General features: G+C 62.1%; 50 protein-coding genes (1 of these 50 cut by a window edge). 31 read left to right on the forward strand and 19 right to left on the reverse strand.

Annotated features, from left to right (window positions below; genetic code table 11):
* Positions 1 to 378 precede the first annotated feature (378 nt).
* Complete coding sequence (locus tag GYK42_RS15105) at positions 379 to 2,868, forward strand: IPT/TIG domain-containing protein (RefSeq protein ID WP_166448155.1); 2,490 nt, start codon at positions 379 to 381, stop codon at positions 2,866 to 2,868.
* Between the two features lie 159 nt (positions 2,869 to 3,027).
* Entirely contained in the window at positions 3,028 to 3,435 is a 408-nt protein-coding gene (locus tag GYK42_RS15110) for a tautomerase family protein (RefSeq protein ID WP_166448156.1), read from the forward strand.
* Here GYK42_RS15110 and GYK42_RS15115 read toward each other — a convergent pair whose 3' ends face one another.
* The 3 genes from GYK42_RS15115 to def form a co-directional block, all read right to left on the reverse strand.
* Positions 3,436 to 4,338, reverse strand: coding sequence for a LysR family transcriptional regulator (locus tag GYK42_RS15115; protein ID WP_166448157.1), 903 nt, complete (start codon positions 4,336 to 4,338; stop codon positions 3,436 to 3,438).
* Positions 4,339 to 4,356: 18 nt separating this feature from the next.
* A complete protein-coding gene (gene fmt / locus GYK42_RS15120; protein WP_166448158.1) occupies positions 4,357 to 5,313 on the reverse strand; it encodes a methionyl-tRNA formyltransferase in 957 nt (318 codons plus the stop codon).
* Positions 5,314 to 5,420: 107 nt separating this feature from the next.
* Complete coding sequence (def, locus tag GYK42_RS15125) at positions 5,421 to 5,963, reverse strand: peptide deformylase (protein ID WP_166448159.1); 543 nt, start codon at positions 5,961 to 5,963, stop codon at positions 5,421 to 5,423.
* A gap of 307 nt (positions 5,964 to 6,270) precedes the next feature.
* Here def and dprA point away from each other — a divergent pair, with 307 nt between their 5' ends.
* The 3 genes from dprA (at position 6,271) to GYK42_RS15140 (ending at position 10,883) form a co-directional block, all read left to right on the forward strand.
* Complete coding sequence (gene dprA, locus GYK42_RS15130; protein ID WP_166448160.1) at positions 6,271 to 7,374, forward strand: DNA-processing protein DprA; 1,104 nt, start codon at positions 6,271 to 6,273, stop codon at positions 7,372 to 7,374.
* 94 nt (positions 7,375 to 7,468) lie between these two features.
* Positions 7,469 to 7,933, forward strand: a complete 465-nt coding sequence (locus GYK42_RS15135; protein WP_046683463.1) for a DUF494 family protein — start codon at positions 7,469 to 7,471, stop codon at positions 7,931 to 7,933.
* A 283-nt stretch (positions 7,934 to 8,216) separates the two neighbouring features.
* A complete protein-coding gene (locus GYK42_RS15140; RefSeq protein WP_166448161.1) occupies positions 8,217 to 10,883 on the forward strand; it encodes a DNA topoisomerase III in 2,667 nt (888 codons plus the stop codon).
* A gap of 78 nt (positions 10,884 to 10,961) precedes the next feature.
* Here GYK42_RS15140 and GYK42_RS15145 read toward each other — a convergent pair whose 3' ends face one another.
* From GYK42_RS15145 to GYK42_RS15160, 4 genes are all read right to left on the reverse strand, one after another.
* Positions 10,962 to 11,693 carry a hypothetical protein gene (locus tag GYK42_RS15145; RefSeq protein WP_166448162.1) on the reverse strand — a complete coding sequence of 244 codons (732 nt, stop codon included), beginning with the start codon at positions 11,691 to 11,693 and terminating at the stop codon, positions 10,962 to 10,964.
* Positions 11,694 to 11,767: 74 nt separating this feature from the next.
* On the reverse strand, positions 11,768 to 13,180 hold the full coding sequence (locus GYK42_RS15150; RefSeq protein WP_240943604.1) for an alkaline phosphatase: 1,413 nt from the start codon (positions 13,178 to 13,180) through the stop codon (positions 11,768 to 11,770).
* Positions 13,181 to 13,208: 28 nt separating this feature from the next.
* Positions 13,209 to 14,660 (reverse strand): alkaline phosphatase, encoded by a 1,452-nt coding sequence (locus GYK42_RS15155; protein WP_166448163.1) that lies wholly within the window; start codon positions 14,658 to 14,660, stop codon positions 13,209 to 13,211.
* A gap of 114 nt (positions 14,661 to 14,774) precedes the next feature.
* Positions 14,775 to 15,464, reverse strand: a complete 690-nt coding sequence (locus GYK42_RS15160) for a hypothetical protein (RefSeq protein ID WP_166448164.1) — start codon at positions 15,462 to 15,464, stop codon at positions 14,775 to 14,777.
* Between the two features lie 99 nt (positions 15,465 to 15,563).
* Between GYK42_RS15160 and GYK42_RS15165 the strand changes: the two genes are divergently transcribed.
* From GYK42_RS15165 to GYK42_RS15185, 5 genes are all read left to right on the forward strand, one after another.
* Positions 15,564 to 16,481: a LysR family transcriptional regulator gene (locus GYK42_RS15165; RefSeq protein WP_166448165.1), complete on the forward strand. Its 918-nt coding sequence runs from the start codon at positions 15,564 to 15,566 to the stop codon at positions 16,479 to 16,481.
* 88 nt (positions 16,482 to 16,569) lie between these two features.
* Positions 16,570 to 17,439, forward strand: coding sequence for an MBL fold metallo-hydrolase (locus GYK42_RS15170; RefSeq protein WP_166448166.1), 870 nt, complete (start codon positions 16,570 to 16,572; stop codon positions 17,437 to 17,439).
* Positions 17,440 to 17,459: 20 nt separating this feature from the next.
* Positions 17,460 to 18,116: a DsbA family protein gene (locus tag GYK42_RS15175; RefSeq protein WP_166448167.1), complete on the forward strand. Its 657-nt coding sequence runs from the start codon at positions 17,460 to 17,462 to the stop codon at positions 18,114 to 18,116.
* Positions 18,117 to 18,209: 93 nt separating this feature from the next.
* Positions 18,210 to 19,673: a catalase gene (locus GYK42_RS15180; RefSeq protein WP_166448168.1), complete on the forward strand. Its 1,464-nt coding sequence runs from the start codon at positions 18,210 to 18,212 to the stop codon at positions 19,671 to 19,673.
* Between the two features lie 142 nt (positions 19,674 to 19,815).
* Positions 19,816 to 20,199: a hypothetical protein gene (locus GYK42_RS15185; RefSeq protein ID WP_166448169.1), complete on the forward strand. Its 384-nt coding sequence runs from the start codon at positions 19,816 to 19,818 to the stop codon at positions 20,197 to 20,199.
* Positions 20,200 to 20,251: 52 nt separating this feature from the next.
* Here GYK42_RS15185 and GYK42_RS15190 read toward each other — a convergent pair whose 3' ends face one another.
* From GYK42_RS15190 to GYK42_RS15205, 4 genes are all read right to left on the reverse strand, one after another.
* Complete coding sequence (locus tag GYK42_RS15190; protein WP_166448170.1) at positions 20,252 to 23,830, reverse strand: ABC transporter permease/M1 family aminopeptidase; 3,579 nt, start codon at positions 23,828 to 23,830, stop codon at positions 20,252 to 20,254.
* A 10-nt stretch (positions 23,831 to 23,840) separates the two neighbouring features.
* On the reverse strand, positions 23,841 to 24,734 hold the full coding sequence (locus GYK42_RS15195) for an ABC transporter ATP-binding protein (protein ID WP_046683456.1): 894 nt from the start codon (positions 24,732 to 24,734) through the stop codon (positions 23,841 to 23,843).
* A 170-nt stretch (positions 24,735 to 24,904) separates the two neighbouring features.
* Entirely contained in the window at positions 24,905 to 26,101 is a 1,197-nt protein-coding gene (locus GYK42_RS15200; RefSeq protein WP_166448171.1) for an ABC transporter permease, read from the reverse strand.
* Positions 26,102 to 26,104: 3 nt separating this feature from the next.
* Positions 26,105 to 26,884, reverse strand: a complete 780-nt coding sequence (locus tag GYK42_RS15205; RefSeq protein WP_166448172.1) for an ABC transporter ATP-binding protein — start codon at positions 26,882 to 26,884, stop codon at positions 26,105 to 26,107.
* 147 nt (positions 26,885 to 27,031) lie between these two features.
* On the opposite strand from GYK42_RS15205, the gene GYK42_RS15210 reads away from it, so the two are divergent.
* Together GYK42_RS15210 and coq7 are read left to right on the forward strand one after the other, a co-directional pair.
* Positions 27,032 to 27,463, forward strand: a complete 432-nt coding sequence (locus tag GYK42_RS15210) for a hypothetical protein (RefSeq protein ID WP_166448173.1) — start codon at positions 27,032 to 27,034, stop codon at positions 27,461 to 27,463.
* An 85-nt stretch (positions 27,464 to 27,548) separates the two neighbouring features.
* Positions 27,549 to 28,193 (forward strand): 2-polyprenyl-3-methyl-6-methoxy-1,4-benzoquinone monooxygenase, encoded by a 645-nt coding sequence (coq7, locus tag GYK42_RS15215; RefSeq protein ID WP_166448174.1) that lies wholly within the window; start codon positions 27,549 to 27,551, stop codon positions 28,191 to 28,193.
* A 102-nt stretch (positions 28,194 to 28,295) separates the two neighbouring features.
* Here the strand turns inward: coq7 and GYK42_RS15220 are convergent, their stop codons facing one another.
* Positions 28,296 to 28,718, reverse strand: a complete 423-nt coding sequence (locus GYK42_RS15220) for an OsmC family protein (RefSeq protein ID WP_034749235.1) — start codon at positions 28,716 to 28,718, stop codon at positions 28,296 to 28,298.
* Positions 28,719 to 28,943: 225 nt separating this feature from the next.
* Here GYK42_RS15220 and rplM point away from each other — a divergent pair, with 225 nt between their 5' ends.
* The 5 genes from rplM (at position 28,944) to erpA (ending at position 31,923) form a co-directional block, all read left to right on the forward strand.
* Positions 28,944 to 29,372: a 50S ribosomal protein L13 gene (gene rplM / locus GYK42_RS15225; protein WP_010393282.1), complete on the forward strand. Its 429-nt coding sequence runs from the start codon at positions 28,944 to 28,946 to the stop codon at positions 29,370 to 29,372.
* Positions 29,373 to 29,381: 9 nt separating this feature from the next.
* Positions 29,382 to 29,774: a 30S ribosomal protein S9 gene (gene rpsI / locus GYK42_RS15230; RefSeq protein ID WP_010393285.1), complete on the forward strand. Its 393-nt coding sequence runs from the start codon at positions 29,382 to 29,384 to the stop codon at positions 29,772 to 29,774.
* A 170-nt stretch (positions 29,775 to 29,944) separates the two neighbouring features.
* Entirely contained in the window at positions 29,945 to 30,982 is a 1,038-nt protein-coding gene (gene argC, locus GYK42_RS15235; RefSeq protein WP_166448175.1) for an N-acetyl-gamma-glutamyl-phosphate reductase, read from the forward strand.
* Positions 30,983 to 31,072: 90 nt separating this feature from the next.
* Complete coding sequence (locus tag GYK42_RS15240) at positions 31,073 to 31,462, forward strand: bactofilin family protein (protein ID WP_034785332.1); 390 nt, start codon at positions 31,073 to 31,075, stop codon at positions 31,460 to 31,462.
* A gap of 98 nt (positions 31,463 to 31,560) precedes the next feature.
* Positions 31,561 to 31,923, forward strand: coding sequence for an iron-sulfur cluster insertion protein ErpA (erpA, locus tag GYK42_RS15245; RefSeq protein ID WP_029496047.1), 363 nt, complete (start codon positions 31,561 to 31,563; stop codon positions 31,921 to 31,923).
* Between the two features lie 65 nt (positions 31,924 to 31,988).
* Here erpA and GYK42_RS15250 read toward each other — a convergent pair whose 3' ends face one another.
* Together GYK42_RS15250 and GYK42_RS15255 are read right to left on the reverse strand one after the other, a co-directional pair.
* Entirely contained in the window at positions 31,989 to 33,119 is a 1,131-nt protein-coding gene (locus GYK42_RS15250; protein WP_240943605.1) for an anhydro-N-acetylmuramic acid kinase, read from the reverse strand.
* Between the two features lie 88 nt (positions 33,120 to 33,207).
* Complete coding sequence (locus GYK42_RS15255) at positions 33,208 to 34,575, reverse strand: M23 family metallopeptidase (protein WP_034749221.1); 1,368 nt, start codon at positions 34,573 to 34,575, stop codon at positions 33,208 to 33,210.
* A 154-nt stretch (positions 34,576 to 34,729) separates the two neighbouring features.
* Here GYK42_RS15255 and tyrS point away from each other — a divergent pair, with 154 nt between their 5' ends.
* From tyrS to GYK42_RS15310, 11 genes are all read left to right on the forward strand, one after another.
* Positions 34,730 to 35,995, forward strand: coding sequence for a tyrosine--tRNA ligase (gene tyrS, locus GYK42_RS15260; protein WP_034749219.1), 1,266 nt, complete (start codon positions 34,730 to 34,732; stop codon positions 35,993 to 35,995).
* The gene (gene dtd, locus GYK42_RS15265) at positions 35,992 to 36,438 is read left to right on the forward strand and encodes a D-aminoacyl-tRNA deacylase (RefSeq protein WP_166448176.1); all 447 of its coding nucleotides are present in this window, start codon (positions 35,992 to 35,994) and stop codon (positions 36,436 to 36,438) included. The genes tyrS and dtd overlap by 4 nt, the downstream gene beginning before the upstream one ends.
* A 131-nt stretch (positions 36,439 to 36,569) precedes the next feature.
* Positions 36,570 to 37,202 (forward strand): YbhB/YbcL family Raf kinase inhibitor-like protein, encoded by a 633-nt coding sequence (locus GYK42_RS15270; protein ID WP_166448177.1) that lies wholly within the window; start codon positions 36,570 to 36,572, stop codon positions 37,200 to 37,202.
* Positions 37,203 to 37,205: 3 nt separating this feature from the next.
* On the forward strand, positions 37,206 to 37,847 hold the full coding sequence (locus tag GYK42_RS15275) for a histidine phosphatase family protein (RefSeq protein ID WP_166448178.1): 642 nt from the start codon (positions 37,206 to 37,208) through the stop codon (positions 37,845 to 37,847).
* A 107-nt stretch (positions 37,848 to 37,954) separates the two neighbouring features.
* Entirely contained in the window at positions 37,955 to 38,995 is a 1,041-nt protein-coding gene (dusB, locus tag GYK42_RS15280) for a tRNA dihydrouridine synthase DusB (protein ID WP_166448179.1), read from the forward strand.
* Positions 38,996 to 39,164: 169 nt separating this feature from the next.
* Positions 39,165 to 39,398, forward strand: a complete 234-nt coding sequence (locus tag GYK42_RS15285) for a helix-turn-helix domain-containing protein (RefSeq protein ID WP_008445162.1) — start codon at positions 39,165 to 39,167, stop codon at positions 39,396 to 39,398.
* A 105-nt stretch (positions 39,399 to 39,503) separates the two neighbouring features.
* Complete coding sequence (purH, locus tag GYK42_RS15290) at positions 39,504 to 41,090, forward strand: bifunctional phosphoribosylaminoimidazolecarboxamide formyltransferase/IMP cyclohydrolase (RefSeq protein WP_166448180.1); 1,587 nt, start codon at positions 39,504 to 39,506, stop codon at positions 41,088 to 41,090.
* Positions 41,091 to 41,274: 184 nt separating this feature from the next.
* Entirely contained in the window at positions 41,275 to 41,814 is a 540-nt protein-coding gene (ruvC, locus tag GYK42_RS15295; RefSeq protein ID WP_046683445.1) for a crossover junction endodeoxyribonuclease RuvC, read from the forward strand.
* Positions 41,815 to 41,845: 31 nt separating this feature from the next.
* Positions 41,846 to 42,424 (forward strand): Holliday junction branch migration protein RuvA, encoded by a 579-nt coding sequence (gene ruvA, locus GYK42_RS15300; RefSeq protein WP_034749203.1) that lies wholly within the window; start codon positions 41,846 to 41,848, stop codon positions 42,422 to 42,424.
* A 6-nt stretch (positions 42,425 to 42,430) separates the two neighbouring features.
* Positions 42,431 to 43,486: a Holliday junction branch migration DNA helicase RuvB gene (gene ruvB, locus GYK42_RS15305; protein WP_046683444.1), complete on the forward strand. Its 1,056-nt coding sequence runs from the start codon at positions 42,431 to 42,433 to the stop codon at positions 43,484 to 43,486.
* A 23-nt stretch (positions 43,487 to 43,509) separates the two neighbouring features.
* The gene (locus tag GYK42_RS15310; RefSeq protein ID WP_046683529.1) at positions 43,510 to 43,977 is read left to right on the forward strand and encodes a YaiI/YqxD family protein; all 468 of its coding nucleotides are present in this window, start codon (positions 43,510 to 43,512) and stop codon (positions 43,975 to 43,977) included.
* A 51-nt stretch (positions 43,978 to 44,028) separates the two neighbouring features.
* Here GYK42_RS15310 and GYK42_RS15315 read toward each other — a convergent pair whose 3' ends face one another.
* The 4 genes from GYK42_RS15315 to GYK42_RS15330 form a co-directional block, all read right to left on the reverse strand.
* Positions 44,029 to 45,174: an OmpA family protein gene (locus GYK42_RS15315; RefSeq protein ID WP_166448181.1), complete on the reverse strand. Its 1,146-nt coding sequence runs from the start codon at positions 45,172 to 45,174 to the stop codon at positions 44,029 to 44,031.
* Between the two features lie 13 nt (positions 45,175 to 45,187).
* Entirely contained in the window at positions 45,188 to 47,500 is a 2,313-nt protein-coding gene (locus tag GYK42_RS15320; RefSeq protein ID WP_166448182.1) for a beta strand repeat-containing protein, read from the reverse strand.
* 278 nt (positions 47,501 to 47,778) lie between these two features.
* On the reverse strand, positions 47,779 to 48,225 hold the full coding sequence (locus GYK42_RS15325) for a DUF2147 domain-containing protein (protein WP_166448183.1): 447 nt from the start codon (positions 48,223 to 48,225) through the stop codon (positions 47,779 to 47,781).
* 163 nt (positions 48,226 to 48,388) lie between these two features.
* On the reverse strand, positions 48,389 to 51,196 hold the full coding sequence (locus tag GYK42_RS15330; RefSeq protein WP_166448184.1) for a valine--tRNA ligase: 2,808 nt from the start codon (positions 51,194 to 51,196) through the stop codon (positions 48,389 to 48,391).
* Between the two features lie 491 nt (positions 51,197 to 51,687).
* Here GYK42_RS15330 and GYK42_RS15335 point away from each other — a divergent pair, with 491 nt between their 5' ends.
* On the forward strand, positions 51,688 to 52,725 hold the full coding sequence (locus GYK42_RS15335) for a porin (protein ID WP_166448185.1): 1,038 nt from the start codon (positions 51,688 to 51,690) through the stop codon (positions 52,723 to 52,725).
* An 8-nt stretch (positions 52,726 to 52,733) separates the two neighbouring features.
* On the opposite strand, the gene GYK42_RS15340 is transcribed toward GYK42_RS15335, so the two are convergent.
* Entirely contained in the window at positions 52,734 to 54,818 is a 2,085-nt protein-coding gene (locus tag GYK42_RS15340) for a putative bifunctional diguanylate cyclase/phosphodiesterase (protein ID WP_240943606.1), read from the reverse strand.
* 235 nt (positions 54,819 to 55,053) lie between these two features.
* Between GYK42_RS15340 and GYK42_RS15345 the strand changes: the two genes are divergently transcribed.
* Together GYK42_RS15345 and GYK42_RS15350 are read left to right on the forward strand one after the other, a co-directional pair.
* Positions 55,054 to 55,794, forward strand: a complete 741-nt coding sequence (locus GYK42_RS15345) for a Crp/Fnr family transcriptional regulator (protein ID WP_166448187.1) — start codon at positions 55,054 to 55,056, stop codon at positions 55,792 to 55,794.
* Between the two features lie 46 nt (positions 55,795 to 55,840).
* Positions 55,841 to 57,317 carry the 5' portion of a PAS domain-containing hybrid sensor histidine kinase/response regulator gene (locus GYK42_RS15350; RefSeq protein ID WP_240943607.1) on the forward strand. The gene runs 428 nt beyond the window's last position, so the window shows 1,477 of its 1,905 coding nt (coding positions 1-1,477); its start codon is at positions 55,841 to 55,843; the stop codon falls past the right edge of the window.

Consider the following 57,317-nt stretch of genomic DNA (forward strand, 5'->3'; position numbering starts at 1 on the left):
AATCTTACTCAAAACGTTAATTCTTCCGCCAAACTTGGCAGGAAGGCATGTCGTCTAGGCTGTGGAAAAATTTCCACATTATTTGCGCCAAGTCAGAATCTTTTTAATGAATTGAATGGCAATAGCTGCAAAGGAAAATAATTTTGATTTAGGACAATACAGAGTGAAGTGAATAATTCCCAAAATAAAGGTTTTCAAACAGATACTTTAATTATTATCAAAACCAATTGAATCAAAAGCATTAATAGTTGTCTTTAGGAATCGAATTAACCCATAATATTGGTTCTTCGAAATTACATTCTCACCAAAAGTCACCAATATGTCACATTTCTCTCGTGTCCTCCCCGGCATCGCGCTGCACCAACATGGTTGCCAGCCATGAAAAACCATCTGCTTGTAGCATTGTTTGTCGTGCTGGGCCTGTCCGCTTGCGGCGGGGGAGGCGGTGGTGGCGGTGACACGGTGGTGGCGACCACGTCGGGCAATCCCGTCGTGATTCCTGCTGTGATTCCTGCCGTGACGGCGGTCTCTGCGGCGAATGTCGCCGTTGGCGGCAGCCTGGTGGTGACGGGTAGCAATCTGAGTCGCGTGACGGCCTTCCAGGTGGGTGGCGTGAACGTTACCACCAGCGCCAGCAGCGACAGCAGCGTGACCCTGGCCATGCCGGGTGTGCCCGTGACAGGCGCCTTGAGCCTCGTCAGCGCCAGCGGCACGGCGGCAACCAGCTATAACGTGAATGTGTATCTGCCGCTGAGCGTGAGCAGTGTCGCGCCGGCAATGGGCGGCGTCGGTTCCAGCGTGACGATCGCGGGCGGCGGCATGGGCGCCGTGACGGCGGTGCAGTTCGGCAATGGCGCGGCGGCAACGCCGCAAAGCCAGACGGCAGGCAGCGTGACGGTGGTGGTGCCTGCGGGCGCGGCAACGGGCGCGCTGACGGTGCGCGGGCCCTACAACGATGTCATCAGCAGCGACGCGTACACGGTCCTGGCCAGCGTGGCAGTGACGTCGATCACGTCGGCCGTCAATGGCGCGACCTTGTCGGTGACGCTGCAGGGTAGCAACCTCGACCAGGTCAGCTCGGCGACGGTCGGCAGTACGCCAGCCGTCATCGTCAGCGCCAGTGCCAGCCAGCTGCTGCTGTCCGCGCCAGCGTCGGCAACGGGCAGCGTGATGCTGTCGGCCGCTTCGCGCATCGCCGTGAATGCGGGCACGGTGTCGGCCTTTACCCTGGGCAGCATTGATTTCGCGCAGGTACTGAACTTGAACGCCAGCAACGCCGCCTTGCGCCTGACGCGCGGCAAGCCGGCCGCCGTGCGCGTGTCCGTGCTGGCCACGCAGGCGGGCCAGGCCAGCCCGTCCGTGATCCTGAATGCGACGGCCGCCAATGGCAGCAACCTGGGCAGCATCACCATGAGCGGCCCATCGGTCTTGCCGACAACGAAAAGCGATTACAGCTTCAACGGCAATTTCAGCGCCGTCCTGCCGTCGGGCTGGATCTTTCCCGGCGTGCGCGTGCGCGTGACGGCCGTGGGCAATGACGGTACGCAAGTGAGCCAGGAAGCGGCGCCTGTCGTGGCCAGCGCGGCGAAAATTCATCTGGTGCTGGTACCGCTGAGTACCGACGATGGCGTGGCGCAACTGCCTGACGCCGAGCTGATTCGCGCTGCACTGACCCGCGTGTATCCGTATGCGACGGAAAATATCAGCATTACCACGCGCGCCCCACTGAGCGTACCTGGCAGCAGCACGGCCGACAGCTGGTGGAGCGATACCTTGGGCAAGCTGGAAAGCCAGCGCGCGCTGGAAGACCGCGGCGCCTATTATTATGGTTTTGTGCCGAAAATGTCCTCCACGCGCGCCGCCGGCCTGGCCTACATCAACCCGCCTGGCAGCAGCAACGACTTCACGTCGGCCATCGGCCTGGACGCCAGGTTCAACAGCATTGCCTCCGTCGATCCCTTCGGCAATAGCTGGCCTGAATGGCTGACCACGCTGGTGCATGAGCTGGGCCACAACCACTCGCTGCAGCACGTTGCCTGCGGCGGTCCAGCCAATGCGGCCACCGACTACCCGTATCCTAATGGCGAGCTGGGTCCGCAACCGCTGTATAACAGCAGCTATGCGGGCAGCATCGGCCAGTTGAGCAAGGCAGTGTATGGCGTGACGCCGATGAAAGACGTGATGAGCTATTGCAGCGGCGCCTGGTTCTCCGACTACAGCTATGTGCGCGTGCAGCAATTCCTGGAAAGACGCGGCACGCAGATTACCGGTAGCAATGTGCTGGCCGCCAGCATATCCGTGGCCGAGCATGGCTATCTGACGATTTCCGGCCGCATCACGCCAAGCGGCGTGGCCTTGCGCCCAGCCGTTGCCTCGTCCACGCGTGTGGGCGCAGCGGCCAGCGGTAGCAGCCATGCTTATACCTTGCGCGTCTTGACGGCGTCCGGACAGACTATCGACTTGCCCTTCGATGCCGTCTCCGTGGCAGACCATGGCGGCAACGCCATGAGCCATTTCCGCGTCAGCTTCGCCAACCCGGGCGACATCAGCGACGTGCAAGTGCTGCAAAATGGCAAGGCTTTGGCCAAGCTGGAGCTTCCGGCGCGCCGCAGCAGGGCGGCCGCCAACGATGCCACGTTCGATGCGGTACAAAGCGGCGGCAAGCTGGCGCTGGCCTGGAATGCCGAGGCGGAACCATACGCCGCCGTGTTGCACGTGGCCGCCGATGGTCGCAAGACGGTGGTCGCCAGTGACTTGACGGGCGGCAAAGCCAGCGTCGACGTGAGCGCCTTGCCGGCTGGTGGCCGCTTCGAAGTCAGCCTGTCGTCGTCCGTGGGCGCACGCCTGATGAAGGTGCAGCGCCGCTAGGCAAGGGCGCTGGATGCAACAAGGGCTTGCCGCGGCAAGCCCTTTTTTTATGCGTGCAGGCATTGGTGCATAAACTGCACAGATCCTGTGCCTGGCGGAGGCTGCCGTTTTATCTCCCGCCTGCCTAGAATGGGGCTTCATCCACTTGCGGAGCATCCCATGCCCATCCTGAACCTGCGTTTATCCACGCCACCCGATGCGCGTCAGTCGGCCGCCATCGCCGCCACCCTGAGCCAATTGACGGCGCAACTGTTGCACAAGGCGCCTGAGCTGACGTCGGTGGCCATCAGCCATGCCGACGCGGCGCACTGGTTTGTCGGCGGGCCATCCTTGCAGGCGCAAGGCAAGGCCAGTTTTTTCCTCGATATCCTGATCAGCGATGAAACGAATACGGCAGCGGAAAAGGCCGCGTATATCGCCGCCGTGTTCGCCGCCATGCAGGAGTATCTCGGCGCCGTGCACGACGTCAGCTACATCCACGTGCACGATGCGCGCCAGGCGGCCTGGGGCTATGGCGGATTGACGCAGCAGTTCCGCGCCGTGCGCAAGGCGCTGCAGCAGGCCTGATCAATCCCAGCGGCGATCCTGATAGTGCTGCACGGCAAAATCGACGAAGGCCCTGACCTTGGGCGACAACTGGCGGCTGTGCGGATACAGCGTATACAGAGTGCGTGGACGCAAGGTGTAGCCGGGCAAGACTTCCACCAGCTGGCCGCTGCGCAGCGCGTCGCGCACGATGAAAGCGGCCGCGCCGGCAATCCCCATGCCGCCCACGGCGGCCTCGCGCAGGGCCACACTGGTATTGGCTTGCAGGCTGCCGCGCACGGCCACCTTGTGCGCGGCGCCGTCACTATCCGTGAACGACCACTCCGCCGGCTTCTCGCCGGACATGTACATCAAGCAATTGTGCTGCGCCAGATCTTGCGGCGTGGCCGGATGACCATGGCGGGCCAAGTAAGCGGGCGAGGCGACGGCCACGGTGCGGCTGCTGGCCAGCTGGCGCGCCACCAGGGTGGAATCGGGCAAGCCGCGCGCCAGGCGCAGCGCCACGTCGAAACCATCGTCGATCAGGTCGACGATGCGGTCATTGCAGACCAGGTCGATGTGGATGTGCGGATATTGGCGGGTAAATTCGGGCAGCCAGGCGGCCAGTTCCAGGGTGCCGAAGGCCATCGGCGCATTGATGCGCAGGCTGCCGGACGGCTGCGCCTGGTGCATGGCGACGGCGCGGTCGGCCGCGTCAAGGGCGTCGAGGATGTCGCGGCTGGCCAGGTAGTATTCCTGGCCGGCGGCCGTCAAGGCGAAGCGGCGCGTGGTGCGGTTCAGTAACTGGGCGCCCAGCTGGCTTTCCAGCTGGCGCACCTGGCGCGAGACGATGGAATGGGAAATGCCCAACGCGTCGCCGGCGGCCGTGAAGCTGCCCAGTTCCACGACGCGGCGCAGGGCGCGCAGGGCGGTCAGCTGGTCCATGGGCGCGTCTTGCTGGGATTAAACGAAGCGTTTGCCTTCGAGGGGGAAGCCCTTGATGAACTCGGCTGCGGGCAGGCGCTTGCCGCCCGGTTTTTGCAGTTCCGTCAGACGCAAGGAGCCATTGCCGCAGGCCACGACGATGCCGTGCTGGGCGTCGGCCGCCAGCACCTGGCCAGGCGCTTCCTTGCTGTCCGCTTCGATTACCTCTGCGGCCCAGATCTTGATGGTGGTGCCATCGACTTGGCCGCAGGCGCCGGGAAACGGATTGAAGGCGCGGATTTTCAGCCCCAGTTCCAGCGCCGGCATGCTGAAATCGAGCGCCGCTTCTTCCTTGGCGATTTTCGCCGCATAGGTGACGCCCGCTTCCGGCTGCGGCACGGCTTCGAGCGGCTGCTGCTGCATTTTGCGCAGGGTTTCGACGATCATCTTGCCGCCCAGGGTGGCCAGCTTGTCGTGCAGGGTGGCGGTGGAATCGCCCGCTTCGATGGGCGTGCGCTCGATGGCCAACATGGGGCCCGTATCGAGGCCTTCTTCCATCTGCATGATGGTCACGCCCGTTTCATCGTCGCCCGCTTCGATGGCGCGGTGAATCGGCGCGGCGCCGCGCCAGCGCGGCAGCAAGGAACCGTGGATATTGATGCAGGGTTTGATGTCGAGGGTGCTGCGCGGCAAGATCAAGCCGTAGGCCGCCACCACCATCACGTCGTAGTCCGTGGCCAGCAGGCGTTCGTGGGCCGCTTTCGCTTCTGCGGCGCGCTGCGGGTCCTTGCTGTCCATGCGCAGTGACAAGGGTTGCAGCACGTCGATGCCGTGCTGCTGGGCATATTGCTTGACGGCCGAAGCGTGCAACTGCATGCCGCGTCCGGCAGGGCGGTCGGGCTGGGTCAGCACCAGCGGAATCTCGAATCCCGCTTCGTGCAAGTCTTTCAGGGCCGTGGCGGCGAATTCAGGCGTGCCTGCGAAGATCACTTTCATATGGTTCCTTGACGTGAGGTGCGCAGGCCCGTGCCGAAGGCGCCAGGCTGGCGTGGTAAGACGACTACTGTTGCTGCTTAGTCTATCAGCAGTGGCTAGGGGTCTGCTTAAAAGCGGCGGTTCTGTGCGCGCAGGCTCGCTTCGCGCTCGAGACCACGGATTTCCTTGATCATCTTGGTCTTGATGCGGTTGCGCTTGAGCGGCGACAGGTATTCGACGAATACCTTGCCCAGCAAGTGATCCATCTCATGCTGGATGCAGACGGCCAGCAAGCCATCGGCTTCCAGCTCGAACTGCTTGCCGTGGCGGTCCTGGGCGCGCACCTTGATGCGGGCCGGGCGCTCGACGCCATCGTAGACGCCAGGCACGGACAGACAGCCTTCGTCGTAGACTTGCTTTTCTTCGCTGGCCCAGGTGATTTCCGGGTTGATGAAGACTTGCAGCTGGTTTTTCTCTTCGGTGGTGTCGATCACCATCATCTGGATATGCTCGTCCACTTGCGACGCGGCCAGGCCGACGCCTGGGGCGTCGTACATGGTTTCAGCCATGTCGTCGATCAGGGTTTGCAGGCGCTCGTCAAATTCGGTGACGGGCTTGGCGATCGTGTGCAGGCGAGGATCGGGGTAACGCAGGATATTTAATATGGACATACGGATTCGACTGGTTAAGGTGGGCGCCGGTGCGCCGGATTATTCATGCCTGGGCCATGCGGACGATGGCAGGGCTATTTTATTTTTGAGTACGCTACGGTTGGGCGCGTATGGCGCAACGGCGCGGCAGATGCGTTTGCCAGTGCGTCGATTAGTTTGCTGCAAAGGGAAATTTTATCACAGACGCCCATTTCCCTGTGGACGAGGGGCCGTTTTGCGGCGCCATTGCACGCATTCTTGCGCGCGTCGGTATCGCGTGCGCGCCGTGGCGCTAGCATGGGATGGCACAGTACACAGTGAGGTTGTCATGCATGCAATTGCAACGACGGCAGATACGGCCACGGAACTGGCGGGCTGGCTGCGCCTGCAGCACCTGCCCGGCGTGGGACCGGTGGCGGCGCGCGCCTTGCTGGCCCGCTTCGGCTTGCCGCCGGCCATCTTCGCCGCATCATTCGAGGTCTTGCGCGAGGTGGTGCCGGCCAGCGTGGCGCGCGCCATCGTGCAGCCGCCCAAGCCGGTGGCCAACAGCCAGCTCGCGCTCACCCTGCAGTGGCTGCAGAGACCCGGCAACGCCGTGCTGACCCTGGCCGATGCCGCGTATCCGCCGTTGCTGCTGGAAATCGCCGATCCGCCGCTGTTGTTATATGTGCGGGGGCGGGCGGAACTGCTGTCGCGTCCCGGCGTGGCCATCATCGGCAGCCGCAATGCCAGCGCGCAGGGCATGCAGAATGCGGCCGCCTTCGCGCAAGCCTTGAGCGCGGCGGGATTGACCATCGTTTCCGGGCTGGCGCTGGGCATCGACACGCATGCGCACGAGGGCGGCTTGCGCGGCGCGGGCGCCACCGTGGCCGTGATCGGCACGGGCGCCGATCTGGTGTATCCACGCCGCAACCTGGATCTGGCGCAAAGAATCGCCGAACACGGCTGCATCGTCAGCGAGTATGCGCTGGGCTTGCCGGCCATGCCAGGTAACTTTCCGCGCCGCAACCGCCTGATCAGCGGCCTGGCGCGCGGCGTGCTGGTGATCGAGGCGGCGGCGCAATCGGGTTCATTGATCACGGCGCGCCTGGCCGGCGAGCAGGGGCGCGACGTGTATGCCTTGCCCGGCTCCATCCATGCGACGTTGGCCAAGGGTTGCCATGCGCTCATCAAGCAGGGTGCCAAGCTGGTTGAGTCGGCCGATGACGTGCTGCAAGAGCTGCAGTGGCTGGGTGGCATCCCCGGCGTGCCGGCGGCGGTGGAAGACGAGACGCCGCTGCTGGCCGCGCTGGGCCACGATCCTCTCGATGCCGATACCCTGGCCGCGCGCAGCGGCCTGGCCATGGGCGCGCTGATGGGCGAATTGCTGGCGCTGGAGCTGGCGGGGCGGGTCGAACGCTTGCCGGGAGGACTGTTTCAACGCTGCAAATGACAGCTTGTCACTTGTGTGGCGGCCTTGCCGCACGGGCGCGCTTTGTCTGTGCGCACCCTTGTGTCTTAGCGAGCTTAGCTGCTAGAGTAGAGCCATGTTCGATATCCTGGTGTACCTCTACGAGACTTACTATCGCCCCGATGCCTGCCCCGAGCCGGCAGTCCTGGCGCGCAAACTGTCGGCCGTCGGTTTCGACGACGTGGAGATTTCCGAAGCGCTCGTGTGGCTGACGGACTTGAACGCCATGGCCGGCGTTGAACAAATCCTGACGGCCAGTTCCACGGGCACGCGTTTCTATGTACAGCAGGAAAGCGACGTGCTGGGCACGGCCGCCATCGGTTTCATCCAGTTCCTCGAAAGCGCCAAGGTGCTCTCGCCGCTGCAGCGCGAAATCGTCATCGAACGGGCGCTGGCGCTCGACGAGGCGCCCGTGTCGCTGGGCAAGCTGAAAGTCATCGTGCTGATGCTGCTGTGGAGCCAGGGCAAGGAACCGGACGCCCTGATGTTCGACGACTTATTTGTCGACGACGAAGATCTCCCGCCGCGCTTATTGCACTAATATATACCCATATTCTTCGCTGTCTGCCCGACCCTGGCGCCGCTGCCGCGCCATCCCCTTTACTATGTGCTGCACCAGCGCGCACGCCAGGCCATTGTGTTTGCGCCTGCGCATTCTTGCTTGCAGATAACTTGCCGAATTCTTCAATAGGCGCTTATCATTGGCCGCTTGACAAGACCACAAGTCACTGTGCCTTGCGCAGACAAAAGCGTCGGCGCCTGGCAATGCACTGTATGATGCGCATGCTGAAACTATCCTAGAGCATTTTTCGAGACTAAAAAATATGACAAAAACCCTCATCATCGCCGAGAAGCCTTCTGTCGCGAACGATATCGCGAAGACGCTTGGCGGCTTTACCAAGCACGATGAGTACTTTGAATCGGATGAATACGTCCTGTCGTCGGCGGTCGGCCACTTGCTGGAGATCGCCGTACCGGAAGAATTCGACGTGAAGCGCGGCAAATGGAGTTTCGCGCACTTGCCGATGATTCCACCGTATTTCGCGCTGAACCCGATCGCCAAGACGGAAGCGCGCCTCAAAGTATTAAACAAGCTGATCAAACGCAAAGACGTCACCACGCTCATCAACGCATGCGATGCGGGGCGCGAAGGCGAGCTGATTTTCCGCCTGATCGCGCAAAACGCGAAAGCCAAGCAACCGGTCAAGCGCCTGTGGCTGCAGTCGATGACGCCGGGCGCCATCCGCGACGGTTTCTCGCACCTGCGCAGCGACGAGGAAATGCTGCCGCTGGCCGATGCTGCCCGCTGCCGTTCGGAAGCCGATTGGTTGATCGGCATCAATGGCACGCGTGCCATGACGGCGTTCAATTCGAAAGAAGGCGGCTTCTACCTGACGACCGTGGGCCGCGTGCAAACGCCAACACTCTCCATCGTCGTCGAACGCGAAGACAAGATCAAGAAATTCGTGCCGCGCGACTTCTGGGAAGTACGCGCCGAATTCGTCTGCGCGGCCGGCATCTATGAAGGCCGCTGGCTCGACACCAAGTTCAAGAAGGACGAGAACGACCCGGAGAAGCGCGCCGAGCGCCTGTGGAGCAAGACGGCTGCCGACTCGATCGCCACCGCCTGCCGCGGCCGCCAAGGCATCGTCACGGAAGAATCGAAACCGACCACCTCGATGGCGCCGGGCCTGTTCGACCTGACCAGCCTGCAGCGCGAAGCGAACTCGCGTTTCGGCTTCTCCGCTAAAAATACCCTGGGCCTGGCCCAGGCGCTGTACGAAAAGCATAAGGTGCTGACGTATCCGCGTACCGATTCGCGCCACCTGCCGGAAGACTACATGCCGACCGTGCTGCAGGCGCTGGAAACGGTCAAGGAAAACAGCAACTACCACCAGTTCGCCAAGCAGATCATCGACAAGGGCTGGGTCAAGCCGAACAAGCGCATCTTCGATAACACGAAGATCTCGGATCACTTCGCGATCATCCCAACGACGATCGCGCCAAAGAATTTGTCCGAGCCGGAACAAAAATTGTACGACCTCGTCACGCGCCGTTTCATGGCCGTGTTCTTCCCGCCTGCGGAATTCCAGGTCACCACGCGCTACACGGAAGTGTCCGGCCATCAGTTCAAGACTGAAGGCAAGGTCATGACCAATCCGGGCTGGCTGGCCATCTACGGCAAGGAAGCGTCGACGGACGCCGACAAGGAAAGCAATGGCAACGGCAACCTGGTGCCCGTCGCCAAGGGCGAGAAAGTACAGACGGAAAGCGTCAACGCCAACGGCCTGGTCACCAAGCCGCCAGCGCGCTTCACTGAAGCAACCTTGCTGTCGGCCATGGAAGGCGCCGGCAAGCTGATCGACGACGACGAGCTGCGCGATGCGATGGCTGGCAAGGGCCTGGGCACGCCAGCGACGCGCGCAGCCACCATCGAGGGTTTGCTGACGGAACGCTATCTGATCCGCGAAGGCCGCGAACTGATTCCAACGGCCAAGGCGTCGCAGCTGATGACCTTGTTGAAAGGCCTGGGCGTCAATGAATTGACGGCGCCGGAGCTGACGGGCGAGTGGGAATACAAGCTGTCGCAGATGGAAAAAGGCAAGATTTCGCGCGAAGAATTCATGCGTGAAATCGCGCAGATGACGCAAATCATCGTCAAGCGCGCCAAGGAATACGACAACGACACGATCCCGGGCGACTACGCTACCCTGGAAACGCCATGCCCGAATTGCGGCGGCGTGGTGAAGGAAAACTACCGTCGTTTCGCCTGCACCAAGTGCGAATTCTCGATGAGCAAGACGCCGGGTTCGCGCCAGTTCGAAATCGCCGAAGTGGAGCAGTTGCTGAAGGACCGCACCATCGGCCCGCTGCAAGGCTTCCGTTCGAAGATGGGCCGTCCGTTCGCCGCCATCCTGCGCATCGTGCGCGATGAAGAGATCAAGAATTTCAAGCTGGAATTCGATTTCGGCCAGAACGACGAGAGCGAAGATGGCGAAGGTGTCGATTTCACGGGCCAGACGCCCGTGGGACCTTGCCCCAAGTGCAACGCTGGCGTGTACGAAATGGGCCTGGCCTATGTGTGCGAACACAGCGTCGCCAAGCCGAAGACGTGCGACTTCCGCAGCGGCCGCATCATCTTGCAGCAGGAAATCTTGCCGGAACAAATGGCAAAACTGCTCAACGATGGCAAGACGGACTTGCTGCCGGGCTTTGTTTCGCAGCGTACCCGTCGTCCGTTCAAGGCTTTCCTCGTGCGCGGCAAGGATGGCAAGGTGAGCTTCGAGTTTGAAGAGCGCAAGGCCAAGCCAGGCGCCAAGACCAAGGCGGCAGCTGCCGAGGTCGAAGGCGAAGAAGGCGCGGCGCCAGCGAAGAAAACGGCCGTCAAGAAAGCGCCAGCCGTGAAAAAAGCGCCGGCGAAGAAAGCTGCGGTCGTGAAAAAGCCGGCCGCCAAGAAGGCGCCGGCGAAGAAAACGGCAGCGGCCGAGTAATCGGGCGCCAGCCAAACAAAAGCCAGGGAGTTCCCTGGCTTTTTTTACGTCCCGATTTTCTTGGCGTTAGTCTGACGTTTAGTCGAGGTAGTCGGAATACTCGCGCTGCGCGTAGTTCTGCAAATTCGCCCACGGCTGCGCCTTGCTGACGGTCGGCTGCAGCTTGACGTCGACCCGGCGATAGAAGGTGTTGGCGCGGTCGCCGCTTTCGATAATCAGCGGAATCTGCTTTTGCTCATCCCACAGGATGCGCTGGAACACGCCATTCTTTTCCACTTCGCGCCAGCGCGCGCCCGTCACGTTCGACGCCTGTTTCGACAGCGGCATGGCGGCCACCAGTTTCGGGTCCAGCAGATAAAAACTGTTCTCCCAGGAACCGTCGAAATTGACGTTCTCGTACTCGGCCTTGGGGATGGCGACGACGATCTTGTCGTGCGCATCGATGTATTCCACGCGCACGGTGTTCTTTTCCAGCATCACGTGGCGGGGAATCAGCACGGGATTGAAGTGCTTGTGCTCATGCTGCGTGGCCTTCAGCGCCACTTTGGCGTTGTCGCCATGTTTGTGGCCCGCATGCGCGTCCGTCGACGGCGCCAGCACGCGCTCGACCCATACGTGGCCGGGGCGGCGCAGCATCTTTTCTTCGTAGCGGCTCTCGCGCGTCACGCCTTCCGGCGTCAGGACGCGGCTGTAATAGGTGATGCCCAGGTCCAGGTCGGCAGGAGCGGAAGGCGGCGAGGCGGTGGGGGCAGCTTGCGCGCTGGCGGCAAAGCCGGCGGCGAGGAGGATGGCGATCAGGGACGATTTCATGTTGTTGCCTTTACGTGCAGAGGGGCGGAGGGCCTACGCCATCCGCCCCGGTGGGGTTGCCGTGTTGATGTGGATCAGAAGCCGAAAGCCGCCTTCAGCAAATCAAACACCTTGGTGTTGTCCAGGGTGCCCTTGAAGGACTTGGCGCCGGCACCCGTGGCCAGCAGCTTGACGTCGCCGCCGCCGTGGGTTTCGCTGGCCAGGCGCACGCCTGTTTCCTGCAGATAGTTGTCTTTCAGTGCCGTGGCGCTGTCGACGTTGCTGCGCAGGTCAGGGCGGTTGGGGCCATTGCCGAACACCAGGGTGGTGTAGGTATTGCCATCGGCATCCTTGCTCGGCTGGTTATCCTTGTAGCCGCGGTTGATGTCGAGGATAGGATTGCCGCGCTTGCCGTAGCCGTTGAAGGCCAGAGTGTGGTCATGGTCGGCCGTGACGACGATCAGGGTATTGGCCAGGGTCGGATCGGTTTCCTTGATCTTGGCGATGGCGGCCTTGATGGCGTCGTCGAAGGCGATGGTGTCCGTCAGCGCGCGCTTGGCGTTGATGCCGTGCAAAGCGTGATCGATGCGGCCGCCTTCGACCATCAGGAAGTAGCCGTTCGTGTTTTTCGACAGCAAGTCGATGGCCTTGAGGGTCATTTCCGACAGGCTAGGCTGGGTCGCGCCTTCGCCCAGCGGCGGCGTGGCCGTGCGGTCCAGTTCATATTCCAGGTGGCTGCGGGTGCTGTACAGGCCGATGAATTTCTTGCCGCTCTGCGCTGCCGCCATTTCCGCTTTCGTCGCGGCCACGGTGTAGCCCTTGGCTGCAAGTTCCGTCAACAGGTTGCGGCCATCGGCGCGGCCATACTTGTTGCTGGTTGACCAAGGCGTAAAGTGGTTGCGGCCGCCACCCATCAGCACGTCGACGCCATCGCCCAGGGCCGCGTTGTAGCCCGCGCCGCCTGGCACCGCTTGCGCGGCGATCGCGTATTGCGCATTGCGGTTGCAGATGTGCGAGAAAGTCGTTGCCGGCGTGGCGTGCGTCAATTCCGTGGTGGTGATGGCGCCCACGGCCTTGCCCTTGGCTTTCGCCAGTTCCAGGATGGTCGGTGCGCTCTTGCCGCCGGCCGGGCAATTGTCCACGCCCAGGTTGCCGTTGGCGTCGCGGCCGGGTTCCTTGGCGATCGTGTCCTGCGCCATCGAGATGACTTCATTGTTCATCTTGACGCCGGTCATGTAGGCGGCCATCGATGGCGCGCTGTCCGTCGTTTGCGCATCGTTCGAGAACGTCTTGATGCGCGCCGTACGCTCCAGCGTGTCCATCGTCAGGCTGCCGTCTTCCTTGTACTGGTAGATGCGCGCGGCCGTCACGACGGACGGACCCATGCCGTCGCCGAGGAAGAAGATGACGTTCTTGGCATCGGCGGCGTAGGCGCCGTTGGCAACGCTGGCGGCCACGAGCGTGGTCAGCAGCGACAGTTTCAAGGCAGGTTTCAATGCGAGTTTCATGTGCTTGTCCAATTCGATGTCTTGGTGATTACAGTCCGCCGGCGGTCTTGACCAGGCCGAATACTTTGGTGTTGTCGATGGTGCCCAGGAAGGTCTCCGAACCCTTGCCGATGGCGCCCAGGAAGACGTCCGTGCCGCCGTGGGTTTCGTTGCCTGCCGCCGTGCGGATCACCGCTTCCTGATGATAGGTATTGGCGCTGGTGACGGTTTCATCGAGGCTGGCCATGGCGGCGCGGCTCGATTGCGTGCGGTTCTCGCCATTGCCGAAGCCGATGATCGAATACGGTGCGCCGTCCAGGTCTTTCTCGACCGCGCCGGTGACGTAGTTCTTCACCACGCCCAGCACGCCAGGGTTGCCGGCAGCCGTCTTGCCCGTGCGCTTGGCGTAGCCGTTCAGTACCAGGGTGTGGTCATGGTCGGCCGTGACGACGATCAGGGTATTGGCCAGGGTCGGGTCGGTCAGCTTGGCTTTGTCGATGGCGGCCTTGATGGCGTTGTCAAAGGCGACGGTGTCTTGCAGCGCTTTCTTGGCCGTCGTTTCGTGCAGCGCATGGTCGATGCGGCCGCCTTCGACCATCAGGAAATAACCCTTCTTGTTCTTGGCCAGCACGTCCATGGCCTTGGTGGTCATTTCCGCCAGGCTAGGTTCCTTGGCCGCATCGCGGTCCAGGTCGTAGCTCATGTGGCTGGACGTGAACACGCCGAACAGGCGCTCCGTCTTGGCCGCATCGACGGCCTTGAAGTCAGTGGCCGTGTTGGCGACCGTGTAGCTCTTCGCTTTCAGTTCGGCCAGCAGGTCGCGCCCGTCGGAACGCTTGCCGCCATCCTTGAACGGCTTGAAGAATTGCGCGCCGCCGCCGAGGACCACGTCCAGGCCGGCGGTGCCCAGCGCGCTGTTGTAGCCCGTGCCGCCTGGCACCAGGGCCGCGGCGATATCGTTTTCCAGGTCGCGGTGGCAGATATGCGAATAGGTCGCGGCCGGCGTGGCGTGCGTTACGCGCGCCGTGCTGACGACGCCGGCGGCAAAGCCCTTGGCCTTGGCCAGTTCCAGCAAGGTGGTGGCGGGCGTGCCGTTGCCGGTGCCGCATTTGTTGACCAGCTTGTTGCCGTTCGCATCCGTGCCCGGATCGATGGCGACCGTGTTGGCCGACATGGAAATGACTTCATTGTTCATCTTGACGCCGGTCATGTAGGCGGCCATCGATGGTGCGCTGTCGGTCACTTGCGCGTCGTTCGAGAACGTCTTGACGAAGGCTGTTTCCGGCAGGGTGTCCATGGTCAGCGAACCTTCTTCGCCCACCGAATAGATGCGCGCGGCCGTCATGGTGGTCAGGCCCATGCCATCGCCGAGGAAGAAGATGACGTTTTTCGGCGGCGCTTCAGCCACTGCCTCTTCTTTTTTAGCGTCGCTGCCGCAGGCGGCCAGCATCAGGGTGATGGCGACGCTGCAGCCAGCGACGGAAATTTTTCTGCGTGTCATGTGGTTCATCCGGCTAGGTTTGAAAGAGCTAGCAAGATAACAATCCAATGTGACGCCATCATGACGCTGTGACACGTTTTGCGACGCCGCTATGCCATCGCCGTGCTTGTTGTTTTAGCGCACATCCTCGGTGGAAAAGTACACCGTGCCGCGCAAGCGGGCCGTTTTTCCCAGCTGCGCGCGCAAGGCCGCCTGCAAGCTGGCGGCCGGGGTTTCCTGCACGCCGGTTTTCGCCACGACGATGTCGCCGTGCGGCGCATCCGGGGGGCTGGTCAAGGCGACGATATGCTCGAAATCGGGGCGGCTGTCGATACGCTTGACGAGGAAGCGCTGCGTGCCGTCGCCCACCTGCAGGTAGCGCGCGCTGGCGTGCGTGGCGGGGGCCGACGACAGCTGGCGCATCAGCAGGACGCGCTCGACGATGATGGCGGCAGCGCCGTAGCCGGGTTCGGCTTTTCCATCCTTCTCAAAGTGCCCGCGCACCACCGTTGCGTGGAACTGGCGCAGCGGCAGCGGCGCGGCCGGCAGCAGGCGCGCCAGCTCGAAGTGTTCCGGCTCTAGTGTCCACAGCGCCGTATGGCCGTCGAGCTGCTGGCGCAGCCGTGCATCAAGGGCGGGGTCGGCCAGCCGCACTTGCAGCACCACCTGGTAATCGTGCGGCGCATGGAACATCGGCAAGTGTGAGGCATACAGCCCTTGCTTGCCGCCAAACAGCACCATGCCGTGCAGTCCCCAAGTCAGGGGCGCGGCGTGGCCGAGGCTGGGGGCGAGCAGGAGCAGAGAAAGGAAGAGGGTGCGCAGCATGGGTTTCATCGATGAGTTGGAATGCCACGATGATAGGGGCGGTATCATGGACAGTACAGCAACCATTTTTCACTTTTTGTGTCCTGCCTGGAAATCACCATGAACATGAGCCTTGCCGACCTGCGCGTCTTTTGCAGCGCCGCGCGCCAGCCGACCCTGGGTGCGGCGGCGCTGGAACTGTATTTGACGCCATCGGCCGTGTCGAAAGCCTTGCGCCGCCTGGAGGGGGACATGGGCGCGCCCCTGTTTGACCGGAGCGGCAAGCAATTGCTGCTCAACGACAGCGGCCGTTTGCTGCTCGAGCGTGCGCGCACCTTGCTGGCGCTGGCCGAACAGGCGCGCCTGGACGTGATGGGCGAGCGGGGCGCCATCGATGCTCGCATCGCCGGCCCCGCCTTGCTGCTGTGGCGCCACGCGGACACCCTGGCGGCGGCGCTGGACGCTTATCCGCAGGCCAGCGTGCGTTTGCAACCGGCTTTCGAGGATGCGGCCCTGGCGGCCCTGGCGCGCGGCGATTGCCATGCGGCACTGGTAACGCAGGACGCCATCGCCCAGCGCGGCGCCGACTGGCCTGCCACCTGGCACAGCACGGCGCTGGGCAACATGCGCATGCTGCTGGCGGCCGGGCGCGGCCATGTACTGGCGCGCGGCGTGCCCGCAGCCTGCGCATCCGTGCGCTGCGGCATGCAGGACGTCTTGCAGCACGCCTTTGCCAGCCCGACGCACTCCCTGCTGTGCGGCGAGGAGCGTGGCCGCCATGCCGATGGCTGGCGTGGCGTGGCCGGGCGTACCATCCGCTACTGGAGCGACGATGTGCAGTTGCTGCTGGGCTATGTGCAGTCCGGCCGGGCGTTGGCCTACCTGCCCGACTTCGCCGTGCGTGCGCACGATTTGCTGCAGGTCGAACTGGCCGGCAGCGTCGATTGCAGCGAGCAAATCCTGCTCGTGTGGGATGGTGCGCTGGCGGGGCAGTGGCTGCACGCCTTGGCGCGGCAGTTGTCAATTCATCCGAATTGAGCAACAAACTATTGCGCTTTAACGGGTTTTTCTACCGAACCGAGCAACGTAAGATGCAGTCATCCCAATCATCTTGTGAAGGCAGATCATGTTCTCCAAAACCATCAGCAGCGTTCTTGTTTCCACCGTGTTTGCCGCCGGCGCCGCCTCGGCCGCCGCCAGTGCTCCCTTGACGCTGGAAGTATTCAACCCGGGCGAAGAGGCCATCTTCCCCGTCGCTTCCGTATTGGTCGCGGGCAAGCATGACGCCGTGCTGATCGATGCGCAGTTCTCGCGCGCCGAAGCGCAAAAGCTGGTGGAAAAAATTCGCGCCAGCGGCAAGAAACTGACGACGGTCTACATCAGCCACAGCGATCCCGATTTCTATTTTGGCCTCGACGTGATCAAGGCCGCCTTCCCGCAGGCGAAAATCGTCGCTACACCGGAAACGGTCGCCGAGATCCGCCGCAAGGCCGACGCCAAGGTCGCCTACTGGGGCCCGATCCTGAAGGACAATGCGCCGAAAAGCATCGTCATTCCGGAAGCATTGAAAGGCAAGCGCATCGCCCTGGAAGGCCAGTCGCTGGACATCGCCGGCCCCACGCCAGCGCGCACCTATGTGTGGATTCCATCGATCAAGGCCGTCGTCGGTGGCGTGGTGCTGTTTGGTAATTTGCACGTGTGGACGGCCGATACGCAAAGCCTGCAATCGCGCCAGGACTGGCTCAGGACCCTGGACGGCATCGCCGCCCTGAAACCGGTGACCGTCGTGCCGGGCCACTTCAAGGTCGGTTCACCCCTGACGCCGGACAGCATCGGTTTTACGCGCGACTATCTGGTGACATTTGAAGAGGAAACGGCCAAGGCCGCCAATTCGGCCGCCCTGATCGAGGCGATGAAAATGCGCTATCCGAAGCTGGGCCTCGATGGCGCTTTAGAGACCAGCGCGAAAGTGGCTAAAGGCGAAATGAAATGGTAAGCGGCAACAAGGAGGCTCCCATGCCCACACTGCACTACATTTTCGACCCGCTGTGCGGCTGGTGCTACGGCGCCGCGCCGCTGGTCGAGGCGGCGCGCGCCGTGCCCGGCCTGACGGTGGCGTTCCACGGCGGCGGCATGATGACGGGCAGCAATCGCCGCCAGATCACGCCTGAATGGCGCGGCTATGTGCTGCCGCATGACCGGCGCATCGAGCAATTGTCGGGCCAGCCATTTGGCGATGCTTATATGAATGGCTTGCTGAACGACACGACGGCCATGATGGACTCCGAACCGCCGATCACGGCCATCCTGGCGGCTGAAGTCCTGGCCGGCAAGGGCCTGGACATGCTGCAGCGCGTGCAGCGCGCCCATTACGTGGACGGCTTGCGCATTGCCGACGGGCCCGTGCTGGTGACCTTGGCGCAAGAGCTGGGCATGGATGGGGCGGCATTCCAGTCCGAATATGCGCGCCAGACGGGCGCCGCCACGCAGCGGCACATCGACGCCAGCCGCGCCTTGCTGGCGCAGGTGGGCGGGCAGGGCTTTCCCACATTCGTGCTCGACGATGGCGGCGGCAAGCTGTCCGTGATCGATATCGGCGGCTTCCTGGGCCAGCCGGCGAAGTTGCAGGCGCAGCTGGGCGGCCTCTGCGATGCACAAGAGTGTGTATTGTAAATAGCTATCGATTCGATAAAATCAATTAACTTTTCCTTTGTTGTTGACCTCGTTACACTAGTTCCATTAGTCAACAACGAAGGAAAAGCAGCCATGAGCCAACAGCCGCCATTCAGTACCGCCTCGGGCATCCCCGTCGCCGACAACCAGAATTCCATCAGCGCCGGCCCCCGCGGCCCGCTGCTGCTGCAAGACTTCCACCTGATCGAAAAACTCCAGCATTTCAACCGCGAGCGCATCCCCGAGCGCGTGGTGCACGCCAAAGGTTCGGGCGCCTACGGCACCTTTACCGTCACGCACGATATCTCCCATTACACCAAGGCCAAGCTGTTCAGTGAAGTGGGCAAGCAGACGGCCACCTTCGCCCGTTTTTCCACCGTCGGCGGCGAACGCGGCAGTGCCGACACGGAACGCGACCCGCGCGGTTTCGCCGTACGTTTCTACACGGAAGAGGGCAACTGGGATTTGGTTGGCAACAACACACCGATGTTCTTCATCAAGGACCCGATCAAGTTCCCCGATTTCGTCCACACGCAAAAGCGCGATCCGCAAAGCAACTTGAAATCGGCCGAAATGATGTTCGATTTCTGGAGCCATGCGCCGGAAAGCCTGCATCAGGTCACGATGTTGTTCTCGGACCGGGGCACGCCGGACGGCTACCGCCACATGGATGGCTTCGGCAGCCACACGTATAGCCTGATCAATGCCGACGGCCAGCGCGTGTACGTGAAATGGCACTTCAAGACGCGCCAGGGCATCAAGAATCTGCCTGCCGCGGAAGCGGGCCGCCTGGCCGGTGCCGACCCCGACTACGCCCAGCGCGACCTGTTCGGTGCCATCGAACGCGGCGATTTCCCCCAGTGGGAAGTCAAGCTGCAGGTGGCGACGCAGGAGCAACTCGATGCATGGGAACAGCGCACGGGCTGGAACCCGTTCGACCTGACGAAAGTGTGGCCGCACGCGGACTTCCCGCTGCTGCCGGCCGGTATTTTCGAGCTGAACCGCAACCCGGACAATTACCACGCGGAAGTCGAGCAGGCGGCCTTTTCGCCGGCCAACGCCGTGCCAGGCATGGGTTACTCGCCGGACAAGATGCTGCAAGGCAGGCTGTTCGCCTACCACGACGCCCAGCTGTACCGCGTCGGCACGAACCACCAGCATCTGCCCGTGAATGCGGCGCGCTGCCCCTTCCATAACCAGCAGCGCGACGGCGGCATGGCGATCCACAATGGCGGCGCGTCACAGAATTACGCGAACGTGGCGGCGGCAGGCACACAGCCGCAAGGCTTGGGCCATGGCGAGGGAGCGCTGGCGCTCGATGGCGGCGCGGCGCGCTACGACGGCCGCGGCGTGGAGGATGACTTTACGCAGGCCGGCAATCTGTTCCGATTGATGTCGGCCCAGGCGAAGCAGAACCTGTTCGACAACCTGGCCGGTCCCCTGAGCCAAGTGCGGCCGGAAACCTTGCAGCGTCAGCTGGGCCACTTCGACCGGGCCGATGCCGCCTACGGCGCCGGCGTACGGGCCGCCTTGCAGGCGCGCGGCGTGGCGCTGTAAGCGTGTGGCAGGCGGAACTTGCTTGTTCCGCCTGTTGTTGATGCAGCACAAATTAGAGCTGAATACCAAATATTGCCGTATGGACATATTTACCGCCCATGCGTAGACTTGTCGGTATGATCTGACTAGAAAGTCTTGTAATATGAATATGGCGAAGCTGTCGGTGCATGGGGACGACCCCACGCTCAAATCCATTCTCGAAGTCTTGCCTACCGATCCGGAACGGCAATGGCGCAAGGGCGAGGCGAAGGGCGCGAATCGCGTGCATCTCGATTCCGGCTTTGAAGTGCTGATCGCGCAGGCGCCCAAATCGCAAGTGTTGCCCTCGCGCATACGCAGCTACCTGGCCGAATGCCGCTCGCGCGGCGTCACGTTCACGATGCCGCGCATCGTGGCCGAGCTGCAACTGGAGTTGAACGGCGACGACACGGTCGATGCGCCGCTCGATTTGTCGCTGGCCGACATGCAGCACCTGACGGAAATGGGCATCAGCCTGAGCCTGGTGATGCGTTCCGCCACAGCCTGACTCTCCTGGAATACCGAAGTGGCCGCCTGTATGCACAGGCGGCCATTTTTCGTCACGGCTCTTCGAGTTCAACGGTGACCATATTGTCGTCCGGCTTGCGGTCGATCAGCTTGTTGTCGGGGTCGATGCCCGCCTTGCCGGGCCGGCTGCCGACGATGACGGTGTAGCTCGCCTGACGGGCCGTCATGCGCAGACGCTCGCGCAGCAGCGGATGGCCATTCGCGTCGTCGACGCCGATCTCGATCCAGTCGTGCAGCGGCGCGTCGTGTTCCTCTCCCTGTTCGCCGGCCGTCAATTTGCCCGCCTGTACCTTGATGGTGACGGCGTACTTGCCGTCGCCGCGCCTGGTGGCCGTGGCCGACAGGGCGCGGTTGTCGAACAGCACGATTTTCTCGAACAGGTCGTCGATCAGGTAAGCCTGCTCGGGCGGCGTCACCTGGCGCAAGCCGGCAATCAGGGCCGTCACGCTGGCATACGGCGGGCCTTTCTGGCCATAAGCCTTGAGCAGGTCGCGCAGCACGCCGTTGACCTTGTCTTCGCCGATGATATCTTGCAGCAAGTACATGGCCAGGCTGCCCTTGTGGTAGTGGATATAGGCCTGGTTTTCATTCTCGGCCAGCGGCAATTCCTTCTTGCGCTCTTCGCTGCGTCCCATCAGGTATTGATTCAGGTCGTAGCGCAGGAAGCGGCGCATCTTGGCCGGCCCTGCGGTTTTCTTCATCACCATCAGCGCCGAATATTCGGCCAGCGTCTCGCTGAGCACGGTGGCGCCGCGCGTGTTGCCGCCCACCAATTGATGCGCCCACCACTGGTGCGCCACTTCATGCGCCGTGATGTAGAACGGATAGTCGATGTCCTTCGGGTTCTTGTCGTCCACCTTGGCGATGAAGCCGAGGCCTTCCGAGTACGGGATCGTGTTCGGGAACGACTGCGCAAACGTGGCGTAGCGGGGGAACTCGACGATGCGCAGGACCTTGTGCTGGTAGGGGCCGAAGTTTTTCGTGTAGTACTCGAGCGCTTCCTTGCTGCCGCGCACGAAACGATCGAGATTGTATTCATGGCCAGGATGGTAGTACACGTCGATGGCCACGTCTTGCCAGCGCTCGTGCCTGACGGCGTAGCGGGCGGACTGGAACGCGTAGAAATTCAGGATAGGCTGGTCCATCGTGTAATGGAAGTAATGGCGGCCCTTGACGATCCAGTCGTTGTCCAGCATGCCCGGCGCGATGGCCGTCTGGCCGTCGACCGTGCTGACGGTGGCATCAAAACGGATGCGGTCAGCGTCGTTGCTCACGTAATTGTCGGCCAGGCCCTTTGCGTCGTCGCGCGGCAAGGCCCGTTCGCGCGCGGGCAAACCGTGTTTCTTGCGGTCGCGCGGATCCGTCAATTCCTGCTGCGGCTGGTAGCCGATGTGCGGCAGCACGGCATTCGTGAAGAAGGTGCCGTTGGCCACGACGGGCGTGTCCTGGCCCAGGCCGAACATGCCGCGCGGCGCATAGCGGACGTCGAAATCGAGGCCCAGGGTGGCGCCCGGCGCCAGCGGCGCGGCCAGGCGGTAGCTGTAAAAGCCCAGCTTGCCGTCATCGAGGCCCGGATGCACGCGCGCGTCAAAACGCAGACGCATGGTGGCGGTCGGATCTTGCTGCACAAAAATGTGGCTGACTGGCAGGCTGGTCTTGTTTTGCAGCAGATAGCGGCCCGTGACGGCCAGGGTACGCTGCGCCGGGTAGATGGCCACGTCGAGCTTCACGTCGGTGATTCTCGGCTGCGGCGTGGAGGCAAACTTGCGGTACTGGCGCTCGATGCTGGCGCGGTCCGCATCGCGGGAAAATTCGGACTGGTAATCGTTGGCCACGTGGAAGACGTAGAACAGCACGCCGCCGGCGCCGACGAAGATCAGGGCGCCGCCGGCAAAGCTGGCCAGCACGCCGTGCGTGAGGCCGTGGCGTGCCAGGCGCAGGCGGATGCGCCAGCTGTCCTGCGCGCCGCGAGGCCAGAACAGCAGCGACAGCACCGTCAGCATGACGGCCGCGCCGCTCCAGTACAGCAAGTACCAGCGCTCGCGCAACACAAAGTGGCCGGCGCCGTTCATGGCCGAATACACGACCTCGGGCGTGCTGCCGTACAGCAGCAGCGGGTCGCCCAGGCCCAGCGAGGAAAAGCTGATGCTGGCGATGTGGTACAGAATCATGGCGAAATACGCCAGGTATTTCTGATTGATCAGCACCTGCACGAAGATGGCCAGCACGGCCACCAGCGCATAGTAGGGCAGGTGCGACAGGAACAGCGATTCCAGGTACAGGCCGGGGTCGAGACGGTAATAGCCCTTGAAGACCTGGATCGACATGCCGCACAGCATGATGACCAGGCTCAGCAAGGCTTGCAGGCCGACCAGCGCAATCAGTTTCGACAGCAGGGGCAGCCAGTTCGGCACCGGCAGGGCGTCGAGCATCTGATACGTGCCCGCCTCGCGTTCGCGCCACACCAGCTCGCCCGCATAGAAGGTGGTAATGATCAGCATGAACAGGGCGAACGAGGCGCTGACCATGTCCAGCACCTTTTCCGTCACGGGATAGGTATTCGTGCCGTAGATGGAACCCATGTCGAGCGCGCCCGCATACATGGTCAGCACACCGGCCAGCACGATGACGACAAAATAGATGTTCTTGATGGTTTCGCGCAGGTTCAGCCAGCTCATCTTGAGGAGCAGGGCGGCCAGGTTGCGCTGCGCGAAGTCGGGCGCTTCCTGCGTGGACAGCGAGGCGTTCGACAGGCGCTGCGGCGCCTCGCCCTCGCTGCGGCGCCTGGTGGCGCCCGCGTCCATCGTCGCATGGAACTGGAAGCGCCAGTAGCCGAGCAGCAAGGCCACGAGGGCGAAGCCGGACCAGATGGCGCGGTTCAGCAGGTACACGCCTTCCAGGGTCACCAGACGCGTGTTGCGTTCCGCGTTCGGCCAGTATTCCGTCAGGCGTATCAGCGCCGTCGTGCCGAAAGGGTCGATCAGGGCGGCCAGGGTCTTGTAGTCGAGGTCGCGCGCCAGCGACGGCGCCACCAGGTAGCCGATCAGCATGACCACCGAGCTGATGTACACGGGCAGCATGCGCCGCGTCAGGGCCGCGATGACGAAGAAGATGGCGCCGAAGATGAACAGGTTCGGCAGCAGGGTAAATACATACGGCATCAGGTAAGCCAGCGCCCGCTGCGGCCCCAGCCGTTCGGGATCGATGCCGGGCAGCCAGGCGCCCAGCCAGGCGCCGATGACGATGCTGGAAAACACCACGGCCAGCACCAGATAGGCGCCGAGGAAGCGGCCAAATACGTACTGGTATTTCTTGATCGGCGCGCTGAAGAAGAAATGCTGCATGCCGTATTCGAAATCCTGCTGCACCGAGCGGCCCATCATGGCGGCCACCACTACGGCGCCGAAGCAGCCCAGTACGCTGCACGTGAACGCCAGCGAGCGCGGTGCGTTGATCAGGAACTTGCCGCCGAAACTGATGCTCGCTTCCTTGAAGACGCCGCCGGCGGCCGCCATCCACAGCATGGCCAGCGCCAGAAACATGGCGAAATACACCCAGGTGGACAGCAGCTTGAGCCGCTGTCGCGCTTCAAAACGGGCGATGGCAAACATGGCCGTCCCCTCAGTCGCACTGCGGGGCGACGCGGTGGCGCCCGGCAATGGTGGCGAAATACAGGTCTTCCAGGTCGCCGATGGCTTCCTCGAAGCCATCGCCCGGGTCGTCGTCGCTGTAGACGTGGATCAGGGTGCGGCCCGACAGCAAACGCGTGGAAATGACGGCGTGGCGCTGCTGGAAGCTGGCCAGTTCTTTCTTGTCGACAAAGCGTGCCCAGATCTTGCAGCTGACTTCGTCGATCAGTTCCTGGGTCTTGCCGCACAGCAGCAAATGGCCCTTGTTGATGATGGCCATGTTGGCGCACAGGTCGGCCACGTCGGACACGATGTGGGTCGACAGGATCACCGTCTTGTCTTCGCCTATGTCGGACAGCAAGTTGTGGAAGCGCACCCGCTCCTGCGGGTCGAGGCCGGCCGTCGGCTCGTCGACGATGATCAGTTTCGGGTCGCCCAGCAGCGCTTGCGCAATGCCGAAGCGCTGGCGCATGCCGCCGGAAAAGCCGCCCAGGCGTTGGTGGCGCACGTCGAACAGATTGGTTTGCTGCAACAGGCCATCGACGACTTCGCGCCGGCGCGCCCGCTGCGACAGTCCTTTCAACATGGCGAAGTGGTCGAGCAGCTCGTAAGCCGTCACTTTCGGGTACAGGCCGAAGTCTTGCGGCAGGTAGCCGAGCATGCGGCGGATCTCGTCCTTGTCGTCGAGTACGTCGTAGTCGCCGAAGAAGATGGAGCCGGAATCGCATTCCTGCAAGGTGGCCAGGGTGCGCATCAGGGTCGACTTGCCGGCGCCGTTCGGGCCCAGCAAGCCGAACATGCCCGGCGGTATCGTCAGCGAAACATTGTCCAGCGCCACTACGCCATTTGCGTAGGTCTTCGACAATTTGCGGATCTGCAATTCCATACAACTCCTAACTCATGCGTTGCTGCCCGATGCGACAGGGCTACTCTATGCTGGCATTGTATTGAATTTAAGACGTACTGGGCAGTTGCATGCGATACACGGCATTTTCGCGTGCCCAGAGTGCAGCCGGGCGGGGTGGATGGCACCCCGCCGCAAGCGTGGTCGCAAGTTTAGTTACGGAACAACACTGATTCGCGGGTGAACCACCAGCGGCACAGCATCAAGAGCGCGCCAGCGATCACCGTCGTCGAGGCCAGGATCACGCCGAACATGCGGTAATCCATGGTGCCCTTGACCAGTTCCTTCATGGCCAGCGACACATTCGTCAGCGGCACCATGGCCCATATCCAGTTCAGCTCGACGCCGGGCAGCATGGCCGCCACCGTGGGCAGGATGACGAACAGCATCAATGGCGTGATCATGCCGGCCGCTTCCTTGTAGCTTTTTGCGTAGATCGAGATCGACAGCAGCAGCGAGGCAAAGATGGCGGCCGTCGGCACCAGCATCAGGGTCACCATGGCCAGGTCGGGCAAGCCGATGCTGCGCACCATCACGGCCATGTTGCCTTCGAGCGAACTGCCGAAGATGGCCAGCAGGGCGCCCATGCTGCCCACCATCAGCACGGCCGAGGTCATGCCGACGGTAAACAGCACGAGGAACTTGGCCACCACGATGGCGCTGCGCGGCACGGGCGCCAGCAGCAGGGTTTCCAGGGTGCCCCGTTCCTTTTCGCCGGCGCCCAGGTCGATGGCCGGGTACATGGCCGCCGTCAGGCACACCATCAGCAGCAGGTAGGGCAGCATGCCGCCGACGATGGCGCCCATCTGCTCGCGCTCGTTGGCCGTCGATTGCTTGTCGAGCACGATGGGGTGCAGGGCAAAGGCCAGCTGGGCCGGACTCAGGTTCAAGGCCGACAGCGCGCTTTCGCGCAGGCTGGCGTTGTAGGCTTCGACGATCTCGCGCACCCGTTGCTGGGTCACGTCGACCGTGCTGGCGCTGTTGTAATGCAGGGTGACCTTGGCTTGCTGCTGTTGCTTCAGCGCCTCTTCAAATTGCGGTGGAATGACGACGGCGAACTTGATCGTGTCGTCGCCGATGGCGCGGCGAATCTCTCCTTCGCTGGCCAGTGGCACTTCGCGCAGCTTGTGCTGCTGCGCAAAGCGCGCGCTCAATCCAGGCGAATGGTCCTTGCCGAACAGCGCGTAGCGCATTTCCGCCGTTTTCGCGTTCTTGAACATATTGCTTGAAATATAAGCGAAGCCGCCAAAGATCAGCGGCATGGCAAAGATGGGGATGAGGATGGTGAAGATCAGCGTCTTGCGGTCGCGCGTGAGTTCCAGCAACTCTTTCAGATAAATGGTCCACATGGCTCAGGCTCCCTGGTTGATGACGCTGACAAAGGCGTCGTACAAGTCCGCGCTGCCGCCCAGGTGGCGCAGTTCGTTGACCGTGCCATTGAAGGCGGTGGTGCCGCGGTTGATGATGCAGACGCGGTCGCACAGCTTTTCCACTTCGTGCAGGTGGTGCGTGGAAAAGATCAGCGGCACGCGCAGCGCCTTGTAGCTGGCGATGAAGTCGAGCAGGATCTTGGCCGACATCACGTCCAAGCCCGTCGTCGGCTCGTCGAAGATCACCACTTGCGGCTCGTGAACGACGGTGCGGGCGATCGCGCACTTCTGTTTCATGCCCGTCGATAACTGATCGGCCCGCTTGCAGCCGTATTCTTCCATCTGCAGCAGGGAAAACAGCTCGTCGCAGCGGCGTTTCAGCTTGTCGGCCGGCATGCCATGCAGGCGGCCAAAGTATTCCACGTTCTCGCGTGCCGTCAAGCGGCCGTACAAGCCCGTTGAACCGGACAGGAAACCGATGCTCTGGCGCGCCACCAGCGGCTGGCGCAGGACATCGACGCCGTTGACGAGGGCGCTGCCCGCATCCGCCTGCAAGGCCGTCGACAGCAGGCGCAGGGTGGTCGTCTTGCCGGCGCCATTCGGCCCCAGCAGGCCCAGCACTTCACCGGGGGCGCAGCTGAAACTGACGTCGCGCACGGCGTGGAACCAGCCCTCGTGTTCGCGCGGATCGCTGACGTGCACGCCCTTGCCCTTGTGGGGCGGCATGCGGAAACGTTTTGCCAGGTGCTTGACCTCTATCATGTGTTTCATCCATTCAACGGTGAACAACGAGAGTAGCATGCAAAAAATGTAACTTGCAAGGTGGAAATATCGTTTGGTCTATTGAAAAAAACAGCATCTTCATGCAAGCTGGCCCGGTGGGCGCCGCGGACGGCGCGGGAGAGCGTAATGCAAACGATCGATCAGGCGATGCAGGACAAGGTACTGGCCGTGGCCCGCGCCGGCATGACCAGTGCCGAAGCCATCGGTTTCTTCCGCGTCAGCCTGGGGCTGTACTACCTGGCCGGCCTGATGACGGAGGAAACGCTCGATTTCAAAGAGATCGACGCGAAGTACAACCGTTTTATCTACCACTCGATAGGTGGCGGGCACAGCATCGCCAGCGTGCTGCAGTTCATGAGCGGCGAGAAAGTCTTGCGCGTGCTGCAATCGGAACGCTTTCGCGCCGCGTTTGCCCGGCACTGCCCGGACATTCCCGTCGACAGTATTTCCTTCCTGATTTCACTGAATCTGGGCGTGGCGAAAAGCCTGTCCGGCCTGGACGCCGTCGGGCCCGTGGTGGACTGGATCGAGCAGGAAAAAGCGCGCACAAGTCAATAAAGCCCCGATCCCCCTGCGCGCTGTGTGGGGACGGCTGGCTCTGATCGTCCTATAATTCATGTTTTCCCTGACATGAATAGCCACGATGACCGCGAACCGCCATTTTGCCCCCCTGGATCGTTTGATTGTTGGCGCCGACAAGGCTTTGCGCGTCATGGCGGGCGTGGCCTCGGCCTCGCGCCCCACGCCGGCCGCGCATGCGCCCGATGCGGAGCTGAGCCCGGCCGAACAGCGCCACAGCGCCGGCTTGATGCGTGTCAACCATGTGGGCGAAGTGTGCGCGCAAGCCCTGTACAACTCGCAGGCGCGCTATGCGCACAGCCCGGCCATTCGCGCCCAGTTCGACGAAGCGGGACGCGAAGAGGAAGACCATCTGGCCTGGACGGCGCAGCGCCTGACGGAGCTGGGCTCGCGTCTGAGCCTGCTCAATCCCCTGTGGTATGCGGGTTCGTTTGCGCTGGGCACCATTGCCGCACGCATGGGCGACGGCCGCAGCCTGGGTTTTGTGGTGGAAACGGAACGCCAGGTGGAAGCGCACTTGGCCAGTCACCTGGAGGAGTTGCCGCCGCAGGACGCGAAATCGCGCGCCATTGTGAAACAGATGGCCATCGACGAAGTGGAACACGGCGCCGCCGCCCAGCGTTTGGGCGCCATCGATACCCCGGCGCCCGTTAAGGCGCTGATGGGGCTGATGGGTAAAGTGATGACGAAAACCGCTTACTACATCTGACAGGTCGGGTAGGTCGGATTAGGCCGCAGGCCGTAATCCGACAACATTTGTTGGCGCTACCGGTGTCGTCGGATTAGCGGGGCCTTGCCCCGCTAATCCGATCTACTCCTCGATAATTTCGAAGGAGTGCGTAATTTCCGCCGTTTTCGCGAGCATGATCGACGCCGAGCAATACTTGTCATGCGACAAGGCCACGGCCCGTTCCACGGCCGTCGGTTTCAGGGCCTTGCCCCGCACGGTGAAGTGGAAGTGGATCTTGGTAAATACTTTCGGATCGGTGTCGGCACGATCGGCCTTCAGGGTCACTTCGCAGCCACTGACGGCTTCGCGTCCCCGTTTCAGGATCAGCACCACGTCATAGGCGGTGCAGCCGCCCGTACCCAGCAAGACCATTTCCATGGGGCGTGGCGCCAGGTTGTGGCCGCCGCCATCGGGCGCGCCATCCATGGTCACCAGGTGGCCGGAACCGGTTTCTGCCCGAAAACTCATGCCCGACGGGCCATTCCAGCTGACTTTGCATTCCATCGTACTCTCCGAAAATTGTAAGCGTTTTGTATTGTAATAGAGGAATGCCCATCCATGTGCCGCCCGCCGGCCCGCAGCCGGCCTCGATTGCGGCTTGACGCGGCAAGGCAAAGCCGCTTATACTTGTCGGCTTTCCGTTCGCTCAGGAAAAGTAAATAAGGCAGAGTCCGCACGGCAGCATCGGCGGAACCACCATTTGAGCGTGTAATCTATTAGGAAGTCAACATGAAAACATTTTCCGCTAAAGGACATGAAGTCCAGCGCGATTGGTTCGTGGTTGACGCGACGGACAAAGTCCTCGGACGTGTTGCCAGCGAAGTGGCACTCCGACTGCGCGGCAAACACAAACCAGAATTTACTCCTCACGTCGATACCGGCGACTTTATCGTCGTCATCAACGCAGGCAAACTGCGTGTGACCGGTACCAAAGCTACTGAGAAAATTTACTACCGTCACTCTGGCTATCCAGGCGGCATCTACGAAACCAACTTCCAGAAAATGCAACAGCGTTTTCCAGGTCGCGCGCTTGAGAAAGCGGTCAAGGGCATGCTGCCTAAAGGCCCACTCGGCTACGCAATGATCAAGAAGCTGAAAGTGTACGCGGAAGGTTCCCATCCGCACGCTGCTCAGCAACCTAAAGCACTTGTTCTCTAAGGAACTGACATGATCGGTAATTACAATTATGGAACCGGCCGTCGCAAAAGTGCAGTGGCTCGGGTTTTTATCAAAGTTGGCACAGGCTTGATCGTTGTTAACGGCAAACCAGCAAACGAATACTTTTCGCGCGAAACGGGTCTGATGGTCATCCGTCAACCACTGGAACTGACCGGCAATGTCGAGCGTTTCGACATCAAAGTCAACGTCCATGGCGGCGGTGAGTCGGGCCAGGCTGGTGCAGTTCGTCACGGCATCACCCGCGCTCTGATCGACTACGATGCAGCGTTGAAACCGGAACTGGCTAAAGCCGGCTTCGTGACCCGCGATGCACGTGAAGTCGAGCGTAAAAAAGTTGGTCTGCGCAAAGCACGTCGCGCAAAGCAATTCTCGAAGCGTTAATTTCTACGCTACAGCACCTTTCGGGGTGCTGGTCGAAAAGCCGCTGGACTTCGGTCCCGCGGCTTTTTTGCATTTCAGCGTGACTCTGCGTTGCGCTGTAAAATACGCGGAAAACCCCTATGGGTAGCGTTTCCCCTCATCTTTATGCAATCTATACACAAGGAAAGAACATGATCAAAGTTGGCATCGTCGGCGGCACTGGATACACGGGCGTGGAGTTGCTGCGCTTGCTCGCTACCCATCCAGATGTCGAGTTGACGGCGATTACCTCGCGCAAGGAAGATGGCTTGCCCGTTGCTGACATGTATCCTTCCCTGCGCGGCCATGTCAAACTGGCGTTTTCCTCGCCGGACAAGGCGAATCTGGAGCAGTGCGACGTGGTCTTCTTTGCCACCCCGCATGGTGTTGCCATGGCGCAAGCACCGGCCTTGCTGGCCGCCGGCGTGAAAGTCATCGACCTGGCCGCCGACTTCCGCCTGAAAGACCAGGCCAAGTTCGAGCAGTGGTACAAGATTCCCCACACGGCCCCTGAATTGATCGAGCAAGCCGTGTACGGTTTGCCGGAACTGAATCGCGCAGACATCAAGCAAGCCAAGCTGATCGCCAATCCCGGTTGCTACCCGACCACCATGCAGCTGGGCTTTTACCCGCTGCTGAAAGCGAGCCTAGTCAACGCGGGCGGCTTGATCGCCGACTGCAAATCGGGCGTGTCCGGCGCCGGCCGCAAGGCGGAAATCGGCATCCTGTTCTCGGAAAGCAGTGATAGTTTCAAGGCCTACGGCGTGGCCGGCCACCGCCACCTGCCGGAAACGACGGCGCAACTGCAGCGTTTCACGGACGAGAAAGTGGCGCTGACCTTCACGCCGCACCTGGTGCCGATGATCCGCGGCATGCATTCGACCCTGTACGCGCAGCTGAATAAGGATGTCAGCAATGACGAATTGCAAGCCTTGTTCGAAGAACAATACAAGGGCGAGCCTTTCGTCGACGTGATGCCATTCGGCTCGCACCCGGAAACCCGCTCCACGCGCGGCTCGAACATGCTGCGCCTGGCCTTGCACCGTCCGGAAGGCGGCAATACCGTCATCGTGCTGGTGGTGCAGGACAATCTGGTCAAGGGTGCGTCGGGCCAGGCCGTGCAGTGCATGAACTTGATGTTTGGCTTGAAAGAAACGGCCGGTTTGCAACACATCGCCCTGCTGCCGTAATTATCGGCGCAGGTGCTTGCGCGGGTCCGGCGCCTTTTTGCCGGACCTGTGATAAATTGGACTGCCACCTACCCCGACAGGATGACGTTCATGTTCGAGCGCAACGCGAAAAACCCCATCGACACTTTGATCGGCGCTTCCACGCGGATCGAGGGTGACTTGCTGTTTTGCGGCGGCTTGCGCATCGACGGCCATGTGCGCGGCAATGTCACGGGCGAGCCGGGCGAGCCCACGTATGTGGTGCTGGGCGAGGCGGGCCGCATCGATGGCGAAGTGCGTTGCTCGAGCCTGGTTGTCAGCGGCGAGATCAATGGCCCCGTGTATGTGTCCGAAATGCTTGAAATCCAGCCAAAAGCCCGCATTGTAGGAGAGGTCTATTACAAGGTGCTGGAAATGCACAGCGGCGCATTGGTGCAAGGCAAGCTCAGCCGGCACGACAGCGCCGACCCCGTGCTGCACCTGGCCGTATCGGAAATGTGAGCAGGAACAACACCGTCCAGCCGCATCAGCGGCGGCCGCAGCGCGACTTGCGCCAACAGTCTATAATGACTTAATGTTTTCTAGTAGGAGTGCCTGATATGAATGCCGTCGCTGAAATGCAAGATGTGATCCCTTCCCCTATTATCTTTACCGATAGCGCCGCTGAAAAAGTCGCGCAACTGATCGAAGAAGAAGGCAATCCCGACCTGAAATTGCGCGTCTTCGTGCAAGGCGGCGGCTGCTCCGGTTTCCAGTATGGCTTCACCTTCGACGAAATCGTCAACGAAGATGACACCACCATGGTCAAGAACGGCGTCCAGCTGTTGATCGATTCCATGAGCTACCAGTACCTGGTCGGCGCGGAAATCGACTACAAGGATGACCTGGAAGGCGCGCAGTTCGTGATCAAGAATCCGACAGCAACGTCGACCTGTGGTTGCGGTTCGTCTTTCTCCGTTTAAGTACTAAACTGGGCAAGTAAGAAAATAGCGGATCTTCGATCCGCTATTTGTGTTTCTGCGCCCGCTTAGCTCGGATACAAGGCGCCCAGTACCCTCAGCCCCTGCGCGCCCGTCACGGCCGGCAAGTTGCCCGGCTTGCGCTGTGTAAAACGCCAGGCTAGCCACGCAAAGGCCAGCGCCTCGACCTGGCTGGGCGCCACGCCCAGCGCTTCTGTCGATTCTACCGCCATCCCCGGCAATGCACGGGCCAGCGCCGTCATCAGGCTGGCGTTCTGCGCGCCGCCGCCACACACGTACACGGTTTCCGCCTGCGCCCCATCGCGCGCGATGGCGTGCGCCAGGCTGGCAGCCGTCAGCTGGGTCAAGGTCGCCTGCACGTCGGCGGGCAGGGCGGCCGGATAATTGGTCAGCTTGGCGCTCAACCAGTCGGCATGGAACAGGTCGCGGCCCGTGCTTTTCGGTGCCGGCAAGTCAAAATACGGTTCATTGAGCAAGTCTGCCAGCAAGGCGGGGATGACCTGGCCCGTGGCGGCCCAGCCGCCGTTGGCGTCGTAGGGCTGGCCCAGGTGCTGCAAGACCCAGCCATCCATCAATGCATTGCCGGGGCCCGTGTCGTAGCCTGTCACCGCGCCGTCCGCGTGCAACACGCTGATATTGCTGATGCCGCCGATATTGGCCAGCACGCGCGTGTGGCCGGGCAGATTGAAAATGGCCTGGTGGAAGGCGGGCACCAGTGGCGCGCCCTGGCCGCCTGCCGCCACGTCGCGGCTGCGCAAGTCGGCGATGACGTCGATGCCCGTCAGTTCGGCCAGCAGGGCAGGGTTGTTCAACTGGCGTGTAAAACCCAGCTCGGGGCGGTGGCGGATGGTCTGGCCATGCGCGCCGATGGCGGTGACGGCGTCCGGGCCGATGCCCGCGTTGCTCAGGAGCTGGGCGACGCAGTCGGCGTAATGGCGCACGAGCTGATTTGCCGCCAGCGCCTCGCGTTCGATTTCATTCTGGCCGGCACTTTGTAACGCCATCAGGTCGTCGCGCAGGCTGGCAGGAAAGGGAATGTAGGCATCACCCAGGCTGCGCGTGCCGCCATCGTCGGAAAAGTCGACCAACGCGCCGTCAACGCCATCGAGGCTGGTGCCAGACATCAGACCGATATACAGCATGGGGTTTTCCTTGAGTGGGTAAGTGATGTTGTGCATTGTGCCGCATTTTCCTGTGCACATAAAACAAAGGCACCGGCCATCTGCATGGGCGGTGCCTTTATATATTGCCCGAAGGCAGTGTTGCTTATCGCGAAGCCAGTGCCGTGTCGTTAGGACGCAGCAGGGTGAAGCGGTGCATCATGTCGGCAGACACCATGCGGAAGCGGCTCAGCTCGGCGGCCGTCAATGGCGCCTGGGCTTGTACGTTCAGCTTGCTTGGATCTTGCGCTACGCCGCCGACGCGGAATTCATAGTGCAAATGGGCGCCCGTGGACCAGCCGGTGGTGCCGACGTAGCCGATCACATCGCCCTGGCTGACTTTTTGACCTTTTTTCAGGCCCGAAGCGAAGCGGCTCATGTGCGCGTAAGCCGTGCTGTAGTTGGCCCAGTGTTTCAGCACAACAACATTGCCATAGCCGTTTTGGCTGCCGACGGAATCGACCACGCCGTCGCCCGAAGCGCGGATAGGTGTACCGGTTGCTGCAGCGAAATCGATGCCCTTGTGCGCTTTCCAGTTGCCGGAAATCGGGTGCACGCGCATGGAGAAGCCGGATGAGATGCGGGAGAATTCGAGGGGGGATTTCAGGAAGGCTTTTTTGAGGGACTTGCCGTCGAAACTGTAGTAACCGCCGCCTTGCTTGCTGGCTGGGTCTTCGAACCAAACGGACTGGTAAGTCGTGCCGCGGTTGGTGAATTCACCGGCCAGGATGCGGCCCGCTCGGACAAATTCGCCATCTTGCCAGAATGTTTCGTAGACAACATTGAACGAGTCGCCGCGTTTCAGGTCGGAGCGGAAGTCGATATTGGTGGAGAACATTTCCACGATTTGCGCGGAAATCGAGTCTGGCAGGCGGGTGCCGTCCAGGCTGGAGTCGGTGGCGGCGAACAGGGTGGAAGTAATCTTGCGCGCGTGCATTTCAACGCGGCGTTCCAGCTGGGCTGCCACTTCCGTGGCCACGAACTTGTCGCCCTTGCGGGTGATCAGGATGTTCTTGACCGATTTGTCCGTGCCGTCGACGAGGGTGGCGCGCATCCAGTTGAGGTCGCCGTTTTCGGTGGTTTGCGCTTGCACGCGCTTGCCCGATTTCAGCAACATCACGCCGCGCGCGATCTTGTCGGTTTTAATGAAATTGGCGGCCGCCTGATCATCCACGCCGAGACGGGTCAGCAGGGTGGCGAGGGTATCGCCAGCGCGGACTTTTTCTTCGTGGGTGAAATTCTGGTCTACCTGTTCCATCGCGGAAATTTGCGAGGCAAGATCAGGCATTTCCAGGTTTTGGGCGATGGACGTGACCGGCAGGTCCGATGCGTCGGGCGCCATAGGCGACACAGCGACCGCGCCGAAGGCGGCCACGGCGAGCAGCACCGCGGACGCACCAATAATGCGTGCCTTGCGGGTCGTCGTCAGCTGTGTGTACAAGCGTGAGCCTGTGATTTTATGTATAGGGTTCATGCAATCAGTTAAAATTTGCCCTTGAACGTGACCTGAGCTAGCGCTCTTTGTTATTGTTATTTTGATTCGTTTTCATACGGCAAGATTGATGGGATCGAGCATTATAGCAAACTCCGCAAACCTACTACCATTTTGAGATCTACAGTCAAATTTTATGGAAATCAACACCACCGCATCGCCTACAAAGGCTAACGCCGCTCAGACCGCGCTTCCGCTGTCTGACAGAGTACAAGAAGCCCTCGCGATTACCAAGCGTGGCGTCGACGAACTATTGATCGAAAGCGAATTTGCGCAAAAATTAGCACGCTCCGAGAAAACCGGTGTTCCGCTGCGCATCAAACTGGGCCTGGACCCGACCGCACCCGACTTGCATCTGGGCCACACTGTCGTGCTGAACAAGATGCGCCAGTTGCAAAACCTCGGTCATCAAGTCATTTTCCTCATTGGCGACTTCACGTCCATGATCGGCGACCCTTCGGGCCGCAACGTCACGCGACCGCCGCTGACCAAGGAACAGATCGAGATTAACGCGATGACGTATTTCGCGCAAGCATCTTTAGTGTTGGACGCCAGCAAGACTGAAATTCGCTATAACTCCGAGTGGTGTGATCCGCTGGGCGCACGCGGCATCATCCAGCTCGCGTCCCACTACACGGTGGCGCGCATGATCGAGCGCGACGACTTCACCAAGCGCTTCCAGGGCGGCATTCCTATTTCCGTACATGAATTCCTGTACCCGCTGATGCAAGGTTACGACTCGGTGGCCCTGAAATCGGACCTGGAACTGGGCGGCACGGACCAGAAGTTCAACCTGCTGGTGGGGCGCGAACTGCAAAAGCAGTACGGACAGGAGCAGCAGTGTATTTTGACCATGCCGCTGCTGGAAGGTTTGGACGGCGTGGAAAAAATGTCCAAGTCGAAGAATAACTACATCGGCATCACGGAACCGGGCAACACCATGTTCGCCAAGCTGATGAGCATTTCCGACGTCATGATGTGGCGTTACTACGAACTGCTGTCGTGGCGCTCGATCGCCGAACTGGCCCAGTTGAAGCGCGAAGTCGAGGAAGGCCGCAATCCGCGCGATGCCAAGGTTGCGCTGGCGCAAGAAATCGTCGCCCGCTTCCACTCGCAGCAGGCGGCCGAAGATGCGCTGGCCGACTTCGTCAACCGTTCGAAGGGCGGCATTCCCGACGATATCCCGGAAGTGAGCCTGGCTGGCGCACCGCTGGGCATCCCGCAATTGCTCAAGCAAGCGGGCCTGTGCCCGTCCACGTCGGAAGCCATGCGCAAGATCGACCAGGGCGGCGTGCGCATCGACGGCACCGTCATCAGCGACAAGGGCTTGCAAGTGGAAGCCGGCCAGTTCGTGTTGCAAGTTGGCAAGCGCAGCTTTGCGCGCGTCACCTTGACGGCATGATCGCGCTGCTGCAAAGAGTCACGCAGGCGAAAGTCGACGTTGCTGGCGCCACCATCGGCGCCATCGACGCCGGGCTGATGGTGCTCGTGTGCGCGGAGCGGGGCGATACGGAGAAGGAAGCGGACGCCCTGCTGACCAAGCTGCTCGGCTACCGCGTGTTTGCCGACGAGGCGGGCAAGATGAACCGCAGCGTGACGGACATGGCCGGCGGCTTGCTGCTGGTGCCGCAGTTTACCCTGGCGGCCGACACCAAGTCCGGCACGCGCCCGTCGTTTACGCCGGCGGCCGCGCCGCAGGACGGCTTGCGCCTGTTCACGCATTTCGTGGACCAGGCGCGCAGCCGCCATGCGACCGTGCAAACGGGGCAGTTCGGTGCCGACATGCAGGTTTCGCTGACGAACGACGGGCCCGTCACGTTCTGGCTGCAAGTGAATGCCAAATAAACCTACTGCGCGTCGCCATTTGCGGCCTGCGATGCTCACTGTGCTTCGGCACAGTTGCGCTTCTCGGCCACAACTGGCTGCCGCTCGCTACGGTTTATTGCTGAAATTATAATTATAAAGGGGAGCAAGCGATGAAATTGTGGAGCGAGACGTTTCGTGATGGCGGCCTGATGCCGGCCGACTATGCCTTTGCCGAGATCGATCCGGCCAGCCGCGTGCGCCTCGCCGCTAATCGCAACCCCCATCTGGCCTGGGACGAGGTGCCCAACGGCACCGAGTCGCTGGCCCTGTTCTGCATCGACCCCGATGCGCCGCAGGACGCCAGCCTGGCCAACCGCGATGACCAGGCCCTGTCGCTGACGGCGCCGCGTGGCGACTTTTATCACTGGAGCTTGCTCGATATTCCCATCGGCATGCGCGTGATTGCCGCTGGTGAATTTTCCAGCGGTATCACGCCGCGCGGCAAGGCTGCTGGTCCTGGTCTGCGCCAGGGCGTCAACGACTACACTGGCTGGTTTGCCGGCGATGCCGCCATGGTCGGCGATTACTACGGCTATGATGGTCCGTGCCCGCCGTGGAATGACGAGCGCATCCACCACTATATTTTCCGCCTGTACGCGCTCGACGTGCCGCAGCTGGCCTTGCCCGAGCGTTTCACGGGGCAGCAAGCGCATGCCGCCCTGTACGGCCACATCCTCGACGAAGCCCAGCTCGTCGTCGCCTATTCGCTCAATCCCGAGTTGGCACTTACCCTGAAGAAATAAAGCATGAGCACCACGATTTTACTGATACGCCATGGCGAGACGGCCTGGAATGCGGGCCGCCGCCTGCAAGGCCATATCGACATCGCCTTGAACGAGGCGGGTCTGGCGCAAGCTTCCGCGCTGGGACAGGCGCTGGCGGACGAACCGCTGGCCGCCATCATTGCCAGCGATCTGCAACGCGCGCGGCAGACGGCGCAAGCCGTGGACGTGAAAGATTTCCCCGTGCAAACGGATCCCTTGCTGCGCGAGCGCTGCTACGGCGCTTTCGAAGGCTTGCTGTATGCGGACATCGCCGCGCGCTATCCGCATGAGTATGCGCAATGGCAATCGCGCCAGATCGACGCCGTGATGCCGTCGGGCGAGCGCCAGGCCGAAAGTTTCCGCCAGTTTTATGCGCGCGCGAATGGCGCCATCGCCCGCTGGGCCGAACAATATGACGGCCAGACCATCGCCATCGTGGCGCACGGCGGCGTGCTCGAGTGCGCTTACCGCGAGGCGGTCGGCATGACGCTCGACAGTCCGCGCGACTTCCAGGTGAAAAATGCCAGCGTCAACCGTTTCTCATACGCGGACGGCAAGCTGCATTTAGTGCACTGGGGAAATATCGAACACCTGAGCGCGCCCGCGATGGACGAGCTGGGCTAAGCGGCCCCATCCCCACTCTGACGCACTGAGCTAAAAAAATAGTGCTTATTAAATAGGCAGGGAATCGGTTAAAATAGCAGGTTCCTCCGTCCATTCCAGGTTCCTCAGTGCAAATCGGCCCTCACATTCTGCGCAACAACGTTTTCGTCGCTCCCATGGCGGGCGTGACGGATCGGCCTTTCCGCCAGTTGTGCAAGCAGTTGGGTGCCGGCTACGCCGTGTCGGAGATGGCGGCGTCGAATCCGCGCCTGTGGGCAACGGAAAAAAGCTCGCGCCGCACGGACCACGAAGGCGAAATGGAGCCGAAAGCCGTGCAGATCGCCGGCGCCGATCCGCAAGACCTGGCCGACTGCGCCAAGTTCAATGTGGACCGGGGCGCGCAGATCATCGACATCAACATGGGTTGCCCCGTGAAAAAGGTGTGCAACAGCTGGTGCGGTTCGGCCCTGTTGCAAGATGAAAGCCTGGTCGAAAAGATTTTGCACGCCGTCGTCAACGCTGTCGACGTGCCCGTCACCCTGAAATTTCGCACGGGCTGGAACCGTTCCAACAAGAATGCCCTGACCATCGCCCGCATCGCCGAGCAAGCCGGTATCCAGATGCTGACCTTGCACGGCCGCACGCGCGCCGATGGCTATAAGGGTGATGCCGAATATGAAACCATTGCCGCCGTGAAAGCATCGGTGGCCATCCCCGTGGTGGCCAATGGCGACATTACCAGCCCGGAAAAGGCTCGCTTTGTGCTCGATCAAACGGGCGCCGATGCCGTGATGATCGGCCGCGCGGCGCAGGGCCGGCCGTGGATTTGCCGTGAAATCGACCATTTCCTGCGCACCGGCACCTTGCTGCCGGCGCCATACGTGGATGAAGTGCGTAGCCTGATGGACGAGCATTTGCGCGCCCATTACGCGTTTTATGGCGAATTTCTCGGCGTGCGCACGGCGCGCAAGCATATCGGCTGGTATGTGAAGGACCTGGAAGGCGGCGAAGCGTTCCGCCAGCAAATGAACTTGCTGGAATCGACGGATGCGCAATTGCTGGCCGTCGATCAATTTTTTGAGTCGCAATGGAAATTTGGCGAACGGTTACAATACCGCCTCTCCGAATCCAGTGAAAGTGGCCTAATAGAAACGGCCACGGCAGCATGAGCAAATAGCAACAAGCAGGGTAAATCAGTTAGCAGCAGCACAAGGGCGAGCGCCTATACAGAGCGTCATGCAATATTAATTACAACACCGAGGCAAGAGGGCAGCACGCGGACCGCATGAGCGACGCGGCGCCGGATGGCCAGGTGTTCAGCCGGTTGAAGCATACAAAATGAGCAAAGAAAGCATTCAGGAAGTCGTACAGAAAAGTCTAGAAGATTACTTCAATGACCTGGGCGAACAGCAAGCATCGAATATCTACGACATGGTCGTGCTGACCGTGGAAAAGCCCATCCTGGAAGTCGTGATGACACGCGCCGATGGCAACCAGTCGCACGCCGCGCAGATGTTGGGCATCAACCGCAATACCCTGCGCAAGAAATTGCAGGAGCACGGTTTGCTGTAATGCCGGCATGCAAGTGACGCCAAGATTTGAATCCGCCGCAGCAGTCTTCGCCTGAAGACTGAACTGCGCCATTCGCCAAGAACACTTAACCACCTAGCCACAGCCATGATCAAACAAGCTCTCCTCTCCGTTTCCGACAAGACCGGCGTTCTCGAATTCGCCCGCGCCCTGTCCGCCCTCGGCGTCAACCTCCTGTCCACGGGCGGCACCGCCAAATTGCTGGCAGACAACGGTGTTCCTGTCACGGAAGTTGCCGATTACACGGGTTTCCCGGAGATGCTCGATGGCCGTGTGAAAACCCTGCACCCGAAAGTACACGGCGGTATTCTGGCGCGCCGCGATTTCCCTGAGCACATGTCGAAACTGGTCGAGCACGACATGCCGACCATCGACATGGTGGTGGTCAACCTGTACCCGTTCCAGGGCACGGTCGCCAAGGCCGATTGCACCCTGGAAGACGCGATCGAAAACATCGATATCGGCGGCCCGACCATGCTGCGTTCGGCGGCCAAGAACCATAAGGATGTGGTCGTCATCTGCGATCCGACCGACTACGACGCGGTGCTGGCGGAAATGCGCTCGGCGGACGGCAAGGCCGGCGACGTCAGCTATGACACCAAATTCATGCTGGCGAAAAAAGTCTTTGCGCACACGGCGCAATACGATGGCGCCATCACCAACTACCTGACCAGCCTGGGCCCGACGAAGGTGCACGCCGAGCGCGGCGCCTATCCGCAAATCTTGAACGTTGCCTTTGAAAAAGTGCAAGACATGCGCTACGGCGAGAACCCGCACCAGAGCGCCGCCTTCTACCGCGACCTCGTCACCACCGATGGCGCGCTCGCCAACTATCGCCAGCTGCAAGGCAAGGAATTGTCATACAACAACATCGCCGACGCCGATGCGGCCTGGGAATGCGTGAAGAGCATGGGCGGCTTCGAGCAAAGCGCCGCTTGTGTCATCGTCAAGCATGCGAACCCATGCGGCGTGGCCCTGGGCAAGAATGCGGCGGAAGCGTATGCGCGCGCCCTGCAGACGGACCCGACCTCGGCATTCGGCGGCATCATCGCCTTCAACACGGAACTCGACGGCGCCACCGCCGGCGAAATCGCCAAGCTGTTCGTCGAAGTGCTGATCGCCCCGTCGTTCTCCGCCGAAGCGAAACAGATTCTGTCGAGCAAGCAAAACGTGCGCATGCTGGAAATCCCGCTGGGCGGCGGCGTACACGCCATGGACTTCAAGCGCGTTGGTGGCGGCTTGCTGGTGCAATCGCCGGACGCGAAAAACGTCGGTATCGGCGACTTGCGCGTGGTCAGCAAACTGCAGCCAACGCCGCAGCAACTGGCCGACCTGATGTTCGCCTGGAAAGTGGCGAAATTCGTCAAGTCGAACGCCATCGTCTTCTGCGGCAATAACATGACTCTGGGCGTGGGCGCAGGCCAGATGAGCCGTATCGACTCGGCCCGCATCGCTTCCATCAAGGCGCAAAACGCCGGCCTGTCGCTGACCGGTTCGGTGGTGGCGTCGGACGCCTTCTTCCCGTTCCGCGACGGCCTCGACGTCGTCGTCGACGCGGGCGCGACCTGCGTCATCCACCCGGGCGGCTCCATGCGCGACCAGGAAGTGATCGATGCGGCGGACGAGCGCGGCGTTGTGATGCTGTACACGGGTACGCGTCACTTCCGTCATTAATATTGATGGAGAAAGTAGGTCGGATTGGCGGGGCTGCGGGCCGCGCGTAATCCGACAAGCGCAGTTGGCAACGCATGTCGGATTACGCGTACCGCTAATCCGACCTACAGCTACTCTAAAAAGTACTCAGCGGCAGGCACCGGTTATTCACCGGTGCCTGCCGTATTCATTATAGAATCTGGCGATGATTATTCTTGGCATCGATCCTGGCTTGCGCACCACAGGCTTTGGGGTCATTGAAAAACACGGCAACAAGCTGCGCTATATCGCGTCGGGGACCGTCAAGACGGGTTCCGAAGGGGAATTGCCGCCGCGCCTGAAGGTCATCCTGCGGGGCGTGAGCGAAATCGTCGGCACCTACCAGCCCGATTGCGCGGCCATCGAAAAAGTGTTTGTCAACGTCAATCCCCAATCGACCTTGCTGCTGGGCCAGGCGCGTGGCGCGGCCATTTGCGCGCTGGTCCACGCCGACCTGTCGGTGGCCGAATACACGGCGCTGCAAGTGAAACAGGCCGTCACGGGGCACGGCAAGGCGGCCAAGGAGCAGGTGCAGGAAATGGTGTCGCGGCTGCTGTCCTTGCCCGGCTTGCCCGGCACGGATGCGGCCGATGCGCTGGGCGTGGCCATTTGCCACGCCAACAGCGTCGATGCGCTGGCCATGCTCGGCGCGCTGGCGCCGCAACTGCAGGGCTTGCGCATGAAGCGCGGCCGTTTAGTTGGATAATCACCCTGAAATTTAACATTAGGAACACGCGATGATAGGCCGTCTCTCCGGTATTTTGCTTGAAAAGAATCCGCCACAACTGCTGGTCGATTGCCAGGGCGTCGGCTATGAAGTCGACGTGCCGATGAGCACCTTTTACAACTTGCCCCACGTGGGCGAAAAAGTCGTGCTGTTCACGCACCAGGCCATCCGCGAAGACGCGCACCTGCTGTTTGGCTTTGGCAATGCGGCCGAGCGGGCAGTATTCCGCCAGTTGATCAAGATCACGGGCGTGGGCGCGCGCATGGCCTTGTCGATTCTTTCCGGCATGACGATTGCCGACCTGGCCCAAGCGATTACCCTGCAGGATTCCGGCCGCCTCGTGAAAGTGCCGGGTATCGGCAAGAAGACGGCCGAGCGCCTGTTGCTGGAATTGAAGGGCAAGCTGGGGGCCGATATCGGCGCCGGCGGCGCGCATGCGGCGCCGGACGCGCAATCGGATATCCTCAACGCCCTGGTCGCGCTCGGCTATTCGGACAAGGAAGCGCTGGCCGCCGTGAAGAACGTGCCTGCCGGTACCGGCGTGTCGGACGGCATCAAACTGGCGCTGAAAGCGCTGTCGAAAGGCTGATAGGGCATGAGCATCCAGACCGACAGCTTCACGGAACAGCGCATCATCGACGCGGCGCCCATCTCGCACAACGAAGAGGCGATCGAACGGGCCTTGCGTCCCAAGCAGTTAGATGAGTACGTGGGGCAGGAAAAGATCCGCGACCAGCTCGAGATTTTCATCACGGCCGCGCGCCAGCGCAAGGAAGCGCTCGACCATACCTTGCTGTTCGGCCCGCCTGGCCTGGGCAAGACGACCCTGGCGCACATCATCGCGCGCGAAATGGGCGTCAATCTGCGCCAGACCTCCGGCCCCGTGCTCGAGCGCCCGGGCGACCTGGCGGCGATTCTGACGAACCTGGAAGCGAACGACGTCCTGTTCATCGATGAAATCCACCGGCTGTCGCCGGTCGTCGAGGAAATTTTATATCCTGCGCTTGAGGATTATCAGATCGATATCATGATCGGCGAAGGCCCGGCCGCCCGTTCCGTGAAGCTCGATCTGCAACCGTTTACATTAGTTGGCGCCACGACGCGCGCCGGCATGCTGACGAACCCGCTGCGCGACCGCTTCGGCATCGTCGCGCGCCTGGAGTTTTACAACACGGGCGAACTGACGAAGATCGTCACGCGCAGCGCGGCCTTGCTGAAGGCGCCGATCGACCCGGAAGGCGCGATTGAAATCGCCCAGCGCGCCCGCGGCACGCCCCGTATCGCCAACCGTTTGCTGCGCCGCGTGCGCGATTTCGCGGAAGTCAAAAGCAATGGCGAGATCACCAAGGTGGTGGCCGACCGCGCGCTGGCCATGCTCGATGTTGATTCCGCCGGCTTCGACGTGATGGACCGCAAGTTGCTTGAAGCCGTGCTGTTCAAGTTCGGTGGCGGCCCCGTCGGCATTGGCAATCTGGCGGCGGCCATCGGCGAAGCGGCCGATACCATCGAAGACGTGCTGGAACCGTATCTGATACAGCAAGGTTTCCTGCAGCGCACGCCGCGTGGCCGTGTCGCCACGCCGGCAGCCTATTTGCACTTCGGCGTCAGCGCGCCGCGCATGGGCCCAGGCGGCGAAGCGTGGGAACTGTGATGGCGCAAGAGGGTATGCCGGGCATGCAGATATGGATCGACGCGGACGCCTGTCCCGTTGTCATCAAGGAAATTTTGTACCGGGTCGCCGACCGCTTGGAGTTGCCGCTCACCCTGGTCGCCAACCAGGGCTTGCGCGTGCCGCCATCGCGTTTTATCCGCACCGTGCAAGTGCCGTCCGGCGCCGACGTGGCCGACCAGGAAATCGTGCGGCTATTGAATCCCGGCGACCTGGTCATCACAGGCGACATCCCGCTGGCCGCCGACGTGCTGACCAAGGGCGGTTTTGCGCTCAATCCGCGCGGCGAGTTCTACACGAAGGACAATATCGCCCAGCAACTGACGATGCGCGCCTTCATGGAAGAATTGCGCAGCGGCGGCGTGGACACGGGCGGCCCGGCCGCCTTCAGCCAGTCCGACCGGCAACAGTTTGCCAATAGCCTGGACCGGCATTTGAGCAAGCATCACCGCAAGCCGACCCCGGCGCAGTAATCCGCGGACGAAAAAAAACCGGCGCAAGCCGGTTTTTTTTGCGCATGAAACTTAACGCATGACTTTTTTCGTACCCACCACTTCCACCGTCACGCGGCGGTTCTTGGCGCGGCCGGCGGCACTCGTGTTGTCGGCCACCGGCTGCGTTTCTCCCTTGCCTTCCGTGTAGACACGGTTCGTTTCCACGCCTTGCGCCACCAGATAGGCCTTGACGGCTTCGGCGCGGCGTTGCGACAGTTTCTGGTTGTAGGCGTCAGGGCCGACGGCATCCGTGTGGCCGACCGTGACGATCACTTCCAGATCCATGCCCGTCAATTGACCGAGCAACTGGTCCAGCGCCGCCTTGCCTTGCGGCTTGAGCATCGATTGATCGAAATCAAACAGTGCTTCCGAGGCAAACGACACTTTTTCCGAGACGGGCGCCGGCGCCGGCTTCACCTCGGCCACAGGGGCCGGCATGGTTTCGCTGATGGGTGGCAATACCGTCGGCACCGGCTGGTAGGCTGGTGTGGCGCTGGCCGGGCGGCCCAGTTTATACACGAGGCTGACGGAATACAGATCGGCGTCGCCTCGGTTGCCGACGGCGTCGTTCAGGCGATAGCGTTCGACTTCGCCGCGCAGGGCCAGCGCTTCGCTGAACTTGTATTCCAGGCCCAGGCCCACCTTGGCGTTGAGCTTGCGCTCGCTGGCATGGGTATTGGTCGAGCCCAGCAGGCGGTTGCCGCTGAATTCCGTGTTGGTCTTGGTGTAGTGCATGCCGACACGGCCCAGCAAAGACAGGCGCTGCGACAGCGGCAGCTGGCCCAGCAAGTCCAGGTTCACGCCGCGAAAGGCCGCTTGCCCGTTCAGCACGCCGTTGCCGCTGGTGGTCGACTTGAAATCGAACTTGCCCAGGTCAAAGTAGCCCGCTTCCACGGCGAAATACTGGTTCAGTTGGCGGCCGACAAACAGTTTATAGCCGGTGTCGCGCTGGTCCTTGCTAAAACCGGTGACGGTTTCGCCGTTGGCGGCCAGGCTGGCGCGCAGGCGCGGCTCGTCGATGTTGGCGCGCGACTGGCCCACGCCCGCGCCGATGTACCAGGCACTGTTGGCCCAGTCCGGGTTGATGAACGTGTTGTCCTGCGCCTGTGCCGGTTGCGCCGCCAGCAAGGCGCCGGTCATGACGCTCAGGGCGCCCAGTGTGTGTGCGATAGTCATGGTCATGTCCCGGTTATTTGGTGATCTGGTTGTTGCGCAGGGTAACGGCGGCAGCCGTCAGCACGCGGCCATTGAGCAAGGTCGTGTTGTCGCCCACCGTGATGGCAGCCGATTCGCCCAGGATATTGCCCTTGAAGACGCTGTTCGCGGCCAGGGTGGTCGGGCCGACGGGCAGCCAGGTGACGTTGTCGGCCGTGGCGCCGTTGTTCAGGGCAACCACCGAATTGACGGTCGAGTTCAAGGTCAGCGCCGTGCGGAAGATATACACGCCAGGACCGTTCAGGGTCAGGGTGCCCGTGATGCTGATGGCGCCCGCATAGCAATACACGCCGGGGCCGAAAGTCTGGCCGCCGAGGTCGATGCCGCCGGCAAAAGTAACGTCGCAGATGCGGCTGTTGCCGTCCGTGATCGCCGCTTGCAGGTCCGTCATGGCGCCGGCCAGGATGGCACCCGACTTGTAGTTGGTAAAGCCTGCCGCCTGGGTCGGGTCAACCGTTTGCGAAGGCGAACCGACGTCGCCCGTGATCAGGGTGGTGCCTCCCGAATTATTCGTGATCGAGGTGCCGGCCAGTACGCCGAACGATGCCGCGCGGCCCAGAATGATCGGATTCAGGACGGGCGGGATGGCGACAGCGGTGACGGTCAGCAGCGCGCTGCCCGACTGGCCGCCGGATGTGGCGGTGATGCTGCTGGTACCGGCAGTGATGCCGGTGGCGATACCCGTGTTCAGTACCGTGGCCGTGGCGATGGTGCCCGACGTCCAGGTGGCGCTGTTGGTGATGATGGCGTTCGAACTATCCGAATACGTTGCCGTGGCAACGAACTGTTGCACGCCGCCGACGGCGATGCTGGCTGTGGCTGGCGTGACGGCAATGCTGACCAGGGTAGCGGCAGGAACGGTGACGGTGGTATTGGCCGTCTTGCCGTTGAAGCTGGCATTCATGACGCTGGTACCAAAGGCAACGCCGGTGACGAGACCATTGCTGGCGACGCTGGCGAAAGCTGGCGTGACGGCAACGAAGGTGCTGCTGACGGTGACGTCGACGGTGCTGTTATCCGAATACGTGGCAATCACGGCCAGCTGGCGCGTCGCGGCGATCAGCACGGTCGGATTTTGCGGCGTGACGGCGATCGACAACAGCACTGCCGGTGGCGGTACGACAACGGCGGTGACGTTCAGGAGGGCGCTGCCCGACAGGACGCCGGCGCTGGCAGTGACGCTGGCGGTGCCGGCGGTAATACCGGTGGCGATACCCGTGCTCAATACGGTAGCCGTGGCAGGCGCCGCAGTGGTCCACAGGGCGCTGGCCGTGATGTTGGCCGTCGAGTTATCCGAATAGCTTGCCGTGGCGATGAATTGCTGCGTGGCGCCGACGGTGATGCTGGCCGTGGCTGGCGTGACGGCGATGCCGGTCATGGTGGCGGCCGGTACGGTGACGGTGGTGCTGGAGCTCTTGCCGCCGAAACTGGCCGTCATGATGCTGTTACCGCTGGCAACGCCCGTGACCAGGCCCGTGCTGCCGATCTTTGCTGCTGCCGGCGTGGCAGCATTGTAATTGCTGCTGGCGCTGACGTCAGGCGTGGTGCCGTCCGAATAGGTGGCGATGACGGTCAGCTGGCGCGTTGCGGCGATCAGGACAGTTGGATTTTGCGGCGTGACGGCGATCGACAGCAGCACGGCGGGTGTAACGGTCAGCAAGGTGCTGGCCGTCAGCGTGCCCGTGATGGCGGTGATCTGCGTGGTGCCGGCAACCTTGCCCAGTGCCAGGCCGCCAGCGGTGATGCTGGCCGTGGCGGGACTGGCCGAGGCAAAGTCCGACACGGCCGTGACGTCGCGCGTGGCGCCGTCGCTGAAGCTGCCGCTCACCGCAAATTGCTGCGTGCCGCCGATGGCGATGGAGGGCGTGAGCGGCGTGATGGCGATGGCTGTCAAGGTGGCGGGCGAGACGGTCAGTTGCGCCGCGGCGCTCTTGCCGCCAAATGTGGCGCTGATGCTGCTGCCGCCGGCGCTCACGCCGGCGGCGACGCCGCTGCTGGCGTTGACGCTGGCCGCCGCAGGCGTGGCGGATGTCCAGGCCGACTTGGCGCTGACGTCTTGCGAGGAGCCGTCGCTATACGTGGCGATGGCCGTGAATTGCTGGCCCGCGCCGATGGCGACCGTGGCCGTGGCCGGCGTGACGGCCAGGCTGGACAAGGTGGCCGCCGGCAAGCCGAGGATGGGATCGCGTCCCTGGTCGCCACCGCCGCCGCAACCGGCCAGGGCGGCCATGGCCAGTAGACCAGCCGAAACGAGCAGCGGGTTCAGATATCGCTTGAAGAGATTCATATAGTTCCTTTGTGCATGGCAGTCATTGCCGGGCATCCGCGGATGAGGTCATCCGGCAGAGCCATGCCGCCTTTCGCTACATGGCGATGGCGTCACAGGCATGCACTATTTCATTTAGGAAACTTCAAGTATGTTCGGTGGCGCGCATAGGCGCCTGGCGTTCGGAGATAGGTTCAAAAAAACGCGATTCGGCCTGGAAAACAACGGCCGGGTGCGGAAAACAGACGTAAGAAAGCCGGCGCAGGGCCGGCTTCGTCAGGGCGGAAGTGTTGCGCTTATTATTCTTCGCGCAGCCAGGTTTGCGTGCGGCCCAACATCGGTATGCCCTTGTAGGCGCGCATGCTGATTTTCTTGCCGCCATCGCTCAGACTGATTTTGCTTTTATAGACGGTGCCATTTTTTGGGTCGACGATTTCACCACCGGTAAATTCATTGCCATCTTTTTTCAGGCCAGTCAGGATCACCATGCCGATAACTGGCTGATCCTTGCGCGCGCCTTCGCACTTTTCGCATTTGGGCGCCTGATCTTCGTTAGGCTCGCGGAACAGCTTTTCAATCTGGCCTTGCAGTACGCCATTGTTTTCCGTGATGCGTATCAGCGCTTTTGGCTTGCCAGTCTCATCGTCGATGTTTTTCCACAGGCCGACCGGCGATACATCTGCGGCCAAGGCGAGGGCAGGGGCGACACACAGCATGGCGCTGATGGCGAATGCGGCAAATTTCATGGTAAGTCTCCTCAATGGTTTTTGTTTGACGAGTGTAGCAAATAAATGACCGATCGTACTATTTCCCTTTGATTAAACGCGGGACAATGACAGCATAGACGCATGGCCAAAAAAAAGCCGCCCGGGAGGGCGGCTTTTCAAGTGGTACATTGCTTGGGTCTGCTTAGGAGGCTGACAACTTGGCAAATTGCTCGCGCATCTTCTCCAGCGTCGCAGAGAAGTTCGCGACGCGGGCTTTTTCCTGCGCCACGACTTCAGCCGGCGCGCGGGCAACAAAACTTTCGTTCGACAGTTTGCCGTTGGCTTTGTTGATCTCGCCTTCAAGACGGGTCATTTCTTTCGACAGGCGCTCGCGTTCGGCAGCCACGTCGATTTCCACTTTCAGCATCAGCTTGGTGGTGCCGACGATGGCGACGGCCGCTGGCGAGTCCGGCAGCGCATCGACGATCTGCACTTCGGCCAGCTTGCCCAGCGACTGGATGTACGGTGCGTACGACGCCAGTGCTTCTTTCTCGCTGGCATTGCCCGCTTCGACGATCAGCGGCACGCGCACAGAAGGCGAGATCTGCATTTCGCCGCGCAGGTTGCGCGTCGCGTCCGTCAAGGCTTTCAGCTGCTGCATCCACGCTTCGGCCGATTCATCGATCTTGTCGGTGTTGGCGATCGGATACGGCTGCATCATGATCGAATCACCCTCGGCTTTGAGCGTTTTGCCAGCCAAAGGCGCCACCGTCTGCCACAGGGCTTCCGTGACGAACGGGATGATCGGATGGGCCAGGCGCAGCACCACTTCCAGCACGCGCAGCAGGGTGTGGCGGGTGGCGCGCTGCTGGCCTTCCGTGCCTTGCTGCACTTGCACTTTGGCCACTTCCAGGTACCAGTCGCAATACTCGTCCCACACGAATTTGTAGATCGATGCGGCGATATTGTCGAAACGGAAGTCTTCAAAGCCCTTGGCCACGTCCAGTTCCGCTTTTTGCAGCAGCGAGATGATCCATTTATCCGCTTGCGACAGGTCGGCGTCGTTCGGCGAGCAATCCTTGCCTTCCGTATTCATCATGACGAAACGCGTGGCGTTCCACATCTTGTTGCAGAAGTTGCGGTAGCCTTCGCAGCGGCCCAGGTCGAAATTGATGTTGCGGCCCAGCGAAGCGTAGCTGGCCATGGTGAAGCGCACGGCGTCCGTGCCGTAGGCGGAAATGCCTTCCGGGAATTCCTTGCGCGTGGCCTTGGTGATCTTTTCCGCGTCGCGCGGGTTCATCAGGCCCGTCGTGCGCTTGACGATCAAGCCTTCCAGGTCGATGCCGTCGATCAGGTCGATCGGGTCCAGGGTGTTGCCTTTCGACTTGGACATTTTCTGTCCCGTCGAATCGCGCACCAAGCCGTGCACGTAGACGGTTTCAAACGGTACCTTGCCCGTGAAGTGCGCCGTCATCATGACCATGCGCGCGACCCAGAAGAAGATGATGTCGAAACCCGTGACCAGCACGGACGACGGCAGGAACGCCTTCATGTCCGGCGTTTCTTCCGGCCAGCCCATGGTCGAGAACGGCACCAGGGCCGACGAGAACCACGTGTCGAGCACGTCGTCGTCGCGTTTCAACGGGCCCGTGCTGCCGGCTGCCTGCGCCTTGGCGATGGCTTCCGCTTCCGTCTTGGCAACGAAGATATTGCCCGCGTCGTCGTACCACGCCGGGATTTGATGGCCCCACCACAGCTGGCGCGAGATGCACCAGTCCTGGATGTTGTTGAGCCACTGGTTGTAGGTGGTGCTCCAGTTTTCCGGCACGAACTTGATTTCGCCATTGGCGACCTTGTCCAGCGCCGTTTCGGCGATCGACTTGCCTGGGAAGAAAGTGCCTTCCGGGGCCGGCTTGCTCATGGCGACAAACCACTGGTCCGTCAGCATCGGTTCGATGACGACGCCCGTGCGGTCGCCGCGCGGCACCATCAGCTTGTGCGGCTTGACCTGTTCCAGCAAGCCTTGCGCGTCGAGGTCGGCGACGATCTGCTTGCGCGCGGCAAAGCGGTCCATGCCGCGGTAGGCCTCGGGCGCGTCGTCGGTGATCTTCGCGTCCAGGGTCAGGATGACGATCTGCGCCAGTTTGTGGCGCTGGCCCACGGCGTAATCGTTCATGTCGTGCGCCGGGGTGATCTTCACGCAGCCGGTGCCGAATTCCTTGTCGACGTATTCGTCGGCGATGATGGGGATTTCGCGGTCCGTCAGCGGCAGTTTCAGCATCTTGCCCACCAGCGCGGTGTAGCGCTCGTCCGTCGGATCGACGGCCACGGCCACGTCGCCCAGCATGGTTTCAGGACGCGTGGTGGCCACCGTCAGGAAACCGCTGCCGTCGGCCAGCGGGTACTTGATGTACCACATGGAGCCGTCTTCTTCCTCGGACACCACTTCCAGGTCGGACACAGCCGTGCCCAGCACGGGGTCCCAGTTGACCAGGCGCTTGCCGCGGTAGATCAGGCCCTGCTCGAACAGGCGCACGAAGACGTCGGTGACGACTTTCGAGCGCGGCTCGTCCATCGTGAAGTATTCGCGCTGCCAGTCGGCCGAAGCGCCCAGGCGGCGCATCTGGCCGGTGATGATGGAACCGGATTTTTCTTTCCATTCCCACACTTTTTCCACGAATTTCTCGCGGCCCAGGTCATGGCGTGAAATCTTTTGCGCGTCCAGTTGGCGTTGCACGACGATTTGCGTGGCGATGCCCGCGTGGTCGGTGCCGGGTATCCAGGCCGTGTTGTGGCCCAGCATGCGGTGGTAGCGGGTCAGGCCATCCATGATGGTCTGGTTGAACGCATGGCCCATGTGCAGGGTGCCGGTGACGTTCGGCGGCGGCAACTGGATGCTGAAGGAAGGTTTTCCGGCATCGAGGGTGGCGGTAAAGTAACCGCGCTGTTCCCACTCGGTGCGCCAGAATTGTTCAATGTCGGCGGGCTCGAAAGACTTGGCTAATTCCATGATTTGGCGTGTGATTGGCAAAAGGAACCATTATAGATGACACGGCATCGCCTGCAGCGTGGCAAGCCGCCTTTTTCAGTGTTTTGGCGGCTTTGCGGGCCGTTTTCCCGCAACAGAACGGGGATGAAAGGACTGCCGATGTTATAATGCCGGCCTCGGCGCCTCCTGCCCTATCTTTGCGGACGGCGCCAGCAGACGCAGTTTTATCCAACTCTCGTCCGCGTCACACGGCCAGCGCATCTGCGATGCCAGCCACTTTCAGAGCGTCCCCTGCGGGCTGGGCGCCTGAGCCACGCGCACCGCCAGCGGTGCACCATTCACGGCGGAATACCGCGCGCCACCGTTTGCCGGCCGCGCCGCCACAGCTTAGCCAGGAATGTTGTTATCTGGCCCGTCGTCTTTCGATACGGCGCTCCCGCAGCGCGCCTTTGCGCCTGTGGCCGCGCCATGGCCGCGCGCTTTCCCGGTTTTGCTTTTACAAGGAAACCCGCATGAAAAAAATCTCGATCACGATGGCACTCGCCACCTTGGGCGCCTTGCCTGCCGCCCATGCGCAGTCGTCAGTCGATGTGTATGGCTTGATGGATGCCGGCCTGGTGCAGGAAGGCGGCGTCAGCAAGCTCACCAGCGGCGTATCGGCCGGCTCGCGCCTGGGCTTGCGCGGCACGGAATCCCTGGGCAATGGCTGGCAAGCCGTGTTCACGCTGGAAGCGGGCGTCCTGAGCGACACGGGCCGCTCCGACCAGGCGGGCCAATTGTTCGGTCGCCAGGCTTTTGTCGGCATCGACAGTCCGCTGGGCATGCTGACCATCGGGCGCCAGTACAACCTGCAAAGCCAGGCCCTGACCGACGTGGCCGATCCGTTCGAAGGCGGCCTGGCCGGCGCGGCGACCAACCTGGCCGGCTATTCGGCCACGCGCATCGACAATACCGTGCGCTACACCTCACCGGAATGGCGCGGCGTGACGGGCACGGTCATGGTCGGTGCCGGCGAACACACGGGGGTTGCTGCCGACCAGCGCTCGCTGGGCCTGGCCCTCGGCTATGTCAACGGTCCCTTGACCTTGCGCCTGGCGCGCCAGAGCCGTGCCGGCGAGCCGGGCAAGGCCGACGTGAACAACACCATCCTGGCCGGTAACTACAACTTTGGCGTGGCGACGGCATTTGCCGGCTATGGCCGCAACACGGGCGACGGCAGCACCATGTTCTTTGCGGAAAACCCGTATGGCGCGGCGCAGGCGCCGGCCCAGTCCACGGACAGCCGCGACGCCATCGTCGGCGTGTCCGTGCCGCTGGGCGCGACGACCTTGCTGGCCTCGTACGTGCACAAGGATGACCGCGACGCTGCCAACCGCGACGCGCGGCAGCTGGCCGTCGGCGCCACGTATGCCTTGTCCAAGCGCAGCAAGGTGTATGTTGCTTATGCGCATATCCGCAACCGCAACGACGCCGCCTACATGGTGGGCAATGCCACGGAAGTGGGCACGGGCAACCGCGCCTTCAACGTCGGCCTGCGCCACGCGTTTTAAACCTTGGTCTAAGCGGGCAGCATGCTGCCTTCGTGCAGCAGCGCTTCGAAGGCGGCGGCGGCCAGGGGGCGGCTGAACAGGTAGCCCTGCATCTGGTCGCAGCCGTGCTGGCGCAGGAAGGCCAGCTGCTGTTCCGTTTCCACGCCTTCGGCGATGACTTTCAGGCGCAGGCTGTGCGCCAGCGAAATGATGGCGCGCACGATGGCCGCGTCGTCGATGCTGTGCGTGATGTCGCTGACGAAGGTTTTGTCGATTTTCAGCACGTCGATGGGGAAGTGGCGCAGGTAGGCCAGGCTGGAATAGCCGGTGCCGAAGTCGTCGATCGACAGTTGCACGCCCAGCGCCTTCAGCTTGGCCATGATGGCCGTGGCTTGCTCCACGTCATGCATTACCATGCTTTCCGTCAATTCCAGTTCCAGGTGGGCCGCGGCGAGTCCCGTGTCCGCCAGCACCTGGGCCACCGCGTGCAGCAGGTTCTTTTGCTTGAATTGCCGCGCCGACAGGTTGACGGCCAGGCGCAGCGGGCCATGGCCTGCCAGTTGCCAGGCGCGCGTCTGGGCGCACGCCGTGCGCAGCACCCAGTCGCCGATGGGGGTGATCAAGCCCATTTCCTCGGCCAGGCCGATAAAGCTGGCAGGGGGAATACGCCCCAGCTGCGGATGTTGCCAGCGCAGCAGCGCTTCCATGCCCACCACGGCGCCGCTGGCCAGGTCCAGCTGGGGCTGGTATTCCAGGTGGAACTGCCCCCGTTCCAGGGCGTGGCGCAACTCGCTCTCCAGTTCCAGCCTCTCGAGGGTGCCCGCATTCATGCTCGAGGCATAGAATTGCCAGTGGCCCCGTCCCTGTTCCTTGGCGCGGTACATGGCGATGTCGGCGTGCTTGATCAGGGTGTCGGCATCGCCGCCATCGTCGGGATACACGGCCACGCCCATGCAGCAGCTGAGGAAAAATTCATATTCGCCCAGTTGCAGCGGCTGCGCCACGGCGTCCTGGATGCGCTGCAGGATGGCGGCGCCCGGTTCGCCATTGCCATGCTGGGGCAGCAGCAGCACGAATTCGTCGCCGCCCGGGCGCGCCACCGTGTCGACTTCGCGCGTGGCGTCGCACAGGCGCTCGGCCACGCTTTTCAGCACCAGGTCGCCCGCGTCGTGGCCCAGGGTGTCGTTGACGAATTTGAAGCGGTCGAGGTCGATGAAGACCACCCACAGGGGCTGGCCGCTGCGCCGCGTCACGGCCATCGCCTGCTCCAGCCGTTCGCGCAGCAGGGCCCGGTTGGCCAGGCCCGTCAGGATATCGTGCCTGGCCTGGAATTCCAGTTCCTGTTCGAAACGCATGACGGTGCTGATGTCGTATTGCGCCACGACAAAGTGGCTGAGCGCGCCATCGCCATCGTCGCGCACGGGTGCGACGAACAGCTCGCTCCAGTAGCTGCTGCCATCCTTGCGGAAATTGCGCACGATGGCCTTGCCTTCGCGCTGTTCGCGCAGGGCCGTCGTAATGGCGTGCATGTCTTGCCGTCCTTGCTCGGGACCCTGCAAGTCTTCCAGGCGCTGGCCGATGACTTCGTCGGCCGCATAACCGGTGATGCGTTCGAAGGCGGGGTTGACGTACTCGATCAGGTAGCCCGGCGCATCGGCGCTGCACAGGATGATGGCGTTGGCCGACACTTCGATGATGCGTTCGCGCAAACGCAGCGACTTTTCATTGTGCATGCGCGCGGCGATGTCTTCGGACAGGCGCAAATTGGCAAACTGCAGCGCCGCCGTGCGTTCGCCCGTGATGCGGGCAATCACGGAATTGCGCGACACCAGCTGATACACATACGCGGCTGCCAGCAGGCTCGACAGCATTCCACCCAGCAGCACATACAGCGAGCCGCGATGGTTGGCGTCCAGGCCCATGCCTTTGGCCGGCAGCAGGGCGGCGCCCAAGGTGTGTCCGCTGGCGTGGTACTGCAGCAGCAGCCGGGCGCTTTCCGCTTCGATCTGGCGCGCCGAGGCGTAGCAAAGGGCCGTCAGGCACAGTCCGAACGCCAGCGTGAGCAGGGCCGAGGTGGAAACGGAAATGGAGATGCGTTTGAAGAATGATTGCATGGTGGTCCCGTGGCAGCGCCGGTGCCGATCCATGATCAGGCAGGCCGGGCAGTGACTGACTGTAGGGTGCACGGCGAAATGCCGTCCGTTCGCTACCGAACGGACGGCAATGCCGACAAGAAATATAGTCGGGTCACTGTGCCAGCGCTGTGTTACGCTGCACCACATGGCGCCCCTCGTTCGGACGCCTTTCATCGATCCCCTAGCTGACGACTGGAAAACAGGAAACCTGCCCATGTCGAGTCCGCATGCCCAGTTGCACAACCCGAATCAAAACCATTTGCTCGCCGCCATGCTCGACGCCGATTTCGCGCGCCTGGCCCCCCACCTGGAGCAAGTATCCATGCTGCTCGGTGACGTGATCTACGATTCGGGCGACAAGCTGCAGCATGTGTATTTCCCCACCACGGCCATCGTTTCCATTCACTACCTGCTGGAAAACGGCGGCTCGTCGGAAATTGCCGGCGTCGGCAATGAAGGCGTCGTGGGCGTGTCGCTGTTCATGGGCGGCAACTCGACGCCGAGCCGCGCCGTCGTGCAGACGGGCGGCGTCGGCTACCGGCTGAAGGCGCATCTGCTGATGGAAGAATTCGACCGCGCCGGTCCCGTCATGCGTTTGCTGCTGCGCTATACGCAAGCGCTGATCACGCAAATGTCGCAGACGGCCGTGTGCAACCGCCACCATACGGTGGAGCAGCAGCTGTGCCGCTGGCTGCTGCTGACCATGGACCGCCTGCCGAACCGCGAGCTGACCATGACGCAGGAACTCATCGCCAACATGCTGGGCGTGCGCCGCGAAGGCGTGACGGAAGCGGCCGGGCGCCTGCAGGCGCGTGGCTTCATCAGCTACCGGCGCGGCCACATTACAGTGCAGGACCGCGCCGGGCTGGAAGGCACGGTCTGCGAATGCTATGGCGTGGTCAAAAAGGAATTCGCGCGCCTGCTGTCGGACGTGCGCCAGCGCCAAACGCATTAACTCCCCTCCATCTTCTCTCTTATTGCTGTCACAGTCCGGGCTACCCATGCATGCAGTTGAAAATAATCCTACCCGCGCGCCATCGCGCTGGCCCGTAGCGCTGGCGTTTTCGTTCAGCGCCATCGTGCTGCTGGCCATCGGCGCACTGGCCTGGCGCCCGCCGTTTGAAACCGCCATGCTGATCGATGCGCTGGTATTGCTCCTGCTCTTGCTGCTCCTGGCGCTGTACCGGCGCATGGTGGCGGCCAGCCTGCCGCGCCAGCTGCTCAAGGCGGGCGCCTTGCAGGATGCGATTTTCAACAGCGCCAATTTCTCGTGCATCGCCACCGATGCGCAAGGCGTCATCCAGATTTTCAACGTGGGCGCCGAACGCATGCTGGGCTACGAAGCCGGCGAGGTGGTCGACAAGCAGACGCCGGCCGGCATTTCCGATGCCCAGGAGCTCATCGCCCGCGCAGCCGCCTTGAGCGCCGAACTCGCTACTGTCATCACGCCCGGAGTGGAAGCGCTGGTGTTCAAGGCCGGGCGCGGCATCGAAGACATTTATGAACAGACGTATATCCGCAAGGATGGCAGCCGCTTTCCCGCCATCGTCTCGGTGACGGCGCTGCGCGACGTGCACAGCAAGGTCATCGGTTACTTGCTGATCGGCACCGACAACACGGCGCGCAAGCAGGTCGAGGCGGAACAGGCGCTGCTCGACCAGCGCCTGCGCGAACAGCAGGCCTACACGCGTTCGCTGGTCGAGAGCAACAACGCCGAGTTGACGAAGGCGCGCCAGGTGGCGGAAAAGGCCAACCGCGCCAAGTCCGAATTTTTGTCCAGCATGAGCCACGAATTGCGCACGCCGCTGAACGCCGTGCTGGGCTTTGCGCAGCTGATGGCGTCCGACGTGCCGCCACCCACCGTGCCGCAGCAGCGCTCGATCGAGCAAATCCTCAAGGGCGGCTGGTATCTGCTGCGCCTGATTAATGAAATCCTCGACCTGGCCATGATCGAATCGGGCAAGGTCACCTTGTCGCAGGAAGCCATGTCGCTGCTCGACGTGTTGCAGGATTGCCAGGCAATGATCGCGCCGCAGGCGGAAAAGCGCGGCATCCGCATGCATTTCCCCCGTTGCGGCCAGGCCTTCTATGTGCATGCGGACCGCACGCGCGTGAAACAGGTGATGGTCAACCTGCTGTCGAACGCCATCAAGTATAACCAGGGCGGCGGCGCCGTCACCGTCGAATGCAGCCGCCATGGCGAGCGTGTGCGCGTGAGCGTGCGCGACAGCGGCGCCGGTCTCGATGCGGGCCAGGTAGCCCAGCTGTTCCAGCCCTTCAACCGCCTGGGACAGGAAAACAGCACGGAAGAGGGCACGGGCATCGGCCTCGTCGTCACCAAGCAGCTGGTCGAATTGATGGGCGGTACCATCGGCGTCGACAGCACGGTCGGCGTGGGCACCACGTTCTGGTTCGAGCTGGCCGCCAGCAGCGCGCCGGAACTGGTGCTGGGCGAAGGCGACGCGCTGCCGCAAGTGC

The organism is Janthinobacterium lividum, assembly GCF_011601275.1.
GTDB lineage: Bacteria > Pseudomonadota > Gammaproteobacteria > Burkholderiales > Burkholderiaceae_D > Janthinobacterium > Janthinobacterium lividum_E.

Coding starts and splice junctions, on each gene's coding strand:
- GYK42_RS15105 (WP_166448155.1), top strand. CDS start 379: ATGAAAAACCATCTGCTTGTAGCATTGTTTGTCGTGCTGGGCCTGTCC.
- GYK42_RS15110 (WP_166448156.1), top strand. CDS start 3,028: ATGCCCATCCTGAACCTGCGTTTATCCACGCCACCCGATGCGCGTCAG.
- GYK42_RS15115 (WP_166448157.1), bottom strand. CDS start 4,338: ATGGACCAGCTGACCGCCCTGCGCGCCCTGCGCCGCGTCGTGGAACTG.
- fmt (WP_166448158.1), bottom strand. CDS start 5,313: ATGAAAGTGATCTTCGCAGGCACGCCTGAATTCGCCGCCACGGCCCTG.
- def (WP_166448159.1), bottom strand. CDS start 5,963: ATGTCCATATTAAATATCCTGCGTTACCCCGATCCTCGCCTGCACACG.
- dprA (WP_166448160.1), top strand. CDS start 6,271: ATGCATGCAATTGCAACGACGGCAGATACGGCCACGGAACTGGCGGGC.
- GYK42_RS15135 (WP_046683463.1), top strand. CDS start 7,469: ATGTTCGATATCCTGGTGTACCTCTACGAGACTTACTATCGCCCCGAT.
- GYK42_RS15140 (WP_166448161.1), top strand. CDS start 8,217: ATGACAAAAACCCTCATCATCGCCGAGAAGCCTTCTGTCGCGAACGAT.
- GYK42_RS15145 (WP_166448162.1), bottom strand. CDS start 11,693: ATGAAATCGTCCCTGATCGCCATCCTCCTCGCCGCCGGCTTTGCCGCC.
- GYK42_RS15150 (WP_240943604.1), bottom strand. CDS start 13,180: ATGAAACTCGCATTGAAACCTGCCTTGAAACTGTCGCTGCTGACCACG.
- GYK42_RS15155 (WP_166448163.1), bottom strand. CDS start 14,660: ATGACACGCAGAAAAATTTCCGTCGCTGGCTGCAGCGTCGCCATCACC.
- GYK42_RS15160 (WP_166448164.1), bottom strand. CDS start 15,464: ATGCTGCGCACCCTCTTCCTTTCTCTGCTCCTGCTCGCCCCCAGCCTC.
- GYK42_RS15165 (WP_166448165.1), top strand. CDS start 15,564: ATGAACATGAGCCTTGCCGACCTGCGCGTCTTTTGCAGCGCCGCGCGC.
- GYK42_RS15170 (WP_166448166.1), top strand. CDS start 16,570: ATGTTCTCCAAAACCATCAGCAGCGTTCTTGTTTCCACCGTGTTTGCC.
- GYK42_RS15175 (WP_166448167.1), top strand. CDS start 17,460: ATGCCCACACTGCACTACATTTTCGACCCGCTGTGCGGCTGGTGCTAC.
- GYK42_RS15180 (WP_166448168.1), top strand. CDS start 18,210: ATGAGCCAACAGCCGCCATTCAGTACCGCCTCGGGCATCCCCGTCGCC.
- GYK42_RS15185 (WP_166448169.1), top strand. CDS start 19,816: ATGAATATGGCGAAGCTGTCGGTGCATGGGGACGACCCCACGCTCAAA.
- GYK42_RS15190 (WP_166448170.1), bottom strand. CDS start 23,830: ATGTTTGCCATCGCCCGTTTTGAAGCGCGACAGCGGCTCAAGCTGCTG.
- GYK42_RS15195 (WP_046683456.1), bottom strand. CDS start 24,734: ATGGAATTGCAGATCCGCAAATTGTCGAAGACCTACGCAAATGGCGTA.
- GYK42_RS15200 (WP_166448171.1), bottom strand. CDS start 26,101: ATGTGGACCATTTATCTGAAAGAGTTGCTGGAACTCACGCGCGACCGC.
- GYK42_RS15205 (WP_166448172.1), bottom strand. CDS start 26,884: ATGATAGAGGTCAAGCACCTGGCAAAACGTTTCCGCATGCCGCCCCAC.
- GYK42_RS15210 (WP_166448173.1), top strand. CDS start 27,032: ATGCAAACGATCGATCAGGCGATGCAGGACAAGGTACTGGCCGTGGCC.
- coq7 (WP_166448174.1), top strand. CDS start 27,549: ATGACCGCGAACCGCCATTTTGCCCCCCTGGATCGTTTGATTGTTGGC.
- GYK42_RS15220 (WP_034749235.1), bottom strand. CDS start 28,718: ATGGAATGCAAAGTCAGCTGGAATGGCCCGTCGGGCATGAGTTTTCGG.
- rplM (WP_010393282.1), top strand. CDS start 28,944: ATGAAAACATTTTCCGCTAAAGGACATGAAGTCCAGCGCGATTGGTTC.
- rpsI (WP_010393285.1), top strand. CDS start 29,382: ATGATCGGTAATTACAATTATGGAACCGGCCGTCGCAAAAGTGCAGTG.
- argC (WP_166448175.1), top strand. CDS start 29,945: ATGATCAAAGTTGGCATCGTCGGCGGCACTGGATACACGGGCGTGGAG.
- GYK42_RS15240 (WP_034785332.1), top strand. CDS start 31,073: ATGTTCGAGCGCAACGCGAAAAACCCCATCGACACTTTGATCGGCGCT.
- erpA (WP_029496047.1), top strand. CDS start 31,561: ATGAATGCCGTCGCTGAAATGCAAGATGTGATCCCTTCCCCTATTATC.
- GYK42_RS15250 (WP_240943605.1), bottom strand. CDS start 33,119: ATGCACAACATCACTTACCCACTCAAGGAAAACCCCATGCTGTATATC.
- GYK42_RS15255 (WP_034749221.1), bottom strand. CDS start 34,575: ATGAACCCTATACATAAAATCACAGGCTCACGCTTGTACACACAGCTG.
- tyrS (WP_034749219.1), top strand. CDS start 34,730: ATGGAAATCAACACCACCGCATCGCCTACAAAGGCTAACGCCGCTCAG.
- dtd (WP_166448176.1), top strand. CDS start 35,992: ATGATCGCGCTGCTGCAAAGAGTCACGCAGGCGAAAGTCGACGTTGCT.
- GYK42_RS15270 (WP_166448177.1), top strand. CDS start 36,570: ATGAAATTGTGGAGCGAGACGTTTCGTGATGGCGGCCTGATGCCGGCC.
- GYK42_RS15275 (WP_166448178.1), top strand. CDS start 37,206: ATGAGCACCACGATTTTACTGATACGCCATGGCGAGACGGCCTGGAAT.
- GYK42_RS15285 (WP_008445162.1), top strand. CDS start 39,165: ATGAGCAAAGAAAGCATTCAGGAAGTCGTACAGAAAAGTCTAGAAGAT.
- purH (WP_166448180.1), top strand. CDS start 39,504: ATGATCAAACAAGCTCTCCTCTCCGTTTCCGACAAGACCGGCGTTCTC.
- ruvC (WP_046683445.1), top strand. CDS start 41,275: ATGATTATTCTTGGCATCGATCCTGGCTTGCGCACCACAGGCTTTGGG.
- ruvA (WP_034749203.1), top strand. CDS start 41,846: ATGATAGGCCGTCTCTCCGGTATTTTGCTTGAAAAGAATCCGCCACAA.
- ruvB (WP_046683444.1), top strand. CDS start 42,431: ATGAGCATCCAGACCGACAGCTTCACGGAACAGCGCATCATCGACGCG.
- GYK42_RS15310 (WP_046683529.1), top strand. CDS start 43,510: ATGCAGATATGGATCGACGCGGACGCCTGTCCCGTTGTCATCAAGGAA.
- GYK42_RS15315 (WP_166448181.1), bottom strand. CDS start 45,174: ATGACTATCGCACACACACTGGGCGCCCTGAGCGTCATGACCGGCGCC.
- GYK42_RS15320 (WP_166448182.1), bottom strand. CDS start 47,500: ATGAATCTCTTCAAGCGATATCTGAACCCGCTGCTCGTTTCGGCTGGT.
- GYK42_RS15325 (WP_166448183.1), bottom strand. CDS start 48,225: ATGAAATTTGCCGCATTCGCCATCAGCGCCATGCTGTGTGTCGCCCCT.
- GYK42_RS15330 (WP_166448184.1), bottom strand. CDS start 51,196: ATGGAATTAGCCAAGTCTTTCGAGCCCGCCGACATTGAACAATTCTGG.
- GYK42_RS15335 (WP_166448185.1), top strand. CDS start 51,688: ATGAAAAAAATCTCGATCACGATGGCACTCGCCACCTTGGGCGCCTTG.
- GYK42_RS15340 (WP_240943606.1), bottom strand. CDS start 54,818: ATGCAATCATTCTTCAAACGCATCTCCATTTCCGTTTCCACCTCGGCC.
- GYK42_RS15345 (WP_166448187.1), top strand. CDS start 55,054: ATGTCGAGTCCGCATGCCCAGTTGCACAACCCGAATCAAAACCATTTG.